Source organism: Sphingomonas sp. CBMAI 2297, from assembly GCF_029870595.1.
Lineage (GTDB): Bacteria > Pseudomonadota > Alphaproteobacteria > Sphingomonadales > Sphingomonadaceae > Sphingomonas.
The window spans coordinates 166,432-221,616 of sequence record NZ_JAPDIR010000005.1; the positions used below are offsets into that span (position 1 = coordinate 166,432).

A 55,185-nucleotide genomic window follows, 5' to 3' on the forward strand; every position below is an offset into this window, starting at 1 on the left:
CCGGTTGACGTAGATTTGGATGTCTTCCTTCGCCCGGTCGTCGCACGAATCGTAGCGGCGATGGGATGGAAGCGCCGCTTCAACGTCGGTGAGAACCGTCATTTTCCGCGTATGGTGCAGTGGCTGCGAGAGGTGCAGGAAGAATCGACATATGGCGAGGTTGCAGGCTTTCGACTGATGAACCGATCGGGATCGGGTCGCGTCGCAGCCTATCCAGCGGGCCCGTACGCACTGAAGGTGAGGATCGATGGCGCCTCGCTCTGACGCGGCAATTCCAGGCCTGTCGGTCAGGGTTCTACTGACCGGCTTTCCCGAGGATCTTCTCACGCTCGCGATGCTTTTTCCTGAAGGACGCCTGCCCGGCGTATATGTCACAACGCAGGTTATCGGGCGGAAGGATGGCCTGATGGACCGTGTATCCGACGCGTCGAATACCGAAACGGTGCTTGAAGGCCCGGGATGCTCGAGACTCGCGCATGTGCCGCACTTCGAGAGTGCGCGATGGACCGCGCTTGAGATCCTGGCGCCGCTGAATGGCTTCGCTTCCCTGGCGGATGCGAACTTCGTCCCGGTGCAACCCGTCAGTGCGTCGTTCGCTGAGGGCGGTACGACTGGCTTTATTGACCTCCGCCCATCAGTTCCTACACGCCGTCACCGGCTGATATCGGCGGATAGGGTACCGGAGCAGCGCGCGGCTATTCCTTCGCGCGTAGAACTCATGTCGTCAAATCCGCTCGCGGCCTACGCTGGCGCGGTCATTGCCGCGACGCCATCCTGGGCGGACTACTACAGGGTGCTCGAGGACATCGCGGGTGCCTGTGGCACGGACATCTCGAAGCTCCACCAGACCGGCCTCATCAGCCATGCACTCCAACGAGAGTTCACCAAAGCGGCCAATAATCGCATGAGCGGGCGTCACGGGGCTTCAGGCAGGAAGTTCGATGGAGACGAACGCGACCTGATGAATCTCCTCGAAGCAAGGGAAGTTGTTCGTCGCGTGGTATCCGGATGGATGGACAGCATCTGCGGCGGCTATCTGCCACGTGATCGTGTCGACGGGCCCGCACTTCGATTCGGGCTTGATAATCACGACTGACAATCGGCCGCAGTGGTTCGGCTGCGCAGATGCCCTTTGGCGCGCCTAGCTGGGTAGGCAAGACCAGTCGTCGAGCGATCCTGCAGCCGCTGCCGAGGTGAAGCCACTGAGCCCAGGATGCTTGAGGTTGGTCTTGGTGAGCCGCAGCGCTTCGGCCTGCGGCATGATGTAGAAGCGGTCCGCTGTTCGGTCGATGCCGTTTGGGCTCATGCCGAGCCGCACCAGCATATAGAATAGGCCGGGCGTCGGCTGCTTCGGCTTCACCATCCACGCGCCTGGCTTGCACTTGCCCTTTACGTCCACGATGAAGCTCGCGCCGCTCGGCGCCCGCACAACGAGGTCGGCGAGAGGCGCGTTCGGACCAAGGGTCAGGCTGACGGCATAGCCGCGCCGGGTCAGCTCGCCAGCTGCCAGAAAGACCGCGGCCCACTCCGCTTCGTTTCGCGTCATGGTCATTCGCCCTGGCTAAAGGGCACCCGTTGAGTTTGCGTGAAGCGCAACCGGACACGTCGGTGCGGCAGCCGGGCGCCTCGCGGGCGATGCACAGCGGAGCGCGGGACCTGCGGTGCGCACACTGCGGCTGGCAGGCAGCCACAGGGTTCGCGCCGATTTTGCCCGCGCTGCACACTTGCCTTGGACCGGGGGGCGCGGCGGCGGCTGGCGCACGGCTTGCGCGCGCACGCCGCCGCGCCTGCGGTGTCGGCAAGAGTGCGTCCTTTTTGTTTTGCATCGCGTCGCTGCGATCGCGCTCTACGGCGCTTCGCGCCGCCGGGCCGCGGCGCGTCCCGGCCTGGCGGTGACGATCGCTGGCGCTTGTTGATGCGGTCGGCGCGCTCGCGCGCCGGCGCTGCTGGGCCGGTCCCGGTCAGCGGGATGGCCGTCGCGCCCTTCTAGGCCCGCTCGGGCGGGGCGCAACCCGGGCGCTGGCCCGGGTCCTCCACTCGCGTTCCTGCCTGCGGTGCGCCCCGCCCCCTGGTCGCGGGCCTTTTCGGGCTTCCTCGCCGCCCACCCCGCTTTCCGGGGCCGGGTGCGGTTTTTTGGTGAGGAGGACAGGTCGTGGGCGAACGGGATGGGCATGGGAAACCGGGAGAGGGTGGCGGGCGCAGGGGCCTGCTCACTCCCGAGCTTCGCGCGGCGCTGCGCGAACAGGCGGGCAGCGATGCCGGGGACAAGCGTCCGCTGGTCAAGCTGTTCAACCCGATGGGCGCCGCGACATGGCTGGCGAGCGAGCTGGACGCGGACGGCGACACGCTGTTCGGGCTGGCCGATCTCGGTTTCGGCTGCCCGGAGCTCGGCTATTTTTCGCTGGGCGAGATCGAGGCGCTGCGCCTGCCCTTCGGGCTGGGTATCGAGCGCGACCTGCATTTTTCGACGACGGTGACGCTGTCCGACTGGGCGGCATGGGCGCGCAAGGCGGGGTCGATCCTCTGGGCTGAGACGCTGCTGCGCCGCGCGAGCGACACCGCCAGCGACCTGACGGACCGGTTTTCGTCCTCCGAGTGAGGGCGCGAAAGGCGCGCGGCGCGCCTTTCGCCGCATCCCGAAAACCGGTCCCGCGCACTTCTCACGATACACGGGGCCGGCGCTCACAAGGAGCAGGCACATGAAACTCCAATTCATCGAAATCGGCAAGCTCTATGTCGATAAGGCGAACATGCGCTTCGCCAAGCGCCCGCCCGATGTCTCCGACATCCTGCCGAGCGTGCGCAAGCGCGGCATCCTCCAGACCCTGATCGTCCGGCCCGGCGAGGAGGACCGGTTCGGCATCCTCGCCGGTTCCCGCCGCTTCCGCGCCGGGCAGATCATCGCCGGGGAGCGCATCGGCGAGGGCGAGGAGTCGCCCGAGCCGTTCCTCTTTCCCTGCGCGATCCTGGAGGAGGGCGACGATGCCGCCGCCGTCGAGGCGTCGCTGATCGAGAACATGGCGCGGCTCGACCCCGACGAAGTGACGCGCTGGGAAACCTTCGTCCGGCTGGTCAAGGAAGGCCAGTCGCCCGACGAGATCGCCGACACCTTCGCGCTGCCGGTGCTCGCCGTGCGGCGCACGCTCGCGCTCGGCAACCTGCTGCCGCGCATCCGCGACCTCTATCGTCGCGACAAGATCGATGCCGCGACGGTGCGCCACCTCACCCTTGCCAGCAAGGCGCGGCAGAAGGACTGGCTGGTGCTGTGGGATGCGCCCGACACCCACTGCCCGACCGGCTGGCAGCTGCGCGGCTGGCTGTTCGGAGGGCAGGCGATCTGCGCTTCCTATGCGCTGTTCGACGTCGATGCGAACGGGTTGGCGCTGGTCGCCGACCTGTTCAACGAGCAGCGTTACATCGGCGATGCCGACGCCTTCTGGGCCGCGCAGAATGCTGCGATCGAGGCCCGGCGCGTGGCCTATCTGGAGGCGGGCTGGACCGGCGTCGAGATCATCGGCCCGGCCGAGCAGTTCCAGCATTGGGAGCATGAGAAGACGCCCAAGCGCAAGGGCGGGCGCGTCTATATCGACGTGCGCGCGAGCGGCGAGGTCGTGTTCCACGAGGGCTATCTGACCGCCAAGGAAACCAAGCGCCTTGCGCGCGGCGAGGCGCCGCCGAGCGACCAGCCCAAGGCCGCGCGGCCCGAGATCACCGGGCCGATGCAGACCTATCTCGACCTGCATCGCCATGCCGCCGTGCGCGCGGCCCTGCTCTCGCGCCCCAAGGTCGCGCTCCGGCTGATGGTCGCGCATGTCATCGCCGGCTCGCATTTGTGGCGCGTCGATCCCGAGCCGCAACAGGCCCGCAACGATGCGACCGCCGAGTCGGTCGAGACCTGTCGCGGCGAGACGCAGTTCGACGCCAAGCGGCGGACGGTGCTCGCCGCGCTCGGCTTCGACCCCGAGACGCCGACCGTCTGCAAGGGGCGCGTCGAGGGCGGCGAGGGGGACCGCCTCACCGCGATCTTCTACGCGCTGCTCGACCTGCCCGACCGCGTGGTGATGGACGTCATCGCGGTGCTGATCGGCGAGACGCTCGCCGCCGGGAGCCCGGCGGTCGAGGCGGTCGGGACCGAGCTGGGCGTCGCCATGGCGAACTGGTGGCAGGCCGATGCCGCCTTTTTCGAGCTGGTCCGCGACAGGGAGGTGCTGACCTGCATCGTCGCCGAAGTGGCGGGCAACATCGTCGCCAACGCCAATACCGGCGAGAAGACCGCCACGCTCAGGAAGATCGTCACCGACCATCTCGGCGGTGTCGGCGGACGCGCCAAGGTCGAGCATTGGGTGCCGCGCTGGATGGCCTTCCCGCCCTCGGCCTACACCACACGCGGCGGCGTCGGCACGGTGGTTGCCCATATCAAGGCAGAGGCAGCACGGCCCGCGCCTGTCACCGAACCGGTGCCGGAGCCCCAGCCCGAGCCGCTGGCCGCCTGAAACCTTGCGGGGCGGCGCCGCCGCCCCGCCTTCAATGCGCCGCGCGCCGGATCACCTTCTTGGTCGCACCGCACAGCGAGCAGCTGTCGATCCTGCGCTCGAAGCCGCCCTGGCCGGCGAGCTCGCGGGTCTTGTGGTTGGCGTGCTGCCGGACACTGAGGCCGAGCCGCTCGGCAATGCAATCGTCGCACACCGGCTCCGGCGACAGCCGTCCGATCAGCGCCCGGACCTGGTCCAATACCGTAATGTCATCCCCCTCGAACCCGGCTTCATAGCCTGCACGGGCGCGTGGCGCAGCCGGACTGCGGCGAGCCGAACGGGCGCGGGACTCGCGTTTGTGGGTGGGCAAGCTTCCCCCTCGTATCCAACCGGCAGCCGCATGCGGCCTCTTTCACGATGGCCGTCTGGCACCGCGCGGCCTTGGCCAGCAACGGCGTCGCCGGCTTTCTTCCCCGGCTCGGCGCTTCGCCCCTGCGCCTTCCTCGCGAGGCAAGAAAGCCGGCTTTGGCCGCCCTTCGCTGTCGCTGCGGCCCGGCCCTGCGGGGCCGGGTGCATGCCGGCCGCTGGCGGTGCCGCCTCGACGCCATCGACGCCGCACTGGCGCGGCTTCGAGGGAACGAGGAGACTATCCATGGCCACCATCGGCAGCTTCACCCGCGACGATTCCGGCGTGTTCACCGGCACCATCCGAACCCTGACGCTCAACGTGAAGGCGAGCATCCGGCCCGCGACCAAGGACAATGACAAGGCGCCCGACTACCGGGTCATGAACTCGGGCAATGTCGAGTTCGGCGCCGGCTGGACCAAGACCTCGCGCGAGGACCGGCCCTATGTCTCGGTCAAGCTCGACGATCCGTCGCTGCCCGCGCCGATCTACGCGACTTTGGTCGAGGGCGAGCAGGGCATCCACAACCTGATCTGGTCGCGCTGAGCCCTCGCGTCCCGCGCCGCCCCGGCGCGGGACGCAGCCTTGCAGGGGGTGTCGAAATCGCACCTGCCGGTTTTCGACACTCTTCGCCGGGTGCCTCGCCCGCCATCCCCGGTGCCGTTCGAAGCACTCGAGGAGTTGCGGCATGGACGACGACGATATCGACCGGGCAAGCAGCGCCAGGCGCGGCTCGCCCTTTCTCAACACCGAGCAGGCGGCAGCCTATCTGGGCGTGTCGAGCCGATCGCTGAAGCGGCTGCGGGTACGCGGCGACGGTCCGGTGTTCCGCCGGCATTGCCGCTTCGTCCAATATCATATCGACGATCTCGACGCATGGAGCCGCGAGCATAGCGCGCGCGGGATCCGGCCATGAACAGGCGCCGCCCATCCGACGATGCGCCGCTGCTCGCCTGGGGCGAGGCGCGCCATGCCGGTCGCCAGCGCGAGCTCCGCCGGCTGCGCCTCGCCATCCTCGGCGGCGCCGCGCTGGTCCTGCTCACTGTCCCGCCCGTCTATGGCCCGGCCCCGCGACTGGTGTGGAACGCGAGCGCCAGCGCGCCGATCGGGCTCTACTGGGTGTGGCCGGGCGACGCGCCCGCGCGCGGCGAGATGGCGATCGCCTGGCCGCCGCCGCGCTGGCGATCGCTTGCCGCCGAGCGCCATTATCTCCCCGCCAACGTCCCGCTGGTGAAGCGCGTCGCCGCCGTGCGCGGCGACCTGGTCTGCGCGTCCGGGCCTCAGGTCTCGGTCAATGGCGTGCGCGTCGCGACCCGCATCGCGCACGACCCGAGCGGCCGCGCTTTGCCCTGGTGGCAGGGCTGCCGGCGGCTTTCGCCCCACGAATATTTGCTGCTGATGGATGCATCGGGCTCGTTCGACGGGCGCTATTTCGGAATCAGCGCGGGGCGCGACCTGGTCGGGCGGGCGAGGCTGATATGGCGGCGCTGAGCCTCGCGCTCGCCGGCGTGCTGGTCCTGGCCGATCCGGCCGGGACGTGGCGCTGGTCGGCGGAGATCGACGCGGCCGCGGCACGCTGCGGCGTGCCCGGGGACTGGATCGTGCGGGTGATGCAGGCCGAGAGCGGCGGTCGGACGATGCTCGGCGGGCGCCCGATCCGCAGCCCCAAGGGCGCGATCGGGCTGATGCAGCTGATGCCGGCGACCTGGGCGGAGCTTCGGCGCGAACTCGGCCTCGGCGACGATCCCGACCTGCCCGCCGACAATATCGTCGCGGGCGCCTGCTATCTCCGGCGCATGTACGACCGCTTCGGCTATCCCGGGCTGTTTGCGGCGTACAATGCCGGGCCCGCGCGGTACGCCGCCTGGCTTGCTGGCGAGGCGGGCTTGCCGGCGGAAACCACCGCCTATCTGCGCCGCGTGACCGGCGCTGTGCCGGTGCCGGCCGAGGTGGCGCCCTTGCCGCGGGAGCCGCTGTTCCTGGTTCGCCGGGAGGTGCCCGCACCGAACGCCACGGTCCCAGCGGCGAGGCAGGCATCGGCGATGTTCGTGCTCCGCCGCGAGGGGCCGTGACGTGGCGAGGGTGGGAAGGCTCGTCGTGAAGTCCCAGCATGACGGGCGGCAAAGCGACCCTCAAGGCCCATGGGTGCCCCCCAATTTGCTCCGCAAATCGGTTCCCCCCATGTCCGCTTCGCGGCGCCTCCGCTCACGCTCCGGCGGCCCTGACCGCCGCTTCGCCGTCCGTCTTCGGGACGCTGTCCTCGATGGTGAGGACCGCAAGCGGAGACTGATCATGGCACACTTGGTACCCATCTCGGACGCGGCCGATCGCGTGATGGCGGCACTGGTCTCGGGGCTCGAAATCGAGTTCGGACGGCAGGCGGCCGCGGCGCTGGCGGAGCGATTCCTCGATGCCGAGGAGGCCGATTTCCTTTGGGACGCACGGGCCGAGGAACGCTGGCTCGGCGGCTATCTGGGCGGCGAGGATGGCGACATCGAGCTCGACCGGGTGCGCATTCTCGGGCGGATCGACGGGCGCTGGTTCGTCGCGGTGATGCTCGTCGACGGTGATGGCGACGTCCATGGCATGCTCGGCAAGCGCAGTTTTGGACGCGCGGAGCAGGCGCGAAGGGCGTTCGCGGATGCGTGAAATCCGCCTCGGATCGGGCCGGGATGCGCTGTGGCACAGGCAGCGTGTCCCGGCTCTCTTTTTGCGCCTTGTGGAAGGCAGGCAGGAGAAGAAGGGAAAACAAGATAAAGGCAGTGTCTCGCGACCCTGCTCAAGTGACTGTCTGCACATCCTTTTTTCGGGAGACTTGCTCGCGGCGGTGCGAGACAGGCTTCGCAGGAATGGCGGAAATCCGCGCTTTCCTCCGCTTTTCCGCGAGACTCTGCGAGGCCGGCGGTGAGCGAGGACGAGTTCACGCCCAAGCTCGGCAAGCCGGGCGCCAGGGACGGCAAGCGCCTGGTCAAATATGGCGGGCGCGTGCTTGCCGCCGCTCGCCTTGCGGGCAGCAAGACCGGCGTACTGGCGCGGCGCTTCGACGGTAGCCGGATCGGCCGCGGCGCGAGCATCGGCCGGCTGCTGTCGAGCCGCGACCGGTTCGCCGGTGCCCGGACGCGGCGGGCGATGGTCAAGGTGCGGCTGGTGCGGATGGCCGGCACCGGCCTCGCGGCGGCGCGCGCCCACCTGCGCTATATCCAGCGCGACGGAGTGACGCGCGAGGGCAATCCGGGCGAGCTCTACGGGCGCGATGTCGACACCGCCGACGGCAAGGCATTCCTCGATCGCTGTGCCGGCGACCGCCACCAGTTCCGCTTCATCGTCTCGGCCGAGGACGGCGCGGAATATCCCGACCTCAAGCCCTATGTCCGCCGGCTGATGGCGCAGGCCGAGCACGACCTCGGCACCCGCCTCGACTGGGTAGCCGTCGACCATTTCAACACCGACAATCCGCACACCCACATCATGCTGCGCGGCGTCGACGACCAGGGCCAGAACCTCGTCATTGCGCGGGAATATATCGCACACGGCCTGCGCGAACGTGCCGCCGAGCTCGCCACGCTCGACCTGGGGCCCCGCACAACCCAAGAGATCCAGGACCGCCTGCGCCATGATGTCGAGCAGGAGCGGCTGACCGCGATCGACCGCCGGCTCATTCGCCGGATGGATGCCGCCCGGATCACCAGCCCAGCGCACAACGATCCGTTCCAGCAGGCCGTCGCCACGGGGCGCCTGCGCAAGCTCGGCGCGATGGGGCTGGCCGAGGACTTGGGGAACGGGCGCTGGCGGCTCGCCGACGGGCTGGAGGATACGCTGCGCCGCATGGGCGAGCGCGGCGACATCGTCCGGCTGATGCAGCGCGAGCTGACGGCCCGCCGGCTCGAGCGGGCACAGGCCGACCGCGTCATCGAGGGGGAGCTGCGGGAGCCGGTCATCGGTCGCGTCCTCCGGCGCGGCTTCTCCGACGAGCATCGCGATCGCCATTATCTGATCGTCGACGGGATCGATGGACGCGCGCATTATCTCGACATCGGCCGCGCAACGGCGACCGAACCCACCCCGGAGGGCGCCATCGTCCGCGTGGCGCCGCGGACCGCCGAGGTCCGCGAGATCGATCGCACGATCGCCGCGGTGGCGGCGTCGCATGACGGACGATACTCGGTGGAGTTCCATCTAGAGCACGACTCGCAGGCCAGCCGGGCGTTCGCCGAAGCGCATGTCCGCCGCCTCGAGGCGATGCGGCGGGCGGGGTTCTCCGAAGGGCTGGCGGACGGGAGTTGGGCCGTCGCGAACGACCATGTCAAACGGGCCGCCGCCTATGAGGCGCGGCAGCTCCGCGACCGGCCCGTCGCGATCGAAACGCTGTCCGCGATCCCGCTCGACCGGTTGCCCGGCGCCGACGCCGCCACCTGGCTCGATCGCACACTGACCGGAGACGAGCTCGCCGTGGCACGCGATGCCGGGTTCGGGCGCGAGGTGCGGGGCGCGCTCGCTGCGCGCCGGCAATGGCTGGTCGAGCAGGGGCTTGCCGATGCCGACGACGTCCCCCGACTCCGACGAGGGGTGCTCGCCATGCTGCAGCGGCGCGAGCTGCTCCGCGTCGCGGACGCCTTGCGCGAGGAGTTGGGCAAGTCGTTCGTCGAGCCGGTCCAGGGCCAGAGGATCGAGGGTCAGCTGACGCGCCGGGTCGAGCTGGCGGGCGGGCGCTATGGGCTGGTCGAGCGCAGCCGCGAGTTCAGCCTGGTTCCGTGGCGGGCGGTGCTCGAGCGGCAATTGGGCAAGCCGATGACCGGCATCATGCGAACCGATGGCATTAACTGGCATCTGGGGCGAAGTCGTACCGGCCCCCAGATATCTTGATTACGCCCAATGGTCTGGCGGCGAGCGAAGAGAAGCGGCACATACACCGACACCGCACCATCAGGCGAACGTGCACCATGTCTGAATCCGAAACCAAGCCAGATCTCGGCCTTATGTTGTACGATAGTCTGCCTGAGGGGTTTGAGGCAGGGTTGCTCGAAGGATTGGCTGGCGACGGCTTGACGCTTCGAACCTTGCGGATTCCAGGGGGCCCATTCGCCGGGATTGAGCTTTACCTGCCGGCAGCCGCGATGCTGTTCATCGCCACGGGATATCTCAACGGCTTCCTGCAGAAGGCCGGAGAGGATCATTACGAACTGGTCAAACAGGCAGCCACAAAGCTGTGGAAGCGTGCGTCGTCGCTGCAGGTCACGAGGATCGGGTCCAAGGGCAAGGTGTCGGACACCGGCTTCTCACTGGCCTATGCGATCATGGGCGAAGTTGCCGGCGGCTTGCGCTTCAAGTTTATCGTTCGGACGACGATCGAAGAAACCGAGGCCGACGCCGGGGTCCGGGCATTTCTCGACCTTCTGCTGGCACTGCAAAGCGGCGAACTCAGCCAAGCAGACACCCAGGCGCTGCTTACCTATCAGCCGATCGGAGGCACCGTGCTGGTTACCTTTGATCCGCACGCGAAGCGCATCGTGCCGGTTAACGCCTTCGATCCGGAGGCAGCCCAGTCATGAAGGCCGTTCGCGCAGCGCTCTGGCCTTTGCGGGAGCGCGCCCAGCAAATGACTACGCCGGAAATGCTCGAACGGCTCGACGCCGATCTCGGGCCGCTGGGTTTGGTCAAGACAGGCGACTTGCTTCAACGCTGGCGTCTACCCGCGCTGCAACTGGCCCGCGCGGGGACGGCGCGGCAATGGCAGAAGCTGCTCGAGCAACATCCGCCCGAGCATCGCCATCTCGCGCTATATGCCGCGGCCGCCTGGATCACGCGGACCCTGGTGCTGGCCGAAGCGCTTGAACGATCGGATTTGGCGGAGCTTCCAAAAAGATGGGCGGCAGATCGGGCCCTTTCTCCGGTCGAAGAGGTCGAGGAGCACCGACTCTGGCTATGGCCTTTTGAGTCAGAACCACCCTGGCCGCTCTGGGAGGAGGAAGAGGAGGAGGATTGAGTGGGCCGCCGGCATCGCCGTAATCGACCCGCTGATCGATACGCCTCGACGCACACGTTCGCCGAAACGGCACCAAATAGGTACCCAGTGTCACCAGCGAGCGCCTGACGCGCGGATCGAGATCCAGCGACCCTTGAGGCCGAGCCCGGGACGCTGAGTCGTGCGGGCGGAGGCCCGCATGACACCGACGAAGCTCCTCCTTGGCCAGATGCTGGCGGTCGCCACGATCGTCGTCGCGGGCATCTGGTTCGCGACGCAATGGGCGGCGGCGTCGCTCGCCTATCAGCCCGAGCTCGGGACGCCCTGGTTCCGGCTCGGCGAAACGCCCGTCTACGCGCCTTGGTCGCTCTTCCCCTGGTGGTTCCATTTCGACGCCTATGCGCCGGTCGTCTTCGACGAGGCCGGCGCGATCGCCGCGGCGGGCGGCCTGCTGGGCTGCGGTGCGGCGGTGGCCGGCTCGGTCTGGCGGGCACGGCAGCAGCGCAACGTCACGACCTATGGGTCCGCGCGCTGGGCGGGCCCTCGCGATATCCGGGCCGCAGGGCTGGCGGGGGAGGCCGGCGTGTTCCTGGGCCGGGCTGGCTCCCGCTACCTGCGCCATGACGGGCCGGAGCATGTCATGGCGTTCGCGCCGACGCGCTCGGGCAAGGGCGTCGGTCTCGTCGTGCCGACCCTGCTCGGCTGGGCCGGCTCGACGGTCGTCCACGACATCAAGGGCGAGAACTGGCAGCTGACCGCCGGCTGGCGCGCGCGCTTCTCGCATTGCCTGCTCTTCAACCCGACAGACGCGCGCTCGGCGCGCTACAATCCGCTGCTCGAAGTGCGCCGCGGCGCCGACGAGGTCCGCGACGTCCAGAACATCGCCGACATCCTGGTCGATCCGGAAGGCGCGCTCGAACGGCGCAGCCATTGGGAGAAGACCAGCCATTCGCTGCTGGTCGGCGCGATCCTCCACATCCTCTACGCCGAGGAGGAGAAGACGCTCGCCCGGGTCGCGACCTTCCTGTCCGACCCCGAGCGCCCGTTCGTTGCCACGCTGCGCGCGATGATGGCGACCAATCACCTCGGGACCGACGAGACGCCGCTGGTGCATCCGGCCGTCGCCTCGGCCGCACGCGAGGTGCTCAACAAGTCCGACAACGAGCGCTCGGGCGTGCTGTCGACCGCGATGTCGTTCCTCGGTCTCTACCGCGACCCGACGGTCGCAGCGGTCACGGCCGCGTCCGACTGGCGCGTCGAGGACCTGGTCGCCGCACCGCATCCGGTGTCGCTCTACCTGGTCGTGCCGCCCTCGGACATCAGCCGCACCAAGCCGCTGATCCGTCTCGTGCTCAACCAGATCGGCCGGCGCCTGACCGAGCAGTTGTATGCCGCGGGCGCTCCGGGGCGCCACAGGCTGCTGATGATGCTGGACGAGTTCCCGGCGCTCGGCCGCCTCGACTTCTTCGAGACCAGCCTGGCCTTCCTCGCCGGCTATGGCGTCCGCGCCTTCCTGATCGCGCAGAGCCTGAACCAGATCGAGAAGGCTTACGGCGAGCACAACGCCATCCTCGACAACTGCCATGTCCGCGTCGCCTTTGCGACGAACGACGAGCGGACCGCGAAGCGCATCTCCGACGCGCTCGGCACCGCCACCGAGCAGCGCGCCATGCGCAACTATGCCGGCCACCGGCTGGCGCCCTGGCTCGCCCACGTCATGGTCAGCCGGCAGGAGACCGCGCGCGCACTGCTGACGCCCGGCGAGGTCATGCAGCTGCCGCCGACCGACGAGGTCGTGCTGGTTGCGGGCTATCCGCCGGTCCGCGCGCGGAAGCTGCGCTACTTCGAGGACGCGGAGTTCAAGGCGCGCGTGCTGCCGCCTCCCGCTCCCGGACGCGCCCAGGCGGCCGATCTGCCGCCGCACCGCGCGCATGACTGGCAGGACCGGGTCCGCCGGGTCGATGCGCGGCTCGCCGAGGCTGCGCCCGAAGACGAGGAGGAGGCCGGCGGCCTCGAGCAGGCGCGCCATCCCGCCCAGGAAATCGGCGCCGCCGCACCCGTCGATCTGGCGCCCGCCGACCCGCTCGGGCTGGGCGAGGACGAAGGCGACCCCGCCGCCGACAAGCGCGCGATGGACCAGGCCACGACCGGCACCGCGCGGCGCGCCTATGTGCTGGACATGGCCGACAAGCGGCCCGGCAATCTCGAGCTGGACTTCTGAGATGGCCGAGCGCGTCCGCCACCAGCTCTTCCTGCCGAAGCCGGTCAGCGACCGGCTCGAGACGCTTGCCGCAGCACCCGGCGCGACCAAGTCCGCCATCCTCGCCGATGCGGTGACCGCCTGGCTCAACCGCCGCGGCACCTCTGAACTCGAGGATCGCTTCGCGCTCCGCCTCGACCGGATGTCCAACGCGCTGGGCCGCATCGAGCGCGACGGCCATGTCGTGCTCGAGACGCTCGCGCTGTTCATCCGCTTCGAACTCTCGATCCAGGCACCGCTCGCCGAGAACGACGTGGCGGGCCGCGCGCTCGCGCGCGAGCGCTTCGAGGCGTTCGTGACGCAGGTCGGACGCGCCGTCGCGACCGGCAGGCGCACGCTCCTCCCCGGAGAGGAAGAGCGATGAGCGATATCCTCTCCTCCGATCGCCGCCGCGCGATGCTGCGCACGGCGATGGGCCCCGACATCGCCTCGGCGCTCGCCGATCCACTGGTGGTCGAGGTCATGGTCAATCCCGATGGGTCGCTGCGCCTCGACCGGCTCGGCGAAGGCCGGATCGACACGGGCGTCGTCTTGGAGGCATCGCAGGTCGAGCGGATCGTCCGGCTGGTCGCGAGCCACGCGCGCGCCGAGGTCCATGCCGGGCAGCCTATCATCTCGGCCGAGCTGCCCGCGCATCTCGATGGCCGGGCCGGCGAGCGTTTCGAAGGCGTGCTGCCACCGGTCTCGACGGGTCCCTGCTTCTCGATCCGCAAGCCTGCCCAGCGCCTCTACACGCTCGACGATTATGTCGCCGATGGGATCATGGCCGAGGCCATGGCGGATGCGCTGCGGGCGGCGGTCACCCAGCGGTTCAACATCCTTATCGCCGGCGGGACGAGCTCGGGCAAGACGACGCTCGCCAACGCGCTGCTTGCCGAGATGCGCTGGGTGGAGACGCGCGTCATCCTGATCGAGGACACGCGCGAGCTGCAAAGCCCGGCACCGGACACCGTTGCACTCCGCACCCGCCCGGGAATCGTGTCGATGACCGACTTGGTGCGCTCGACGCTCCGCCTCCGCCCGGACCGGATCATCGTCGGCGAGGTCCGCGGACCCGAGGCGCTCGACATGCTCAAGGCCTGGAACACCGGGCACCCCGGCGGGATTGCGACCGTCCACGCCAACTCGGCCGAGGCTGCGCTCTACCGCGTCGAACAGCTCGTCCAGGAAGCGGTCGTCACCGTACCCCGCCGCCTCGTCGCCGAGGCGATCGACCTCGTCGTCTTCATCGCCGGACGCGGTGCCCACCGCTCGGTCGACGCGATCGCGCGGGTCGTCGGCGTCGATCCCGACACCGGCGCCTACGCGCTCGCCCCCTTCTCCCTCCCCCACAATCAAGGAGCCTGACCATGAAGACCATTGCCTTGCCCACCAAGCCGCACCTGCTGGCCGGCGCCGCCCTTGCCGTTCTGGTCGCCGGCCAGGCCTGGGCCTCCGGAACCGGCATGCCGTGGGAGGAACCGCTCCAGCAGGTGCTGGAATCGGTCCAGGGCCCGGTCGCCAAGATCGTCGCGGTGATCATCATCATCGTGACCGGCCTGACGCTGGCGTTCGGCGAGACGGCCGGCGGCTTCCGCCGGCTCATCCAGATCGTCTTCGGCCTGAGCATCGCGTTCGCGGCCTCGAGCTTCTTCCTGTCCTTCTTCTCGTTCGGCGGCGGGGCGCTGCTGGCATGATCGGCGACGGCCAGCATCTCGACGGGTTCGAGGCGCCGCTCCACCGGTCGCTCGCCGAGCCGATCCTGCTCGGCGGCGCGCCGCGCGCCATCGCGATCGTCAACGGCACCGTCGCCGCCGCGCTGGGCCTCGGACTCCAGCAGTGGATCGCGGGCGTGCTGGTCTGGGCGGTCGGGCACACCATCGCGGTGTTCGCGGCGAAGCGCGACCCGGACTTCGCTCCGGTGCTCGCGCGCCACCTGCGGCAGCGGGGATATCTCGCATGCTGAACCTGCGCGAATATCGCAGCCGCGCCGACCGGCTGGCCGATCATCTGCCCTGGGCCGCGCTGGTCGCGCCCGGCGTGGTGCTCAACAAGGACGGCAGCTTCCAGCGCACGCTGCGCTTCCGCGGCCCCGACCTCGAATCGGCGACCGAGGCCGAACTGGTCTCCGCCTGCGCGCGCGCCAACAATGTGCTCAAGCGCTTCGGCTCGGGCTGGGCGCTGCACATCGAGGCCGAGCGTCGCGAGGCGCCGGGCTATCCGGCGAGCGACTTCCCGGACGCGGCGTCCTGGCTCGTCGACGAGGAGCGGCGCGCCTCGTTCGAGGCGGCGGGTACGCATTTCGAGAGCCGCTACCATCTCACCCTGACCTTCCTGCCGCCGCCCGACCAGGCGGACAGCGCCGGCCGCGCGCTGGTCGAGCGTGCCGATGCGCCGCAGGGCCGCGACTGGCACCAGGCGCTGGCCGGGTTCGTCGCGGAGACCGATCGCGCGCTCGACCTGTTCTCCGACTTCATGCCGGAGATGGCCGCGCTCGACGATGCGGAGACGCTCGCCTTCCTCCACGGCGCGATCTCGACCCGACGCCACGGCGTCCGCGTGCCCGAGACGCCGATGTATCTGGACGGTCTGCTCGCCGACACGCCGCTGATCGGCGGGCTCGAGCCGATGCTCGGGTCGTTGCACCTGCGCACGCTGACCATCCTCGGCTTCCCCGGCCTCAGCCGGCCCGGGATCCTCGACGCGCTCAACCATCAGGACTTCGGCTATCGCTGGGTCACGCGGTTCATCGCGCTCGACAAGACCGACGCGACTAGGGCGCTGACCCGGCTGCGCCGCCAATGGTTCAACAAGCGCAAGTCGGTCACCGCGATGCTGCGCGAGGTGATCTACAACCAGCCGGTCCAGCTGCTCGACAGCGACGCCGACAACAAGACCGCCGACGCCGATCTGGCACTCCAGGCACTGGGCGGCGACCATGTTGCCTTCGGCTACCTCACCACGACGATCACCGTCACCGACGAGGATCGCGCCCGTGTCGAGGACAAGGTCCGCGCGGTCGAGCGGATCGTCAACGGGCTCGGCTTCACCTGCATCCGCGAGGGGCTGAACGTGGTCGAGGCCTGGCTCTCGAGTCTGCCCGGGCAGGTCTATGCCAATGTCCGGCAGCCGCTCGTCCATACGCTCAACCTCGCGCACCTGATGCCGCTCTCGAGCGTTTGGGCCGGACCATCGCGCAACCGGCACCTCGACGGGCCTCCGCTCCTTCACGCCGAAACCAGCGGGTCGACCCCGTTCCGCCTGTCGACCCACGTCGGCGATGTCGGGCACATGATGATCGTCGGGCCGACGGGTGCCGGCAAGTCGGTCCTGCTCGCTCTGATCGCGCTCCAGTTCTGCCGCTATCCGGGCAGCCAGCTCTACCTCTTCGACATGGGCCGCTCGGCGCGGGCGGCGACGCTGGCAATGGGCGGTGCGCATCACGGCCTCGGGCTCGGCGGCGACGCCGGCGAGACGATCGCGTTCCAGCCGCTTGCCGGGATCGGCGACGCCGGAGAGCGCGCCTGGGCGGCCGAGTGGATCGCCGCGCTGCTCGCACACGAAAAGGTCGTGGTCACGCCGGAGGTGAAGGAAGCCGTCTGGTCGGCGCTGACCAGTCTGGCGAGCGCGCCGATCGAGGAACGGACGCTCACCGGCCTCTCGCTGCTGCTCCAGTCGATGGCGCTCCGCTCGGCACTCGCGCCCTATACGCTCGAAGGTCCGTTCGGCCGGCTGCTCGACGCGGCCGAGGATGATCTGCGCATGGCGGACGTCCAGTGCTTCGAGACCGAGGCGCTGATGGGTGCGGGCAGCGCGGTCGCGCCCGTCCTGACCTATCTCTTTCACCGGCTCGAGGCGCGGTTCACCGGACGCCCGACATTGCTGATCCTCGACGAGGCCTGGAAGTTCCTCGACCACCCGCTGTTCGCCGCGCGCATCCGCGAATGGCTGAAGACGCTGCGCAAGAAGAATGTCGCGGTGATCTTCGCGAGCCAGAGCCTCGCCGACATCGCCGACAGCGGCATCGCACCCGCCATCATCGAGAGTTGTCCGCAGCGCATCCTGCTTCCCAATGCCGCGGCGATCGAGCCGCAGGGACGCGCGGCCTATCAGCGGTTCGGTCTCAACGACCGCCAGATCGAGCTCGTCAGCCGCGCGACGCCCAAGCGGCACTATTACCTACAGTCTGCGGCCGGCAACCGTCTCTTCGAGCTGGGCCTCGGGCCCATCGCGCTCGCGCTGTGCGGCGCCTCCGATCCCGCCACCCAGGCGCGCATCGACGCGCTGCTCGCCGCGCACGGCCCGGCCGGATTCGCCGCGCGCTTCCTCGAAGACGCCGGGCTCGACTGGGCCGCGGCGCTGCTCGCCCAATTCCCCGATCCCCAAGCGAAGGAGTAGAAGTGATGCGTATCCTCACCCGCAAGAACCTGATCGCGACAGCGCTGGGCCTCGGCGCCCTGGGCTCGCTGACGATGGGTTTTGCCACCTCGGCGCACGCGCAGATCACGGTGTTCGACCCCAGCAACTACAGCCAGACCGTCCTGACCGCGGCGCGCACGCTCCAGCAGGTCAACAACCAGATCCAGTCGCTCCAGAACGAGGTGCAGATGCTGCTCCGGCTGGACAGGAACCTGAAGGGCATCGCCTTTCCACAGCTTCAGGCGCTGCTCGACAAGCTCGACGGTATCGACCGGCTGATGCAGCAGGCGCAGAGCGTCGGCTTCGAGATGGACCAGCTCGAGGCCAGGCTGAAGGTGCTCTATCCGCGCAGCTTCGATCCCGCCTCGACACGCGACCAGCGGCTGCAGGCTGCCCGGGCGCGCTACGATGCGAGTACCGATGCGCTGCGCCGGACGATGGCCGTCCAGAGCGGCATCGTGCAGCAGGCGCGCGAGGATGCCGAGGCGCTGGCCGAGATCGCGGCGCGCAGCCAAAGCGCGGAAGGCGCGCTCGCCGTCGGACAGGCAACCAACCAGCTGCTCGCGCTCACCGCCAAGCAGGGCATGGCTCTCCAGCAGATGATGGCCGCGCAGTTCCGCGCCGACGCGCTCGAGAAGCAGCGCCAGCTGACCGAGTCCGAGGCGTCGCGCGCCGCGACGCGCAGGTTCCTCGGAAGCGGCACTGCCTACACGCCCCGGCAATAGCGAGACCGGCCGCGGCGGCAACAGCCCCCGCCGCCGCGGTCGCAGCCCGCGGGGCCCGGCCACCCGCTCCCCCTGGCCGGGCCCCGCGGCACCCAGATCCAAGGAAGAACCCGTGAACGACCTCAACGTGATCGACCGGTTCATGGCCGACTTCATCCGCTACATCGATAGCGGGTTCGGCCTGCTCGGGCCCGATGTCGGCTTCCTGACATCCGTGCTGATCGGCATCGACATCACACTCGCCGGCCTGTTCTGGGCGATGGGCGGCGAGGACGACATGATCGGCCGCTTCCTCAAGAAGATCCTCTATATCGGCGTGTTCGCGCTGATCCTGAACCGCTTCTCCACGCTCGCCGACATCATCTTCCGCTCCTTCGCCCAGGCGGGCCTGACCGCCGGCGGGGGCACGCTCTCGGCCGACGACCTGCTTCGCCCGGGCCGCCTCGCGGGCACCGGGTTCCAGGCGGCCTGGCCACTGCTCGACCAGGCCAGCGACCTGCTCGGCTTCACGACCTTCTTCGAGAACTTCATGACGATCATGGTGCTCCTGATCGCCTGGGTGATCGTGATCGTCGCCTTCTTCATCCTCGCGGTGCAGATGTTCGTCTGCATTCTCGAGTTCAAGCTGACGACGCTCGCCGGGTTCATCCTCGTGCCGTTCGCGCTGTGGAACCGGACCAGCTTCCTTGCCGAGCACGTGCTCGGCAACGTCATCTCGTCGGGCATCAAGGTGATGGTGCTGGCGGTGATCGTCGGCATCGGCTCGGGCTTCTTCACCGAGTTCGCCTCGGCGCTCCAGGGCAAGGAGCCCGATATAGGCCAGGCGATGAGCCTCGTGCTCGCCAGCATCGCATTGTTCGGCCTCGGCATCTTCGGCCCGGGCATCGCCTCCGGCCTCGTCTCCGGCGCGCCGCAGCTCGGCGCCGGCTCGGCGGTCGCGACCACGGCGCTCGCGGCAGGCGGCTTCGCCGTCGCCGGCGGCGCGGGCATGGCTGCGGCGAAGGGCCTGGCCGGTGCCGGTCTCGGTGCAATCCGCGCCGGCACCTCGATGGGGTCGGCAGCCTCGACCGCGTACAAGCTCGGCCAGGAGACTTCCGGCTCGAAGTCGGTCGCGGCCGGCATGGGCGGTGTCGCGAGCGCCGCCCGCGGCGCGCTCGCGCAGCGCGTGGGCGGCGGGCTCGGGCTCCGCACTGCGGCGGCCGACGGCCAGCGCGCCGCCTGGAATGCCGGCGCGACGGGCGCGCAGGCGAACCCCGTGGATGCGCCGACTCCTGCGTCTTCCGCCATGCCGGGTTGGGCGCGCGACCTCCAGAACACGCAATCCCGCCGTCACCATCGCCAGACGGCGATCCATGCCCTCCAGGGCGCGGATCGCGGCGGCGGCGGCGCGACCCCCGACATCAAGGAGAAGGACTGATGCGCTTCAAACGTGCCGTCCAGCGCTACGGGCGCACGGACGAACCCGAGACACCATACCGCCGCGCGGGCCAGCTCTGGGACGAGCGGATCGGCTCCGCCCGGGCCCAGGCGAGCAACTGGCGGCTGATGGCGTTCGGCGGACTTGTGCTGACCACCGGGCTGTCGAGCGCACTCGTCTGGCAGTCGATGCAGAGCCGTGTCGTCCCCTATGTCGTCGCGGTCGACAGCCTCGGCCAGGCACAGGCAGTGTCTCCCGCTGCCGCCGAATACCGGCCGACCGATCCCCAGCTCGCCTGGTTCCTCGCGCGTTTCGTCACCGACATCCGGGGCCGGTCGCTCGACGCCGTGCTGATGCGGGAGAACTGGCTTCAGGCCTATGACTTCACGTCGAAGCGCGGCGCCATCTTCCTCGGCGAATATGCCCGCTCGGCGAACCCTTTCGCCGATGTCGGCGACAGGACCGTCTCGGTCCAGGTGACCAGCGTGGTCCGTGCGTCCGCGACGAGCTTCCAGGTGAAATGGGCCGAGCGCGCCTATGACCGCGGGAGCCTTGCGGCCACGTCGCGCTGGACCGCGATCGTCACCGTCCTGCTCAAGCCGCCGCGCGACGCCGAGACGCTGCGCAGGAACCCGCTCGGCCTCTATGTCGATGCGATCGACTGGAGCCGCGAGCTCGAGACCCCGGCCGACCATGCGCCGGCCACGGCGACGACGCCCGTGCCGGATCCCGGCGTGCCCAGCGGATCGCCGCTCGATCCCAGCCTCGGCCAGCCCTCCCACGCCCAACCGGAGAATCGCCCATGAACCGCACCCTGCTTGCGGCGAGCGCGCTCGTCGCTGTGCCCGCTTTCGCGCAGACCTCGCCACCCCAGCCGCCTCAGGCCGTCGCGGCGAGTCCGAGCCCGCCGTCGGTCGCGACCGCCATCGCGCCTTCCCCTTCGGTAGCGCGCCCCGTGGCCCCGCAGCGCCACAAACCGTCGCCGGCCGAGCTTCGGGTTCGCACCGCGAACGCGAAGGCGACCCAGGAGCCTGCGGCCCCGGCCTTCGTCAACGCCGTGCAGGTCTACCCCTATGGCGAGGGCGTCCTGTACCGCCTGTTCGCCGCGCCCGAGCGTGTCAGCGACATCGCCCTGCAGCCCGGAGAGGCGATCGTCTCGGTGGCGGCGGGCGACACGGCGCGCTGGACCGTCGGCGACACGACCAGCGGTGCCGGCGAGAGCAGGCGCGTCCATATCCTCGTAAAGCCTTTCGCCGCCGGGCTCTCGACCAACCTCGTCATCACCACCGACCGGCGCGCCTATCATCTGCAACTCGACAGTACGCCGGCCACCGCCATGGCCGCCTTGTCCTGGACCTATCCGCAGGACGAGATGATCGCGATCCGCCGCCAGCAGACGTCGGCGGAAGCGGCAAGGCCGGTCGCTTCGGGCCTCGCCGTCGAGCGGCTCGACTTCGGCTATGTCTTGACCGGCGACAAGCCGGCCTGGCGGCCGCTGCGCGCGTTCGACGACGGACGACAGACGTTCGTCGAGTTCCCGGCGAGCGTCGGCGTCGGCGAGGCGCCACCTCTGTTCGTCATTGGCGACAGGGGCGATGCGCAGCTCGTCAACTACCGGATGACCGGCCGCTTCTATGTGGTCGACCGGCTGTTCGACGCCGCCGAGCTTCGGCTGGGCACGAAGAAGCAGGCCGTGGTCCGCATCGTCCGGGTCGGCGCCGACCGAAGCCGGCGGCAGCGGAGGGCATCATGAGCGAGACCGCGCCCGATGCCGCGACCTTGCCCAAGGTCGATCCCGAGACGCTGGTGCTGCGCGGCCGCCCGAACCGGATCATCCGCTTCCGTCGCGGCGCGATCATCGCGATCGCGGCGCTGGGATCGGCGGCGATCGTCGGGGTCACCTGGGTCGCGCTCAAGCCCGCGACCTTCCGGATCGTCGCCGGTGCCGAGGACCAGAAGGACATCGCCAACCATGCGCCCGACGAGGCCCTCGCCGGCGCGCCGAAAAGCTATGGCGACGTGCCCAGGCTCGGGCCGCCGCTCCCCGGCGATCTCGGGCGTCCGATCCTGCGCCGGCAGGAGGCGCTTGGCGGATTGCCGCCCGCCGGCTCTTCGGACCAGGCTGCGCAGGCGGCCGAGACCGAACGCCAGCGGCTTCTCGCCGAGCGCAAGGCGGCCCGCGAGTCTGGGATCATGATGCAGCTTGGCGCCACCGAGCACCCAGCCGGTGCTGCTCAGGCTTCTGCTGCGCCGGCCGCCGTTCCGGGTCGAGAACAGCAACCGACAACGATCGCGGTCGATCCAGCGCGGGATCCGGGCAACCAGCAGCGCAAGGCCGACTTCCTCGCCGGCAAGGACGAGACCGCCGACGTCAACCCGCACGCACTGGTGGCGCAGGTCTCGCCGTACACCCTGAGCGCCGGCAGCATCATCGCCGCCAGCTTGATCACCGGTCTCAACTCGGACCTGCCCGGGCTCGTCACCGCGCAGGTGACCGAGAACGCCTATGACAGCGCCACCGGTCATATCCTGCTGGTTCCGCAGGGCGCCCGGCTAATCGGAAGCTACGACAGCGTCGTGGCCTATGGGCAAAGCCGGGCTCTGGTCGTCTGGCAGCGCATCGTCCTGCCGAACGGCAGCTCGATCCGGATCGACAATGTGCCCGCGACCGACATGGCCGGCTATGCCGGCCTTGCCGACAAGGTCGATGCCCATACCTGGCAGTTACTCAAGGGCGTGGCGCTGTCGACGCTGCTCGGCGTCGGCACCGAGCTGAGCCTGGGCGACAGCGAAAGCGACCTCGTCCGCGCGATCCGCGAATCCGCCCAGCAGGGCACGTCGCGCGCCGGCGACCAGATCGTCACCAAGAACCTCAACGTCCAGCCGACCATCAAGGTGCGACCCGGCTGGCCTCTCCGCGTCGTGGTGCACAAGGACATCGTCCTCGCGCCATGGCCGGGCCAGGAGCAATAAGATGCCTGACCTCAAGCTCGCGCAACTTCCCGACCGTACACCGGTCAAGCTCGGCGTCTCGGTGATGCCGGACCTGCACCAAGCGCTCAGCGACTATGCCGCGCTCTACGCCCAGGCCTATGGCCGGGAGGAGTCGGTCGCGGACCTCATCCCGGCGATGCTCTCCGCGTTTCTCGAGAGCGATCGCGCCTTCAGCAAGGGGAGGTCGAAATGAGCCGGCATGCTCTGGAGCCCAATGAAGCAACGCTGGAGCCGATCAGCGTGCGGATTTCCACCGCCGTCAGGATCACCGGCATCTGTCGCTCCACGATCTACGAACTCATCGGCGACGGGACGATAGAGACCGTGAAGATCGGGCGATCGACCTTCATCCTCTATCCGAGCCTGAAGCGCCTGTTCGAGCGGAGCTGACGATAAGGCCGGGCACCCGCTCCAACGTGGTGCCCGGCGCTATTGATCGCTATCGATCGGCGGAACTTGCGCATACAGATGCGCGGCCCGCCGCACGAAGGCGGCACGGTCGCGGCGCGCCTGTAGAACCCTTGGGGTTCGTTCCTGCCAGTCGGCTACGGCCGACACGAGTGCGCCGTTTCTGCCCAGGATCTCGTCCGCCAGCTTCACGACTACGAGATTCGGCGTAGCTTCCGGGCGGATGTCGAGCAGGTCGGCGAGCGCCTTTTCCTCACTACCGGCCCCGAGGCGCGAAGCCAGGATCGCAAGCGCGATCCCGGCAGACCTGCCCACGCCGTGATAGCAATGAACCAGCAGCGAGCCTGCTTCGTGCGCCTGCGCGAAGGCGAGTGCATCGATGACTTGCTGTCGTGTCGCCACGCGAATTCCGAGACTGTCGTCATCGACATCCTCGAATTGCAGCACCAAGTGCGCTGGCATCGGCTGCGCCGAAAAGCGCAGCCGATCCGGCAGGCGGCACCCCGGGTCCTCGAGGGTGATGACAGCGTCGTAGCGGCGCTTGTGCTTCCTGGCCTGAGCGAGGCTCGAGACCGCGAGGGTCCCTCGTTCGGGCGCTTTTATAGGTGTGGACATGCCTGCTCCAGGATCCAGTGCTGTAGTGGCCTTCGCATCGATTATTGCGATCGCGCACCGCGCCGGGCGAAGTCGACAGTCACTACCTTGCTGTCTCCGGTAGGCTTGGCACCATCGTCGCCCAGGCGAAGCTGGTCGAGATAGTCTGACCAATGTTGCATCATGCGCACGCGCTCCTCCCAATACTGGCCGCGCGCATAGGCGCGTCGCACGCCGTTATTCTCCATATGGGCGAGTTGACGCTCGATCGCGTCGGGGTTCCATAACCCCATCTCGTTGAGCAGCGTCGCGGCCATCGCACGGAAGCCGTGCGCGGTCATCTCGCTGCCGCTATAGCCCATCCGCCGGAGCGCGAAGGTGACGGTGTTCTCCGACATGGGGCGCTTCCAGGTATGGGAGGCCGGGAACACATAGGGGCTGTGGCCGGTCAGCGGACGGATCTCGTCGAGCAGGTCGAGCACCTGCCGCGACAGCGGCACCTGATGCGGCCAGCGCATCTTCATCTTCTCCGCCGGGATCGACCAGACCGCGCGATCCAGGTCGAACTCGCTCCATTCGGCTCGGCGCAGCTCTCCAGGGCGCACGAAGACGTGCGGCGTCATCCGCAGCGCGAGCTTGGTGATCGCGTATCCGGGGCAATCGTCGATGTCCCGGAGCAACTTGCCCACTTCCTTCGGCCGCGTGATCGCGGCGAAGTGCTTGGTCTTGGGAACGATGATCGCGCCGCGCAGGTCGCGGGCGACGTCGACCTTCGCGCGCCCGGTGGCGATCCCGTATCGAAAGACGCGGCTGATCACGCTGCGCATGCGGCGTGCGCTTTCATAGCGCCCCGTCGCCTCGATCTTGCGCAGGACCGCCAGTACTTCCTGCACCTCGATCTCGTGGAGCGGGAGGTGGCCGAGAAACGGATAGACCTTCTCCAGCAGCCAGCGCACCTTGCTGAGCGTCACCTCCGCGCGCTCCTCTCGCGTTATCTTGACGAACCACTCCTCGGCGACGCCCTTGAAGGTGATGTTCTCGTCGATCTGCGCGCGCAGCTTGCGACGCTGCTTCTCGACAAAGGGATCGATGCCATCGGCCACCATCTTTCGTGCGGAATCGCGCTTGTCGCGCGCCTCGGCGAGACTGACTTCCGGCCAGACGCCGAGCGCTAGCGCCCGTTGCTTGCCAAGGAATCGGTAGCTCAAGCGCCAGTATTTAGCGCCGTTGGGCATCACTAGGAGGTAGAGGGATCGGCCGTCGCCGAGCTTGTATGCCTTGGCCCGGGGCTGGGCGTTCCTGATCGCGAGTGCGGTAAGAGCCATGTTGGTATCTCCGTCCGAAAACGGGTGGATCCAGGGCCGAAATAGACCAACAAAAGCGTTGGTATCTCGGCGGACCCGCCCAAATCTCGTCGGAAAGATATTTGGAAAAAGGCTTTTTACCCAGCCACTTACGCGACGCTGATGGACGTCAATGGACCGGGAAAATGGTGCCCAGAAGAGGACTCGAACCTCCACGCCCTTGCGAGCGCCAGCACCTGAAGCTGGTGCGTCTACCAATTCCGCCATCTGGGCACGGGGTAGGCGAGCGCCTCTACGGGGCACCCAATCCGCTGTCAACCGCTCCAAAAACAATTTGTGATCAGATTGTCGCGCTCGGCGAAATGCGCGCTCGCCCGCTGGATCCGCCCGCGCCAACGCCCGCCGCGACCAAGCCCATGCGCACGCTATGCAGGCCGCCACCCGGCCGAACGCCCGTTCGCCAGGAAACTCTCGCCGATGTCGTGGAAAGCTATGGTGCCGCCTACAGGACTCGAACCTGTGACCCCCGCATTACGAATGCGATGCTCTACCAGCTGAGCTAAGGCGGCCAACCAAGGGGCGCGAAGCCCCGAAGGAGCGGCGCGCTTACCAGCATGTTTCCTAGCTGACAAGCGTTGCGAAAGCCTTGCCGCCGACAAGCCCGGAAAAGCGCCGCCTTTACGCGTCGTTTACCACACAGCGTGCACAAGCGGTTCCACGAATATGTGGGGCGACCGCCCCGAGTGGAGCATTTGGCATGGACATGGCGCGCGGCATCAACCACCCGCTCGACTCGAACCCCCAGGGCGAGGCGGCGGACGAGGCCGTAAACGACCGCGAGCTGGCGATCGGCACCGACGAGCGCCGCATGCACGTGCGCGCCTATAATCACTGGGTCTCGCTGCTCCGCGGCCGCGCCTATCCGTCGATCGAGGATCTCGATCCGGACAACATCATGGACTTCGGCGCGCACAGCGTGCTGCTCGATTTCTCCAAGGGCGTCGACGATCCCGCGATTCGCTTCCTCGGCCGCGCGCTGCGCGAGGAGACCGGGCTCGACACCTCGATCACCCATGTCGCCCAGGTGCCCAGCCGCTCGCTGCTGTCGCGCCTGACCGACCATTATCTCCAGATCATCGCCAATCGCGCCCCGATCGGCTTCGAGGCCGAGTTCGTCGGCACGCGCGGGCACAACACCCTCTATCGCGGCATCCTGATGCCCTTCTCGTCCGGCACGGATGCGGAAGAGGACAGGATCGACTTCATCTATGGCGTGATCAACTGGAAGGAACTGGTCGACGCCGAGACCCAGGCGAAGCTCGAGGCCGAGGTGGAGGAATCCCGCCGCACCGCACCGCGCAGCCTGGCCGCCGCGCCGGTCTGGGCCGACGGGCCGAGCGCCGGCTTCGACACGCCGGCCGCGCCCGCCGGGGAAGCCCCGGCCGCCGATTCGCCCGCCGCCGTCGCTTCGAGCCTGGCCGACAAGCTGCTGCTCGCCCGCGAATCGGCCGCCGCCGCCCGCGCTTCGGACACGCGCAGCCGCTCGGCGCTCTATCGCGCGCTCGCCCGCGCCTATGATTTCGCGCTCGCCGCCGATGACGATGCGGAGAGCTATGCCGCGCTGCTCGCCGATGCCGGGCTCACCGTCCAGGCGCGCGCGCCGATGACGCCCGCCGTCAAGCTCGTCTTCGGCGCCGACTATGACAAGACCCGCATCACGGAATTCGCCGCCGTGCTCGCCCATGCCCGGCGCGTCGCGGTGCCGCAGGGCGGGCTCGACGCCTTTCTCGATGCGGCCGAGGGCGGCATCAAGGGCGTGGTGAAGGCCGAGCGCGCCCATCGCCGCCCGGCACCCCGGCCCGATCGCTTCGCCCAGATCGCCGCCGAGCTGCGCAGCCGCCCGCCGCTCGCCCATGTCGACATCGCGCTCGACCTGCCCGCGGACAGCGAGTTCGTGGTGCTGCTCGCCCGCGCCGGCAAGCAGGGCCTGGATATCGTGGCGAGAGTCGAGGACAGTCCGCTCACCGAGCGCGCCGTCCGCAAGGCCGCGGCCTAAATACCTGGCCGAGGCCTTGTTCCCGCATTTCTGCACGGCGCGCCGGCCGGCTCGCGGAAGGTCACGAAGGCCATGCCGGCGGCGCGTTCCCCGAGCGGCCTATTTTCCCTAACTTCCCGGGAATGCCGCGCATCTCGCAACTTCCTTGCGCGAGCATGATCCTATCTTGCCAACGGGTCAAAGAGCGGCCGAGCCCCAGACCCGGCTGCGTCAGGCAAGCAGGCGAAATCCTACTTTGCAAGCGGCACCGCGTTGTCCGCCGCCAGGCCGGCATCGAATACGGACCCTGGGTTGAAAACCTGAACAAGCGTTTGAGATTACTTCCGTCATCCCCGCGCCCGCCGCCGCCGCGAAGGCGGGCGCCGCCATGTGTCCCGCCGACACTTTCGTTCGCTTCCGCAACAATGTCGGCAAATTTGTAATTTTCTTACGGAACGAGTCTTGAGCCGGTCACCGCGGAAGCGTAGGCGGTACTGCCATGAAAAGCATGATGACGTCGCTGACGCAGGCGTTCGAGGCGCGGTTGCTCGAAGGGGCACTGCCGGGAGAGTTGGAAGATTTCGGAGAGGCCGAGCGGGCCGAGGCGGCGAATTTCGTCGCGGAAGCCGCCGCAGTCCGCCTCCCCGATACCGCGAAGGTCGCGCTGGAGACCTTCCAGGGCGAGGAGAGCCGCCGGATGCGGCTCGCCGTCGTCAATGACGACATGCCCTTCCTCGTCGATTCCATCTCGGGCGCGATCGCGACCTACGACATTGCCGTCTTCCGCATCATCCACCCCGTCATCGCCGTGAAGCGCGACAAGGCCGGCAAGCTCGAATCGATCGGCGCCGGCAAGCGCGAATCGATGATCTACATCGAAATGGAGCGCGCCGACGCGCGCACCCGGCGCAGCCTGGTGGCCGAGCTGGAACGCACGCTCGCCCAGGTCCGCGACGCCGTGAACGACTGGCGCGCGCTGCAGAGCGCGATCGGCTCCGACGCGGCCACCGTGGGCTCGCGCGAGGGCGCCAAGCTGCTCCGCTGGTTCCAGGAAGGCGCGATGACGCTGCTCGGCCACGAGACCTGGCGCACCGACGGCAGCGTCTCGGACAAGCTCGGCCTCACCCGCTACGAGCTCGACACGCCGATCCTCGCCGAAGCCTCGCGCAAGGCGGCGGTCGACTATTTCAACAAGGGCGGCGAAGCGCCGCTGCTGCTCAAGTCCAACTCGATCTCGCCGGTCCATCGCCGCGTGCCGCTCGACATCGTGGCGGTGCCGATCCTCACCGGCAGCGAAGTGACCGGCCTGTCGATCCATGCCGGCCTGTGGACCAGCGCCGCGCTGTTCGCCAATCCGGACGAGGTGCCGGTGCTCCGGGCCCGGCTGGAAGGGCTGGAGCGCAAGTTCGGCTTCGATCCGAAGGGCCATACCGGCAAGGCGATGCAGCATGCGCTCACCGCGCTGCCGCACGACCTGACCACGGCGTTCGACGCCGATTCGCTGGAGCATCTCGTGCTCACCACGATGTCGGTCGCCGATCGCCCGCGCTCCAAGCTGGTGCTGGTGAAGAGCCTGCTCGGCCGCCACCTGTTCGCCTTTGTCTGGCTGCCGCGCGACGAAGTCACCACCACGCGCCGCGAGGCGGTGGGCGAGCTGCTCGCCGAAGCCGCCAACGCCAAGATCATCAACTGGTCGATCGCGCTCGAGGACGGCGAGGTCGCGCTGCTGCGCTACACGCTCGATCTGCGCGCAGGCGGCACGATGCCGGACGCCGAGGCGCTCGACAATCAGCTCGAGCGGATGATGCGCGGCTGGGTGCCCGCAGTGGAAGCCGCGTTGATGGAGGATACCGGGCCGACCGGCGCCACGCGCCTCGCGCTGCGCTATGCCCAGGCCTTCCCGCCGGCCTATCGCACCACCTCGACGCCCGAGGAAGCGGCGCGCGACATCCTGCATCTGGCCCGGCTCGACAATCCGGGCGATCGCTCGGTGCGGATCACGCCCATCGACGGCAAGGCCGGCGAGTATCGCGTGAAGCTCTATGCCCAGGGCGGCGCGCTGGCGCTGTCCGACGCGGTGCCCGCGTTCGAGAATTTCGGCTTCCGGGTGATCGAGGAAGTGCCGACCGCACTCACCGGCGGCGCTTTCGTCCATGATTTCGCGGTCTCGGCCACCGGGCTGAAGGGCGATGCCGCGGTGATCGAGGAAGCGCTCGCCGCCGTGCTCGAGGGCAATGCCGAGAATGACAGCTTCAACCGGCTGATCGTCGAGAGCGGCATGAAGCCGGCATCGGTGGTGCTGTTCCGCGCCTGGTTCCGCTATCTGCGCCAGACCGGCATGAACTATGGCATGGCGACGGTGGTCGACGCGCTGCGCCGCGCGCCGGGTGTCGCCAACGCGCTGATCGAGCGCTTCGATGCCGCGCACAACCCGGCCCGCGCCGGCGACGATGCGGCGATCGAAGCGGCCGCCGCCGCGATCGAGGCCGGGCTGGCCCAGGTCCAGGCGATCGACGACGATCGCATCCTGCGCACCATCCGCGGCGTCGTGCTCGCGACGCTGCGCACCAACGCCTATGCCCCCGCCGCCCGGGAGGCGCTGGCGTTCAAGCTCGATTCGGCCAAGGTGCCGGGCCTGCCCCAGCCGCTCCCCTGGCGCGAGATCTGGGTCTACAGCCCGCGGGTCGAGGGCATCCATCTGCGCGCCGGCCCGGTCGCGCGCGGCGGCCTGCGCTGGTCCGACCGGCGCGACGATTTCCGCACCGAGATCCTGGGCCTGATGAAGGCGCAGCGCGTGAAGAACGCAGTGATTGTGCCGACGGGCGCCAAGGGCGGCTTCTATCCCAAGCAGCTCCCCTCCCCCGCCACCGATCGCGACGCCTGGTTCGCGGAAGGGACCGAAAGCTACCGCATCTTCATCCGCACGCTGCTGTCGATCACCGACAACATCGTGTCGGGCGCGGTCGTCCATCCCGAGGGCGTGCGCATCCTCGACGGCGAGGATCCCTATTTCGTCGTCGCGGCCGACAAGGGCACCGCGACCTTCTCCGACGTCGCCAATGCGATCGCGACCGAGCGCAACTTCTGGCTGGGCGACGCCTTCGCCTCGGGCGGCTCGCACGGTTACGACCACAAGGCGATGGGCATCACCGCCAAGGGCGCCTGGGTCTCGGTCCGCCGCCACTTTCTGGAGATGGGCACCGACATCCAGTCCGAGCCCGTCACCGTGGCGGGCTGCGGCGACATGTCGGGCGACGTGTTCGGCAACGGCATGCTGCTGTCGAAGGCGATCAAGCTGGTCGCCGCCTTCGATCATCGCCACATCTTCCTCGATCCCGATCCCGATCCGGCGAAGAGCTGGGACGAGCGCGCCCGCATGTTCGCGCTGCCGCGCTCGAGCTGGGCGGACTATAATCCCGCGCTGATCTCCAAGGGCGGCGGCGTGTTCCCGCGCACCGAGAAGTCGATTCCGCTCAGCCCGGAGGTCCAGGCCCTGCTCGGGCTCGACGTGAAGGAGATCGACCCGACCTCGCTGATCTCGGCGATCCTCAAGGCCCGGGTCGGGCTGCTCTGGTTCGGCGGCATCGGCACCTACATCAAGGCCGCGTCCGAAAGTAACGGCGAGGTCGGCGATCCCGCCAACGACCGCCTGCGCGTCAATGCCGAGCAGCTGCGCTGCAAGGCGGTCGGCGAGGGCGCGAACCTGGGCGTCACCCAGGCGGCGCGCATCGCCTTCGCCTCGCAGGGCGGCCGCATCAACACCGACTTCATCGACAATTCGGCCGGCGTCGATTGCTCGGACAATGAGGTCAACATCAAGATCGCGCTCAACCGCGAGATGATCGAGGGCCGTCTGGCGTTCGAGGACCGCAACACGCTCCTCGCCGCGATGACCGACGACGTGTCGCACCTGGTGCTCGAGGACAACCGCCTGCAGACGCTCGCGCTCTCCTTCATGGAGAATGACGGCTATGTCGCCCTGCCTTCCTATGTCCGCGTCATCGAGATCCTCGAAGGCTCGGGCCGGCTCGACCGCGCGGTCGAGGGCCTCGGCAGCAACGAGGAGCTGCTCCGCCGCGCGCAGGACAAGAACGGCCTCACCCGGCCGGAACTGGCGGTGCTGCTCGCCTCGACCAAGCTCGCGCTGCAGGACGCGATCGAGCATACCGCACTCGGCCATGATCCGGCGCTGGAGAGCGATCTGCGCGACGCCTTCCCCAAGGCGATGCAGGCGAAATTCGGCAAGGCGATCGACGAGCATCGCCTGCGCGGCGAGATCGTCGCCACCAAGCTCGCCAACCGCGTGATCAACCGGCTGGGCGTGCTCCACCCCTTCGAGCTCGCGGAGGAGGAAGGCGCGGCCATGGCCGACATCGCCGCGATGTTCGTCGTCGCCGAGCGGCTCTTCTGCCTGCCCGCGCTGTGGGAAGCGGTGGAGACCGCAGCGATCTCGGAAGGCGCGCGCATCGCGCTGCTCGACGAGATGGCGGTGGCGGTGCGCGGCCAGGTCGCGGACCTGCTCCGCGTCTCCCCGCCGGGCGCCAGCCCCGCCGAAGTGATCGACCGGCTGAAGCCCGGCATCGACGCGCTCGACAAGGCCGCCAAGGGCCTGCTGCTCGACGAGGTCAAGGCGCAGTCCAGCCGCATCTCCACGCGCCTCGAGGCCGCCGGCGCGCCGAGCGAGCTGGTCGCCAAGGTGGTCAAGCTGTTCGAGCTGGACGGCGCGGTCGGCCTGGCCGATCTCGGCGTGCGCATGGGGCTGGAAGTGACGCCGCTCACCCGCGCCTTCACGTCGCTCGGCCAGACGCTTGGGCTCGACTGGGCCCAGTCGACCGCGGCGCGCATCACCACCGGCGATGTGTGGGAAAGGCTGCTGATCGCCGGCCTCGCCCGCGACTTCCAGCAGATCCGGCTCGACTTTCTGAGCCGTGGCCACGCCGCGGAGCCCCAGGCGGCGGTGGACTCCTGGCTTGCCGCCAACGCCCCCCGGGTCGAGCAGTTCACCGCCCTGGTCCGCCGCGCCCGCCAGGCGGCGGTGCCCAATGCCGCGATGCTCGCGCAGATCGCCGGCCAGGCACGCGTGCTCCTCGCCCGCTAAAGAAAAGCCCGGCCGGTCCGCCTTGGACCGGCCAGGCTTTCCTGCCCCGAGGATGTGGCCGCCTTCAGGCTTCGGAGTCGGCCCGCGCCGTCGATGGCGTGCTCCGCAGAATGAGGTACATGCCGCCAAGGCAGGCCGAAACCCCGACTACGCACACCACCGCCAGACCGATATAAAGTGCCGACATCCAGTCCTCCCAAGTCTTATCTGGCAGGAAGCTGCGTAATTTCTTGGAAGTCGGCAAGAAACATTCGTCGCTGCACCGCGGCACATCTTTGCTGCGCTTGCGAGAACTGGGCCCGCTGCTCTCCCCGAAGGACCAGGACGAATCGACATTCGGCTCCGTTCCTTCCCGGTGGCGAGGGACGGAAGTCGAATGTCGATTGGTCCCAGGCGCTCCCCACCCGATCCACCCCTGCATCAGGTTTGCAATTGCGAATCGTTCGCGTTACGGACCGGCATCGAATCGACCCGGAATCACGCACCCGAAATGCACGCCCCCACCGCCCAGGCAGAACAGGCCAAGGCCAAAGCGAAGCGCAGCCGCAAGAGCTTCTGGCTGAAGCAGCTTCATACCTGGCACTGGATGAGTTCGGCGATCAGCCTGATCGGGCTGCTGCTCTTCGCGATCACCGGCTTCACGCTCAACCATGCCGCGGATATCGAGGCAGCGCCGAAATCGGTCGAGCGCGCGGCGCAACTGCCCGCTGCCCTGCTCGCCCGGGTCAAGGCCGACGACCAGCCCGACAGCAAGAAGCCGATCCCCGCCGATGTCGCCAAATGGGTGCAGGACCAAGTGAAGATCGACGCGAGCGGAACGGCCGAATGGTCCGCCGGCGAGATCTATCTCGCCAGGCCGCGGCCCGGCGGCGACGCCTGGATCTCGATCGACCGCGACACCGGCGCGGTGACCAGCGAGATCAGCTCGCGCGGCTGGATCGCGTACCTCAACGACCTCCACAAGGGCCGCAACGCCGGCACCGCGTGGAAATGGTTCATCGACATCTTCGTGCTGGCCTGCATCGTCTTCACGCTCACGGGCCTGGTCCTTCTCTGGATGCACTCCAGGCATCGCAGAAGCACCTGGCCACTCGTCGCCGCCGGCCTTGTCATTCCCGCGCTCGTCGCGATTTTCCTGATCCACTAGGGAGCCATGCCCATGCACTATCGCATCACCGGCCTCACGCTCGCCGCGATCGGCGGGGCGGGCCTTCCCGCCGCCGCCGGCGCGCAGACGCTCGATCTGTCGATCGCCATTCCGCAGCTGAAGGTCGCCGAATATCACCGCCCCTATGTGGCGATCTGGCTGGAGAAGGAGGGCGCCGCGCCGCGCACGCTCCAGGTCTGGTATGATTTCGACGGGAACAGCAAGGAAGGCGCCGGCACCAAATGGCTGCGCGACATGCGCCAATGGTGGCGCGTGGTCGGCCGCGGCATGACCTTCCCGGCCGACGGCGTCACTGGTGCCACCCGCCCGGCGGGCAGCCACAAGGTCACGCTGGTGGGCGGGCGCGGCGGCATGCCCGCGCTCACGCCGGGCAATTACAAGCTGATGGTCGAGGCGGCCCGCGAAGTCGGCGGCCGCGAAGTCGTCACGGTGCCCTTCACCTGGAACGGCACCGCCGCGCGCGGCGCCACCAAGGGCACGAGCGAGCTCGGCGCCGTCACCGTTTCGATCAAGCGCTGATTTCAGGGGGAATAGAGCCATGGACTTCCGCAAGCCGCTTCTCGCCGCCGCCGCGATCGCCGCGATCGCCGCCCCGGCCGCCATCGCCCACCGCATGTGGATGCTGCCGTCGTCGACCACCGTCTCGGGCACCGACAACTGGGTGACCGTCGACGCCGCCGTGTCGAACGACCTGTTCTTCTTCGATCACCAGCCGCTGCGCGCCGTGCCCCTGGTCACCCAGCCCGACGGCAGCGAAGGCAAGGTCGAGAACCACAATGTCGGCAAGTTCCGCGCAACCTTCGACCTGCACCTGACGCAGCAGGGCACCTACAAGGTCGCCGTGGTCAACGAGGGCGTGTTCGGCAGCTATATGCTGAACGGCGAGCGCAAGATGCTGCCGCGCGGCACCACCGCCGCGACGCTCGCCGCCGCGATCCCGGCCGGCGCGACCGATGTGCAGACCGCCGAGAATCTCAGCCGCAACGAGATCTTCATCACCCAGGGCGCGCCGACCAGCACGGTGTTCAAGACCAGCGGCCGAGGCATCGAGCTGGTGCCGATCACCCATCCGAACGATCTCGTCACCAATGAGCCCGCGAACTTCCAGTTCCTGAAGAACGGCAAGCCCGGCGCCGGCCTCACCGTCACCGTCATTCCGGGCGGCATCCGCTATCGCGACAATCTGAAGGAGCAGGTCCTCAAGACCGATGCCGAGGGCAAGGTCTCGATCAAATGGGGCACTCCGGGCATGTATTGGGTGATGGCCAATGAAGGCGGCGAACGCCCCGAAGGCCCGGGCGCCGGCGCGGCACCGGCCGGCCAGCAGACGACCCCGGCCGGTCCCGGCGGCGAGCGCCCCGCCGGCCCGCCCCGCGCCCGGGTGAGCTACGTCACCACGCTCGAAGTGCTGGCGCCATAGGGTAGCGACCCAATCACCAGACTCGTCATCTCCGCGACTCCCTTCGTCATCCCCGCGCAGGCGGGGATCCAGGGCCAAGGGCGGGTTGCGCGCAATCGAGTCCTGCGCGCTCCGGGGAGCGCCCGCTTGGTGGCCTCTTCGTTCCCGCGCCACCCTGGATCCCTGCCTGCGCGGGGATGACGGTTGAAGGAATATGAGGCCTTTACCGGGATGACGATCCGCGCATGACCGTCAGAATAGCCATTCCCCCCACACTCTCGCCCGCTGCGTTCCATCGCCGCCGGGCGGGAGCCGCGGTCCTCGCCTGCACCGGCGAGACGATGGGCACCGGCTGGTCGGCCCGGCTGGCCGCTCCGCCGGAAGGGATCGCGGCGAAGATCCAGGCCGAACTGGACCGGGTCGTGGCCGAGATGAGCCACTGGGCGCCGGACTCCGCGCTTTCCCGCTTCAACCGGAGCGCGCCCGGCCGCTGGCAGCCGCTGCCGGCCGGCTTCGCCCGCGTCCTCGCCGCCGCGCTCGAAATCGCGGAGAAGAGCGGCGGTGCCTTCGATCCGGCGATGGGTGCGCTGGTCGATCTCTGGGGCTTCGGCCCGCCCGGCCCGCGCGCCGGCTTGCCGAGCGACGAGGCGCTCGCCGCCGCCCGCGCCATTTCCGGCCGCGCGCATATCGAGCAGGATGATCGCCGTGCCCGTCGGCATGGCGAGGCTGCGCTCGATTTCTCCGGCATCGCCAAGGGGCATGGCGTCGACCGCGTCGCCGAAATGCTGCGCAGCATGGAGCTGCGCGACTTCCTGGTCGAAATAGGCGGCGAGCTGCGCGGCGAAGGCGTCAGGCCCGATGGCCAGCCCTGGTGGGTCGATCTGGAGCCCGTGCCCGGCAGCCGCCTGGCGCCGCTGCGCGCCGCGCTGCACGGCCTGTCGATCGCCACCTCGGGCGATTATCGCCGCAGCTTCGCGCATGGCGGCCGCGACTATGCCCATACCCTCGATCCGCGCACCGGCCGGCCGCTGGACAATGGCGTCGCCTCGGTCACGGTGCTGCACCCCAGTTGCATGCTGGCCGATGCCTGGGCGACGGCGCTCACGGTGCTGGGGCCGGCGGGAATGGCACTCGCCGAACGGGAGGGACTGGCGGCGCACATGGCGGTGCGGGCGGGCACGGGGTTCGTGGAGCACCTCTCCCCGGCGCTGCAGGCGATGCTCTAGGTTGAGAACCCAAACAAGGCTTTGATTTTCTACCGTCATCCCGGCCTTGAGCCGTGGTGACGAAGGAAGAATATGAGTCCTCAACCTGGTTGAGAACCAAAACAAGCCCTTGAAACCACACCCGTCATCCCCGCGAAGGCGGGGATCCAGGGTAATAAGGGACGATCGAAGCAATCACGCGGGTGCGTGCCGGAAACGGCAAGGCGAGCCGCGCCGTCCTTGCCCCTGGCCCTGGATCCCCGCCTTCGCGGGGATGACGGGTGAAGGGGGCGGTTGAAGGGATAGCGGGGATGACGCTGGAGAATATGAGCCCTCAAACCAGGGTCAATCGACATTCAGGCTATGGGAGTAGCTTGGCGGGCCGGACCAGCCTTCGGCTCAGGCATCGGCCCAGCGACGCAGGAGGTTGTGATAGACGCCGGTCAGCTCGATCACCGAGCGATCGTCGTTGCCGAGCGTCGCCGCCAGCCGCTGCACGGCCTGGTCCATCTCGAACAGGATGCGCCGGGCACCATCGTCGCGCACCATCGACTGGAGCCAGAAGAAGCTCGCCACCCGTGTGCCGCGCGTCACCGGCTCCACCCGGTGCAGGCTCGACGAGGGATAGAGGATCGCATGCCCCGCCGGCAGCTTGGCCGCCTGCTCGCCGAACTGCCCCTCGATCAGCAGCTCGCCGCCGTCATATGCACCGGGATCCTCGAGAAAGACGGTCATCGACAGATCGGAGCGGATGCGGAAATCGGTGCCGCGCTGGATGCGCACCGCATTGTCGACATGCGTGCCGAAGCGCTGCCCGCCGCCATAACGGTTGAACAACGGGGGAAAGACCTTGAGCGGTAGCGCCGCCGCCACGAACAGCGGCGAACGGCCCAGCGCATCGAGGAGGATCGCGCCGGCGCGACGATGCGCCTCGCCGCCTTCGGGCAGCTGCTCGTTCTGCTTGGCGAGCGCCGACTGCGCGCCCGAAGTCACATTGCCGTCCACCCAATCGGCCGCGTCGATCACGCGGCGGATCTCGGCCACCTCTTCCGGCGAAAGCAGTTCGGGAATGGCGATCAGCACAGCAATTCCTCCAGTTCGGGCCAGCGCGAGGCTTTCAGCCAGTCCCGCGCCTTTTGCGCGAAGGCCGGCGTGGCGCCCTCGCGGGTCCGCACGAGCCAGGTCCGCGCCTCGGCCACCCGGCCCGCATCCAGCAGCATCCGGGCATGATTGAACGCGCCGCGGAAATCGCCGCCCTCGGCCGCCTGCCGATAGAGATCCGCCGCCCTGGCCATGTCGCGCGCCACTACCCAGCCATCCTCGTGGAAGCTGCCGACATAGTTGATCGCCTTGGCATTGCCCATCGCCGCGGCCTTTTCGAACCAGGCGAGCGCCGCGGCCTTGTCCTCCGCCACGCCGGCGCCGAGCGCCAGTGCCGTCGCGTAATTGTACATGCCCCAGTCGAGCCCGCGCGCCGCGGCGACGCGGAAGCATTCGGCGGCCCGTGCCTTGTCGACCGGCGTGCCCCAGCCGAGATCATAGCAGCGCCCGACCATGTTGAGCGCCATCAGATGGCCCTGTGCCGCCGCCTTGTTGAACCAGGCGAAGCCCGCGCGCGGATCGCCGGCGTCGAGCAGCATCTGGCCGAGCACGGCCTGCGCCTCGGCCACGCCCTGCTCGGCGCCCGCCCGAACGAGCGCCGCCCGCACCTCCGGCGAACCGGAGAGGCGGGCGGCGATTTCGTCCGCGGAGAGGCTGTCCAGGTCTTCGCTCAGAACTTCACCCCCAGCGTGGCGAAGGCCGAGCGGCCCGGCGCGATCGACGCATAATGCGCCGTATAGGCCTGGGGGAAATAGACCTTGTCGGTCAGGTTCTGCACGTTGACGCTCACATCGAAATGCTCGTTGATCGTGTAGCCGATGCGCGCGTCGAAACGCCAATATTCGGGCACGGTCACGATGCGGACCTTGGTGGCCGGCGTGTAGGTGGTGACGCCCGCGGCATTCTGGGTGAAGCTGCGATTGTCGGAATAGCCGCCGAACACCCGGCTCATATAATAAGCGCCGCCGCCGATGCTGAGGCCCTTGATCGGCGTGGCGTTGGCCCACAGCGTGAAGCTGTCCCGCGCGGTCTGGGTCGCCTGGCGGCCGGTGTTGACCGAGGGCACGAGCATCGTCTTGGCCTGCTGGACGACGACGCCGCCCACCGTGACCGCCGCGGCGGTCAGCACGGTATAGCCGCCATCGACGATCTTCGGATCGAGATGGGTATAGCCGCCGAACACGTTCAGCCACTTGGTCAGGTTGCCGTTGAAGCTGAACTCGACGCCGCGGATGCGGCGCTTGCCGATGAACTGCACCGTATTGTCCGGCCCGGTCGCGCGGGCATTGTCGGTGTCGGTCTGGAAGGCGGCCAGGGTCAGCGAGAGCTGGTTGTCGAACAGCCCGGCCTTGGCGCCGACTTCGTAGCTCTTGGTCTTCTCGACCTTCAGGCTGTCGAGCAGTGCCAGGTTGGCGGCGGTGTTGGTGGTCGGCAGCGCGTTCGGCTCCTGCCCTTCACCGAGCAGGCTGTTGGGCGGCGTCGCCGCGGTTGCGTAGCTCGCATAGAGGCTGGTGTTCGCCGTCGGCTTGAAGACCAGGCCCGCCTGCCAGTTGAACAGCGTGTCGGTGCGCTCGAGCGGAGTCGTCTGGGTCGCGCCCGCGGCGAGCGCCGGCGTGATCTTCGACGTGAAGCGGTCGACCCGGGCGCCCAGGTTGAGGATCAGCGACGGGAGCAGCGTGATCGAGTCGAAGGCATAGGCCGAGAGGGTATGCGCGTCGTTCTGGGTCTCCGCGGTGGGCGCCCCCTTCACGATCGGCGTCGTCACATTGGTGGCGTCGCCGGTATAGTTCACCCAGGGATCGCTCGGGTTCGGGCTGAACAGGCTGGTGCAGTAGAAGCGGCCGATCGCGGCCGGCGTGCAGCGCGGGCTGATGCCCGAGCCGGTGGCGAGGACATAGGCGCCGCGGCGCGCCTTCTCCCAGCTGATCTCGAAGCCGGTCGCGACGCTGTGCTTGATCGCGCCGGTCTCGAAGGTGCCGAACAGGTCGGTCTGGTTGGTGAGCGATTCGGCATAGCCATAGCGCGTGTTGGCGCGCCGCCAGACCAGGCCGCCCGCCGTCGCCGGGGCCGCCGCGTTGGTGCCATAGACATTGCCCTGCTGATCGTCGGGCTGGGTGTAGATGTAGTTCTGCTCGTTATAGTTGTAGCGCGAGGTGTTGCGCAGGGTCACCGTGCCGAAGTCATGCTCGACCCGCACCGTGGCCTGGTGGGTGAAGGTGTCGCGGAAGTCGCGGCTCTTCAGGCCGTAGAAGGTGTCGCGGTCGACACGGCCGGTCACGCCGGCGATCGTCCGCACATTGCCGATGGCCGGCTCCGAATAGATCTCGCCGGTGCCCGGCGCATTGGCCAGCGTGTAGAGATAGGGGATGCCGCTGTCGGGCAGCTCATGGCTCTCGAGATAATAATAGGAGGCGGTCAGGCGCGTCGGCGTGCCGAGACCGATGGTGACCGACGGCGCGACGCCCCAGCGGCGCTGCCAGATCGCGTCGCGGCCGGCGACGTCCTGATCGTGCCACATCGCCGCGACGCGCACGCCGACGCTGCCGCCCAGATACTGGTTCACGTCGAGCGTGGCGTGCTTGTAGTCCGCGGTGCCGACGCTGCCGGTCGCGCGGATGAAGCTGGTCTGCTGCGGCACCTTGGTGATGATGTTGATCGAGCCGCCGGCGCTGCCGCGACCGCCCAGCGTCGAATCCGAGCCGCGGATCACCTGGACCTGCTCGATCGCGAAGGTGTCGCGGGTCTGCGCCGCGGTGTCGCGCACGCCGTCGACAAAGGTCGAGCCCTGGCTGTCGAAGCCGCGGATGAAGGGGCGATCGCCGATCGGGTTGCCGCCTTCCGCGGCGCCGAAGGTGATGCCCGGCACGGTGCGCAGCGCATCGGCCAGCGTCGTCGAGCCGGTCTGGTCGATCACGTCCTTCGGCAGGATCACCACCGAGCGCGGGGTATTCTGGACGGAAGCGGTAGCCTTTGGCCCCTGCAGCTCGGCGCGGCCGCCGGTGACGACGATCTGCTCGCGGTCCTCGGCGCTGCGGTCCTGGCCGTCCTTGTCCGCGTCGGCGGGCACCGGCCCATTGCCGTCGGCGGCATGCGCGGCCGGAGCGGTGGCGATGAAGCCGACACAGGCAAGCGCAAGGAACGAAGCGCCCGAACGCGCGGTGGAAACACGACTCACAATTGATCCCCCTGAACAGGTTATTTCGAGGCGAGCTATTGCGAGGCGTTCTCAGAGTCAATGCTAATGCGAGCGGTTCGCATCTTTGTCGCAAATTTGTTGCGGAACGGCGTCATGATGGGGGGCCGTCAGCCGCGCGGATGGCCGAGCAGCCAGGTGCGGATCGCGCTGGCGAGGTTCGGCGGATCCTCGCCGCCGATCCGGGCATGGTCGATCGCCGCGATCAGCGCGTTGAGCGGCAGGGCGCGCTCGGCCGCCACCTGTTCGAGCGCTTCCCAGAAGAGCGGCTCGAGGCTGATCGAGGTCTGGTGCCCGGCAATGGTGACGGAGCGCTTGACCGGCCCGTGAAAGCCGCCCGGGGGCGGATCGACGTTCATTCCGTATCGAAGAGCGCCGCCAGCTGCTCGACCATGGTGCCGGCAAGCTGCTCGGCGTCCATGATCGTCACTGCGCGGCCGTAATAGCGAGTCACGTCATGGCCGATGCCGATCGCGACCAGCTCGACCGGCGAGCGCGCCTCGATCCAGCCGATGACCTGGCGCAGGTGGCGCTCCAGATAGGAGCCCGAATTCACCGAGAGCGTCGAATCGTCGACCGGCGCGCCGTCCGAGATCACCATCAGGATCTTGCGGTCCTCGGGCCGGCCGATCAGCCGCTGGTGCGCCCAGAGCAGCGCCTCGCCGTCGATATTCTCCTTGAGCAGCCCCTCGCGCATCATCAGCCCGAGCGACTTCTTCGCGCGGCGCCAGGGCTCGTCGGCCTGTTTGTAGATGATGTGGCGCACGTCGTTGAGGCGGCCGGGCTGGGCCGGGCGGCCATCGGCCAGCCATTTCTCGCGGCTCTGCCCCCCTTTCCAGGCGCGGGTGGTGAAGCCGAGGATCTCGGTCTTCACGCCGACGCGCTCCAGCGTGCGCGCCAGGATATCGGCGCTGATCGCCGCGATCGAGATCGGCCGCCCGCGCATCGAGCCCGAATTGTCGATCAGCAGCGTCACCACCGTGTCCTTGAACTCGGTGTCCTTCTCCGCCTTGTAGGAGAGCGACTGCATGGGATTGATCACCACGCGCGCCAGCCGCGCCGCGTCGAGCAGGCCTTCTTCCTGGTCGAAGTCCCAGCTGCGGTTCTGCTGCGCCATCAGCCGGCGCTGGAGCCGGTTGGCGAGCTTGGTCACCGCCCCCTGGAGATGGACCAGCTGCTGATCGAGATAGGAGCGGAGGCGATCCAGCTCCTCGGTGTCGCACAGCTCGGTCGCGGCGATCACCTCGTCGAACTGAGTGGCGTAGGCGCGATATTCGAACTGGGGCGGCAGGTCGCTCCACGGGCGGTTGGGCCGCACGGGCAGCATGCCCTCGTCCCCTTCGTCGCCGGGCTCGCCATCGCCATCCTCCATCGCGTCGGACTGCTGCTGCTCGCCTTCCTCGCCCGTATCGGACTCGCGCTGCTCGCCGCGCGCCTCGGCCTGGCCCTCGCCCTGGCTCGTCTCGCTCTCGCCTTCCTCCTCGCCGGGCTGCTCCTCTTCCTCGGTGCCCTCGTCCTCGCCGCCGCCCTCGTCCGCCTCGTCGGGCAACAGGTCGCCTTCGGTGAGCTCCAGGTCGTGGAGCAGCTTCGACGTGAGCGAGGCAAAGGCACGCTGGTCGTCGATCGCCAGCGCCAGCGCATCGAGATCGGCGCCGGCGCGCGCCTCGATCCAGTCGCGGATCAGCGCCATGCCGAGCGCCGCCGCGCCCGGCGATTCGCGCCCGGTCAGCCGCTCGCGCACCATCAGCCCCAACGCGGTGGAGAGCGGCACTTCCTCGCGGTTGCGCGCCCGGGTGATCGGATCGGCCCGCAATTTCAGCTCGAGCGCATGTTCGAGATTGGCGGCGATGCCGGCATAGCCGCGCGAGCCCAGCGCCTCGACCCGCGCCGTCTCGACCGCGTCGAACACCGCGCGGGCAACCGGCTCGCGCGGCGCGCCCTTCATATGCAGCGCATTGTCATGGTGGCGCATGCGCAGCGCGAAGCTGTCGGCAAAGCCGCGCGCCTCGGCCACTTCCGCGGCCGGCAGCATGCGCGACGGCGTCGGCACCTTGAGCTGGCGCCCGTCCTGGCGCGGCGCCTCGCCGGTGAAGCTCAGCTCCACCTCGCGCTCGCCCGACAGCGCGCGCGCGGCGCCGCCCAGCACATTGCGGAACCTGTCGAGCGGAGAGTCGGCGGCCATGCTTCCGCTTTGGGAAGCTTGGCCGCGCGATGCAAGCCTCGGCTAGATATAGATGTAGATGTATCGCACCTGGATCGAGATCGGACGGAACAGGGTCGGGCGGAAGTTGCGCTCGATCGTGAAGCGCGCATTCCCCTCGGCGTCGACCCCGTCGACCCGCACGATCGCGCCCATCACGTTGTTGAAGAACACCGGATAGGGGATCTTCCTGGGATTGGTCTGCAGATACGGCACCTGGCGCTGCAATGGCCCGCCGGTACCGTTATACAGCACATAGTCGAAGCTCCGCTTCTTGCCGTCCTCATAGACTTCGAGCTCGAGCTGCACCTTGTTGCTCTCGGGCGTGTACTTCCGATAGCGCAGCCGCAGATACTGGCCGGCGTCGCGCGGCACCAGATATTCGGTCTTGTACGCCACCGCATCGATCGGGATCGCCTTTTGCAGCGCCTGGTCCTTGGCGCCGGCGAGGAAGACCTGGTCGAGCTTGCCGTCCTTGTCGCCATCGATGAAGCAGAAGCGGACGATCGGCATGAACTTGGAGCCCAGCCCCCCGAGCAGCGCCGCGCCCAGCCCCGAACGGCCGCGCTGGTCGCGTCCGCAGAAATAGAGCCCCTTGCCGCCTACCTTGGCCTGAGTCGCTTCGGGCGCGACCACGGCGGTCAGTTCCTCGCCGGCGGCGATCTCGTCGGTGAACTTGTCGATCGAGACCTTCACCGGCGCGAGCAGCGTGAGCTTCTGCGACTGCTTGACGGTGGCGCGCATCAGTTCCTCGCCCGGCTTCAGCGTGAACGCCTTGCCGATCTCCACCGCCGAATCGGGCCACATCGTGTCGGGCAGCGGAAACACCGCCATGTTGCCCCCGCCGGCCGGTGCCGCGGCCACGAGCATCGGCACGCTCGCCAGCATGGCGAGCCCCTGCGATTTCCGGATCATCATTCCCCCATTTCCGCGCGGCCCGCCGCGCTTCCCCGGGCCGAGCTTGCCCGGACCCGAGGGCCAAGGCAATCGCGGATCGATCCCGATTGCCTTGGCCGCGCCCGCGCTTCATGGTTCCCGGCAAGGGGGATCGAATGAAGCTTCTCGAACGGATCGGCCTCGGGCGGATGAGCCATGGGGAATATAGCGCCAACCTCAACGGCCTCGGCATCTTCTTCGGCGCGGTGCTCGGCTTCGTGATGGCGAGCACCGAAACGCTGGGCACCCGGGACTATACGATTGTCCTTGTCGGCACGGCATCGATGGTGATCACCATCCTCTATGTCTCGTCGAGCAAGCAGCGGCTCGCCTATGCGCTGCTCGCCGCGGCGGGAGTCGCGCTCATGCCCCTCTCGCTCAGGATCCTGCTCACGCCGGGCGCGCAGCTGCCGGTCCAGCTCCAGCCCACGCTGGCGGTCTGGCTGGCCATGACCGTGGCGATCGAGTTCGCGCCGCGCGAGACGGAACGGAAGGGCTAGGGTCGGGCTTCGATCAGCAAGCCGCGTCACCCCCGCCCGCGCGGGGATGACGAAGTAAGGGCCGGCGCTCGTGGCGGGCCCATATTCCCTACATCGCGCGCGCCGCGGCCATCCCAAAGGTCACGAAGTACGCGCCCCGCGCGGGGTTCTCACCGGGCGCATCTTCCCTGTTCTTTCGAGAATGCCGCGCATCCCGCAACATCCCTGCGCGAGTGCGATCCTATCTTTCCGCCAGCTTCAAGAAGCGGTCGGACCAAGGCGCCGGCTGCGTGAGCCCAGCAGGCGCAATCCTACATTGCAAGGGGCGGCCGGCAGCCGGGACGGCGCCCCGGTGCCGCCGCCCCGCTCAGGCCTTGCCCACCACGCTCTCGGGCAGGTCCTTGCCGAACACGCGCTGATAATATTCGGCCACCTGCGCGCGCTCCGCCTCGTCGCACTTGTTGAGGAACGACAGGCGGAAGGCGAAGCCGACATCCTTGAAGATCTCGGCATTCTGCGCCCAGGTGATCACGGTGCGCGGGGACATCACGGTGGAAATGTCGCCGGCGACGAAGCCCTTGCGGGTCAGGTCGGCCACGCGGACCATGTTCTCGACCAGCTCCTTGCCGCCCGGCTTGTCGAAATCACCGGACTTGGCCAGCACGATCTGCGCCTCGACCGCGGCGGGCAGATAGTTGAGCGTCACCACGATGTTCCAGCGGTCCATCTGGCCCTGGTTGATCTGCTGGGTGCCGTGATAGAGGCCGCTGGTGTCGCCCAGGCCCACGGTGTTCGCGGTGGCGAACAGGCGGAAATAGGGATTGGGGCGGATCACGCGGTTCTGGTCGAGCAGGGTCAGCTTGCCCTCGGTCTCCAGCACGCGCTGGATCACGAACATCACGTCCGGCCGGCCTGCATCATATTCGTCGAACACGAGCGCGGTCGGGGTCTGCAGCGCCCAGGGGAGCAGGCCCTCGCGGAACTCGGTGATCTGCTGGCCGTCCTTGAGCACGATCGCGTCGCGGCCGATCAGGTCGATCCGGCTGATGTGCGCGTCCAGGTTGATGCGGATGCAGGGCCAGTTGAGCCGCGCCGCCACCTGCTCGATATGCGTGGACTTGCCGGTGCCGTGATAGCCCTGGACCATCACGCGGCGATTGTGCGCGAAGCCCGCCAGGATCGCGAGCGTCGTATCCGGATCGAAGACATAGGCGGGATCGAGATCGGGCACGCGCTCGTCGGCCTCGCTGAACGCCGGCACTTCCAGGTCGCTGTCGATCCCGAACAGGTCGCGCGCCTTCACCATCTTGTCGGGCGCGTCGAGGATCGTGGTGCTCCGGCTGTCGGGCTGGGTGTTGGGGATATCGGCCATGTCTTCGGATCCTTCCGTCGCCTGAGCGACTAGAAGCTCCCGTGCCGCACTGCAACGGGCTTCGCGCAAAACGCGCGAGCGTCGCCTTCCGCCGCAAGCCCTTTCCTCGAATCGGCTTTCATGGGATCATGACGCCACAGTAACGGGCGCGCGCATCTACCGATCCTTTTCTCTGGGGAAGACAATGAACGGGAAGCTGTTGTTCCTGGCGCTGCTCGCGCCGCTCGCCGGTTGCGATTGGGGTCAGCAGCCTCCCCCGCCCCCGCGGCGCCCGCCGCCGCCGGTGGTCCGCCCCGTCGATCGCGGGCCGAACTGGCTCGATCCCGTTCCCTATTGCGAAGGCGCGCTGCGGCGCGGCGAATGGCTGGTCTGCGACAACAAGAACCTCAACTGGCTGCACCGCACGCTCGCCGGCCAATGGGCGGAGGAGCGCCAGGGCGCCGACCGCCAGCGGCTCTGGGTCCAGCGCCAGCAGCTCCAGGCGTTGCTCAGCGAGCGCGACGCCTGCCAGACGGCGGAATGCGTCGCCACTGCCTATCGCCGCTATCTCAAGGCGCCGCCGCGCGAGACGCGGCCGCCGGAATGGCGCCCCGCCCCGTCGCCGCGGCCGATCCATTACCGCCCGCGCGAGAAGCGCTGGAACTGGCGTGACAACGGCCCGAGCTGCGCTTCGAAGATCGGCTGGCAGAAGGCGGCGCTGCTCGCGCGCCAATGCACGGTCGTCAACCCGGACGGCCAGTGCGGGCCGCAGCGGGGCTGCGAGACGCTCAAGACGATGATCCTCGACGGCTGCTGGGACATGGGCGATCGCCGCCCGGGCTTCTGCAACCGGACCTAGGACGCGCCGGCACCGGATGCCGCACGGCCGATTCGGGCCGGCGGCGGGGGCACGGAAGTTTATGCTACGAGGGGCCGGTTCTCCTTTCCCGCATGATTGCCGATGGCGGACGCGATCGCTGCGGGAGAGGAAGCCGGCCCGCATCCGCCAGCACGGAGCGGGCGAAATCCTATATCGCAACTCCGCTGCCGTCCCGGCGAAAGCCGGAATCTCCGGCGATGACGGGGGAAGGAGCCGCACGAGATCCCGGCTTTCGCCGGGACGGCGGATTCGGGCGGTCGGCGCTCTAGTCGTTCTCGAACCGCGGCAGGCCGAACAGGTCGACGAAGCGCTGGGCCAGCGCGACATCGCCGGTGACCGCCACCCGCCCCTCGCGGATCGACTCGGTGAGCGGCAACGGGCCGTAGAAGGTCGCGGCGAGCGGAGTCGGCACGCCTTCGAAGATCACATCCGCGCCGGCGGGGTCGCCGCGCTCGATCGCCAGCCCGCCATCGACGATCGTCGCGCGGAAAGGTTCGCCGCCGATGCGGAAGCCGAGATCGATCGCAAGCGCCCGCGCGCCCTCGCGATTCATCATCGTCTTCAGCGAAAGCATGAAGGCGCCGTTGCTGAGCGGCAACGTGACGTCGTGCGCGGGCGAGCCCGCCGCCCAGCGGCTGAGCGCGAAGATCGGTTCCTCCAGCGCGGCGCCCCAGCGGGTCAGTTCATACACCTGGGCATTGACCGGCGAGGGGAGCTGCCGGCGGCGCAGGATGCCGCCCTTCTCCAGCCCCTCGAGCCGCTGGGTCAGGATATTGGCGCTGAGCCCCTCCAGCGCGCCGCGGATCTCGCCGAAACGGCGCGGCCCCAGCAGCAGCTCGCGAACAATCAGCAGCGACCAGCGTTCTCCGATCAGGTCCATCGCAAGCGCCGTTCCGCACGCGTCCTGATACCAGCGGCGTGCCTTTGCGAAATCCGAGTTAGTTATTTTTTGTGACTCCATAGTTGCTTTTAATAACCGAGTCGGGCATCAGGATCAAGAAAGCGATTCGCTGGCCACCCGAAGTGGAGGTTTAGTCCAATGACCTTGGTTCCCGCCGCAGAGCTGGCCGCGCGTGAGACGGCGCGCTGGCCGGGCGAGTCCCCCGAATATCGCGCGGCGCGCACCGCGCTGCTCGCCGAGGAGATCGCGCTGCGCCGTCACCTGGAGAGCGTGGCCGCGCAGCGTCGGGCGCTGCCGCCGGGCCCGGCGGTGACCGGGGACTATGCGTTCCAGGGCGAGCATGGCCCGGCCCGCCTCGCGGACCTGTTCGGCACGCACGACACGCTGGTCGTCTATACCTATATGTTCGGCCCGCAGCGCGAGCGGCCCTGCCCGATGTGCACCTCGCTGCTCTCGGCCTGGGACGGCGAGGCGCCCGACATCCTCCAGCGCACCGGCCTGGCCGTGATCGCGCGCTCGCCGATCGCGAAGCTTACGGCGTTCAAGGCCGAGCGCGGCTGGCAGCATCTGCCGCTCTATTCGGACGAGGACCAGGCGTTCAGCCGCGACTATGGCGCGATCGCCCCCGATGGCTCCGACATTCCGCAGCTGCTGGTCTTCACCCGGCGCGACGGCACGCCCCGCCTGTTCTGGGCGGGGGAGATGGGCCCGGACAGCGCCGATCCCGGCCAGGACCCGCGCGGCGCGCCCGACCTGATGCCGCTCTGGACCATCCTCGATTCCACGCCCGAGGGCCGCGGGACCGACTGGTATCCCTCCCTCACCTACTGAACCAGATCCCCAGGAGAGAAAACATGCCCCAGATGATCTTCGTCAACCTGCCCGTGGCCGATGTCACCCGGTCCACCGCCTTTTACGAGGCGATCGGCTGCACCAAGGACGCCCGCTTCAGCAACGAACAGGCCTCGGCGATGCAGCTCAGCGACACGATCGTGTTCATGATCCTGTCGCGGGACTTCTTCAAAACCTTCACGCCGAAGCCGATCGCCGATGCGCATGCGGTGACCGAGGCGCTGATCTGCATCTCGCGCGACAGCCGCGAGGCGGTGGACGCGATCGTCGAGGCGGCGGGCAGGGCCGGCGGCAAGGCGGACATCCGCGAGAAGCAGGACATGGGCTTCATGTACGGCCGCAGCTTCGAGGATCCGGACGGCCATATCTTCGAGCCGATGTTCATGGATCTCGAGGCCGCGATGGCCGCCTTCCCCGACGGCCCCGCCCATGAGCCGGCCTGAGCGGGCGCGAACGCGGGAGGCGCGGCATGAAGCGTGACCTTGCAATCGGCTGGGCACTGAGCGGCCTGGTCATCCTGTTCCTGGCGATGGACGCCGGCGGCAAGCTGATCGCGCCGGCGGCGATGATCGCCTACAGCCCGCCGCTCGGCATCCCGCCGGACGTGGGCCTCTATCGCGAGCTCGGGCTGATCCTCGCGCTCGGCACCATCCTCTATGCGGTGCCGCGCACCGCGGTGCTCGGCGCGATCCTGCTTACCGGCTATCTGGGCGGCGCGGTCGCGATGCACTTCCGGGTGGGCAGCCCGTTGTTCAGCCACACCTTGTTCGGCGTCTATCTGGGCGTGATCGCCTGGGGCGGACTGTGGTTCCGCGACCCGCGCGTGCGCGCGCTGATCCCGATCGCCGGCTGATTCCGAAAGTCCGAAGGAGAGGACCGATGGCAGACAAGATCACTACCGTCCTGTGGTTCGATCATGTGGCCGAGGAGGCCGCCAACTTCTACGTCTCGCTGCTGCCCGACAGCCATGTCGGCAGGGTCTTCCGCGCGCCGGGCGACAATCCCAGCGGCAAGGAAGGCGCGGCGCTGGTCGTCGAGTTCACTCTGGCCGGGCGCAGCTATGCCGGGCTGAACGGCGGCCCGAACTTCAAGCCGAACGAGAGCGTCTCGTTCCAGATCCTCACCGAGGACCAGGAAGAGACCGATCGGCTGTGGAACGCGATCGTGGGCAATGGCGGCACGGAAAGTATGTGCGGCTGGTGTAAGGACAAATGGGGCTTCAACTGGCAGATTACGCCGCGCCGGCTGATCGAGCTCAACTTCGGCGACGATCCCGCAAGCGCGAAGCGGGCGTTCGAGGCGATGATGACGATGAAGAAGATCGACATCGCGGCGATCGAAGCCGCCGCGCGCGGCTGAGGAGGATGTCATGTCCATCGAGATCACCGGCTTCAACTGGGTGCCCGATTTCGCCCGCGGCTATGTCCGCGACCTGCGGCCGCGCTGGGCCTGCGAGGAGATCGGCCTGCCCTATGCCATGCGGCTGATCAGCCCGGTCCCGCCCAGGCCGGCCGCCTATTTCGAGGAGCAGCCCTGGGGCCAGGTGCCGGTGCTGCACGATGGCGAGGTCCGGCTGTTCGAGAGCGGCGCGATCCTGCTGCACCTGGCGGAACGGGACACGCGGCTGCTGTCGCGCGATCCGCAGCAGCGGGCGACGAGCATCGCCTGGCTGTTCGCGGCGCTCAACAGCGTCGAGCCCGGACTGTTCGAGCTGGGCAACGTCACGCTGTTCTCGAAGGACGCGGAATGGGCGAAGCTGCGCCTGCCGAGCCTGATCGAGGACATGGGCAAGCGGCTGGATCGGCTCGCCGATGCGCTGGGCGAGCGGGAATGGCTGGGCGACGGCTTCAGCGTTGCCGACATCGCGATGGTGACGGTGCTGCGCAACGCCGACGGCAGCCCGCTGATCACCTCGCGCCCCACCCTGGCCGCCTATGTCGAGCGCGGCATGGCCCGGCCCGCATTCCAGCGCGCGATGGCCGCGCAGCTCGCGGATTTCCAGCCCGCGCCGGTCGCGGCCTGACGAAGCAAGACGGAAGAGGAGAGTGAAAATGGCTTATATCGACGGTTTCGTCGCGCCGGCGCGCGACCGGGAATCCTATCTGGCGATGGCCAGGAAGGCTGCCCCGATCTTCATCGAACATGGCGCGCTGCGCGTGGTGGAAGGCTTCGGCCATGACGTGCCGCGCGGCAAGGTCACCGATTTCTACATGGCGGTGAAGGCTGAGGAGAGCGAGACGCCGGTCTTCTCCTGGATCGAATGGCCCGACAAGGCGACGCGCGATTCGGGCTGGGAGAAGATGATGGCCGACGAGCGGATGAAGCCGGACGGCGACATGCCGTTCGACGGCCAGCGCATGTTCTGGGGCGGCTTCGAGGCGATCGTGGACACGGGAGCAGGCAAATGAACGCGCATGGAAGCTTCATCTGGTACGAGCTGGTGACCAAGGACGCGGCCAAGGCCAAGGCGTTCTACGATTCGGTCTGCGGCTGGAACATCGATGCCGAGCCCGCCCCGGGCGGCATGGACTATCGCATGATCAACGCGGCCGACGGCCAGGCCGGCGGCGTGATGCAGCTCAACGCCGACATGATCGCCGGCGGCGCCCGGCCGGTTTGGCTCGGCTATCTCGGGGTCGATGACGTCGATGCGTCGGTCGCCGCCGTGGTCGCGGCCGGCGGGCAGGTGCATCTTCCCGCCTTCGACATTCCCGATGTCGGCCGGCTGGCGATGGTCACCGATCCGCAGGGCGTGCCCTTCTACGTGATGCGCGGCGCCTCGCCGCACACCAGCACCGCCTATCAGCGGATGGGCCTCGGCCATGTCGCCTGGAACGAGCTGCTCGCGCCCGACGACGACGCCGCGCTCGCCTTTTACGAAAAGCTGTTCGCCATCACCAAGGTGGGCGGCATGCCGATGGGCGAGATGGGCGAGTACAGCTTCATCGCCAATGGCGACAGCAAGGGCGAGGCGGTCGGCGCGATCATGCGCGCGCAGCCCGGCACCCCTCCGGGCTGGCGCTTCTATGTCCGCGTGCCCGACATCACCGACGCGATCGCCAGGGTCGAGGTCGGCGGCGGCAAGGTGGTATGGGGCCCCGAGCAGGTGCCCGGCGGCGAATGGGTGATCAGCATCGTCGACCCCGAGGGCGTGGCCTGCGGCTTCGTATCGCCCGGCAAGAGCTGAGCCGCGATGACCGTCACCATCACGGCCTTCGACCGGTCGCCCGATGGCGGCAAGGGGCTGGCGCGCGACACCCGGGTGCGCTGGGCGCTCGAGGAGGCGGGCCAGCCCTATGCGGTCCGGCTCGTCTCCTTCGCGGCGATGAAGGCCCCGGCGCACCTGGCGCTGCATCCCTTCGGCCAGATCCCCACCTATGAGGAAGGCGGCCTCGTCCTGTTCGAGACCGGGGCGATCGTCCTCCATATCGCCGGGCGGCATGCCGGCCTGCTGCCCGGCGATGCCGATGCCCGGGCGCGCGCGATCGCCTGGATGTTCGCCGCGGTGAACACGGTGGAGCCGCCGATCCTCGAGCTCTCGACCGCCCTGTTCCAGGAAGGCAAACAGCCCTGGGCCCAGGACCGCCTGCCGCTGGTCAAGGATCGCATCCGCGCGCGGCTGCGCCAGCTATCCGACCGTCTCGGCGACGCCGAATGGCTCGACGGCGCGTTCAGCGCGGGCGACCTGATGATGATCTCCGTGCTGCTCCGCTGCCGCCCATCGGGCCTGCTCGACGAACATCCGAACCTCGCCGCCTATGTGGCCCGCGGCGAGGAGCGCCCGGCCTATCGGCGGGCCTTCGCGGACCAGCTGGCGGTGAACACGCGCCCGGCGGACTAGGCGAGGCGGCATTCGGGGTCCTGGCGGTTCCCCGGCGAAGGCCGGGGCCCAGTATCCGCGCACATAGTCAGGCTGGCCCGCCTCTCGATCGACGTTGCGACAGGGCCCCGGCCTTCGCCGGGGAACCGCCAGAAAGGCTGCAGATATCGAACCTAGGCAAAGGCGGGCGAGCCCCTGAGCGTCTGATAGGCTTCGATCACGCGCTGGAGGCGGCCTTCATGGCTGCGGTCGCCGCCGTTGCGGTCCGGGTGGAACTTGCGGACCAGCTCGGAATAGCGCTTGCGCAGCGCCGTGCGGTCGGCATCGATCGCCAGGTCGAGCACGTTGAGCGCCTCGCGGTCCTTGCCAGAGAGCGGCTTGCCGTCCTTGCGCTCCGCCCGGTCCTTCATGCGTTCCTGGAAGCGCGCGCCGATCGCATCGAGCGGATCCGCGAAATCCGCCCAGCGCGGCGGCCGGTCGGCCCCGCCCGCGCCCGAAAAGGCGCGCGTCTCGCGCTCCCAGCCGGCATAGGGGCGCTGGGCGTCATGGATCTCGTCGGGCGTCATGCCCTGGAAGAAATTATAGCCCGAGTTGAACGCGCGAACATGATCGAGGCACAGCCAGCGATATTCGCCCGGCCCGTCATAGCCGCCGCGCGCATGGCCCGCCGGCGCACGGAACTCGCCCGGCTCGGTGCAGCCCGGTTCGGCGCACAGCCGCCCCTGCGCCTCCACCCGGCCGTGGAAACGGGCATTCGGCCGGTCCTTCCTGTGCTGGCCCTCGGCCACGCTACCTCCCTTGCGCAAACCGCCTATATAGGCGCGATGACCGACATCGCCACCGGCGGACTCGCCGACATCATCGCCGCCCGTCTCACCGCCGCGCTCGCCCCGGCGCATCTCGAGGTGATCAACGACAGCCATCACCACGCCGGCCATCTGGGCGACGACGGCACCGGCGAATCGCACTGGACCGTGGTGGTGGAGAGCGCCGCCTTCCAGGGCCTGTCGCGCGTCCAGCGCCAGCGCCTGATCAACACCGCGCTGGCCGACCTGCTCGTCGCGCGCATCCACGCACTGGCGATCCGGGCTCGCGCCCCGGAAGAGTGAGCCGGTGCCGCGCGCCGGCACCGCAGGATCGGAAATCCTGCCTTTCCAAAGCGTGGCTGTCCGCCGGCGGGCCGCCGGGCTATGCCGCTCTTCAAGGAGAGCATCATGACCGACGACCTGTTCCTCCAGACCATCACCCCCACCACCCATGACCTGGGCGGCTTCAAGGTCCACCGCACCCTGCCCTCCCGGCCGCGGACGATGGTGGGGCCGTTCATCTTCTTCGACCAGATGGGCCCGGCGCGGCTGGACGTCGGCACCGGCATCGACGTGCGCCCGCACCCGCACATCAACCTCGCCACGGTCACCTATCTCTATGCCGGCGCGATCGACCATCGCGACTCGCTCGGCACCTTCGCCACGATCGAGCCGGGCGCGGTGAACCTGATGACCGCCGGGCGCGGCATCGTCCATTCCGAACGCTCGTCCAGCGCCGAGCGCGCGAAGGGCCCGGAGCTGTCGGGCATCCAGACCTGGCTCGCCCTGCCCGAGGCAAACGAGGAAATGGCCCCGGCTTTCGAGCATGTCGGCGCCGGCGAGCTGCCGCTCGTCGAGGCGCCCGGCGCGCGCTGCCGGGTGATCATGGGCGAGCTGTGGGGCGCCAGGGCGCCGACCACCACCTATGCCCAGACCATCTATGCCGACATCGCGCTCGATGCTGGCGGCGCGGTGCCGATCGACCCGTCCGCCGACGAGCGCGCCCTCTATCTCGCCTATGGCGATGCCAGCATCGACGGGATCGAGATGGAAGTCTCCACGCTCTACATCCTGCGCCCCGGCATCACCGCGATGCTGCGCTCCACCGGCGGCGCGCGCGTGATGCTGTGCGGCGGCGAGGACTTCGCCACGCCGCGCCACGTCTGGTGGAACTTCGTCTCCTCCAGCCGCGACCGGATCAACCAGGCCAAGGAAGACTGGAAGGCGGGCAACTTTCCCAAGGTGCCGGGCGACGACAAGGAGTTCATCCCGATCCCGGAAGTGCCCAAGACGGTGAGCTATCCCTAGGACGCGGCTCAGCATCTGCCGGCGCAAGCGGCGCTACCCGACCATGAACGAGGCGCTGGACGCGATCCGCGCCTCGGGACTGGCGCTGCGCCCCTATCGCTGCGACCGCTGCTTCCACTATCACCTGACCAGCCGCACCAGGGGCAAGCGCGCGGTGCGGCCCGGATCGTCGCCATCATCGACGCGCGCGGGCGAGGATGATGGTTGAGGATGCGCGCGCGCCGGCCTAACCTGCGGCACCAGAGACAGGCGGGAAAGGCGACATGGCCGATTTCGAACTCCAGCGGATCCCCCTTCCCACCGGCGTGACGCTGAACGTCGCCGTCGCGGGCGATCCCGCCGCCCCGCCGCTGCTGCTGCTCCACGGTTTCCCCGAATCGCACCGCACCTGGCGCCACCAGATCCCGGCGCTGGCCCGCGACCATTATGTCATCGCGCCCGACCAGCGCGGCTTCGGCCATTCCGCGCGCCCCGAAGGCGTGGCGAACTATACGCCCGACAGGCCCGTGGCGGACCTGCTCGCGCTGGCCGACTATTTCGGGCTCGCCCCCTTCACCCTGGCAGGGCACGACTGGGGCGGCGCCATCGCCTGGATGGCCGCGCTGCAGAACCCGCAGCGCATCGCCCGGCTGATCATCGTCAACGCCCCCCACCCGCTCGTCTTCCAGCGCAGCCTGTTCGACGATCCGGCGCAGCGCGAGGCCAGCCAGTACATCACCGCCTTCCGCAACCGCGATTTCGAGCAGTTCGTCGCGCGGATCGGGCTGGAGAATTTCTTCGACACGACCTTCGCCAAGCATGCGGATCCGGCGCTGCTCGCGCCCGAAAAGCCCGCCTATCTGGCCGAATGGAGCCAGCCCGGCGCGATGACCGCGATGCTGAACTGGTATCGTGCCAGCACCATCCAGGTGCCCGCCCCAGGCGATACGCCGGAGCGGCCGCCCTGGCTCGACGCGCCCTTCCCGCCGCTCACCCAGCCGACCCTGGTGATCTGGGGGATGCAAGACACCGCGCTGCTGCCCGTCCAGCTCGACGGGCTCGATGCGCTGGTATCGAGCCTCACCACGGTGCGCATCGCGGATGCCGGCCATTTCGTGCCGTGGCAGAAGCCCGACGCAGTGACCGGGGCGATGCGGGACTGGCTCGCCGCGCGGCAGGGCTGAGCGCCGGAAGTTTCCGAAGTTTACGCTACGGGGGGCCGATTCTCCCCACCGGCACAGTGTCGATCGACCGCATCGCCGATCGGCGTAAAACCAATATGGTTCACTGTATGTAGATTCTTGCACCCGCTCGGCTCAGCAGGGAAAATCCTACTTTGCAAGCGGCCTCCCCAGTCCGTCACCCCGGCCTTGTGCCGGGGTCCACGGTGCCTCAAGTACAGCGCCAGGAGCCTCTTGCTTCCGGCCAGCTTCCCGGTGGACCCCGGCACAAGGCCGGGGTGACGAAGGAAGATGCCAGTCCCCCAACCTAGCGCGCCCGGCGCATCCCCGGCGTCTTGGCGACCGAAGGATCG

General features: G+C 68.6%; 59 protein-coding genes and 2 tRNA genes (2 of these 61 cut by a window edge). 45 read left to right on the top strand and 16 right to left on the bottom strand.

Annotation, left to right across the window (positions count from 1 at the left end; all coding sequences use genetic code 11):
* Both OMP43_RS09340 and OMP43_RS09345 read left to right on the top strand, forming a co-directional pair.
* On the top strand, nt 1–264 hold the final stretch of the coding sequence (locus OMP43_RS09340; protein WP_280279445.1) for a hypothetical protein. Its footprint begins 369 nt before the window's first position; 264 of the gene's 633 nt are visible here — the last part of the coding sequence; its start codon lies off the left edge, out of view; it ends in the stop codon at nt 262–264.
* Complete coding sequence (locus OMP43_RS09345) at nt 248–1,096, top strand: hypothetical protein (protein WP_280279446.1); 849 nt, start codon at nt 248–250, stop codon at nt 1,094–1,096. Before OMP43_RS09340 ends, OMP43_RS09345 begins: the two co-directional genes overlap by 17 nt.
* 45 nt (nt 1,097–1,141) lie before the next feature.
* On the opposite strand, the gene OMP43_RS09350 is transcribed toward OMP43_RS09345, so the two are convergent.
* Entirely contained in the window at nt 1,142–1,546 is a 405-nt protein-coding gene (locus OMP43_RS09350; RefSeq protein WP_280279447.1) for a hypothetical protein, read from the bottom strand.
* A 606-nt stretch (nt 1,547–2,152) separates the two neighbouring features.
* Between OMP43_RS09350 and OMP43_RS09355 the strand changes: the two genes are divergently transcribed.
* Together OMP43_RS09355 and OMP43_RS09360 are read left to right on the top strand one after the other, a co-directional pair.
* Nucleotides 2,153–2,599, top strand: a complete 447-nt coding sequence (locus OMP43_RS09355) for a DUF2958 domain-containing protein (protein WP_280279448.1) — start codon at nt 2,153–2,155, stop codon at nt 2,597–2,599.
* Nucleotides 2,600–2,699: 100 nt separating this feature from the next.
* Nucleotides 2,700–4,493 carry a ParB N-terminal domain-containing protein gene (locus tag OMP43_RS09360; protein ID WP_280279449.1) on the top strand — a complete coding sequence of 598 codons (1,794 nt, stop codon included), beginning with the start codon at nt 2,700–2,702 and terminating at the stop codon, nt 4,491–4,493.
* A 31-nt stretch (nt 4,494–4,524) separates the two neighbouring features.
* On the opposite strand, the gene OMP43_RS09365 is transcribed toward OMP43_RS09360, so the two are convergent.
* On the bottom strand, nt 4,525–4,731 hold the full coding sequence (locus OMP43_RS09365; RefSeq protein WP_280279450.1) for a hypothetical protein: 207 nt from the start codon (nt 4,729–4,731) through the stop codon (nt 4,525–4,527).
* A gap of 393 nt (nt 4,732–5,124) precedes the next feature.
* Between OMP43_RS09365 and OMP43_RS09370 the strand changes: the two genes are divergently transcribed.
* The 21 genes from OMP43_RS09370 to OMP43_RS09470 all read left to right on the top strand — a co-directional run bounded on the left by OMP43_RS09370 (nt 5,125) and on the right by OMP43_RS09470 (nt 23,024).
* Nucleotides 5,125–5,424 (top strand): DUF736 domain-containing protein, encoded by a 300-nt coding sequence (locus tag OMP43_RS09370; protein ID WP_280279451.1) that lies wholly within the window; start codon nt 5,125–5,127, stop codon nt 5,422–5,424.
* Nucleotides 5,425–5,566: 142 nt separating this feature from the next.
* On the top strand, nt 5,567–5,794 hold the full coding sequence (locus tag OMP43_RS09375) for a helix-turn-helix domain-containing protein (protein ID WP_280279452.1): 228 nt from the start codon (nt 5,567–5,569) through the stop codon (nt 5,792–5,794).
* A complete protein-coding gene (locus OMP43_RS09380) occupies nt 5,791–6,369 on the top strand; it encodes a S26 family signal peptidase (RefSeq protein ID WP_280279453.1) in 579 nt (192 codons plus the stop codon). The genes OMP43_RS09375 and OMP43_RS09380 overlap by 4 nt, the downstream gene beginning before the upstream one ends.
* On the top strand, nt 6,357–6,950 hold the full coding sequence (locus tag OMP43_RS09385; protein WP_280279454.1) for a lytic transglycosylase domain-containing protein: 594 nt from the start codon (nt 6,357–6,359) through the stop codon (nt 6,948–6,950). Before OMP43_RS09380 ends, OMP43_RS09385 begins: the two co-directional genes overlap by 13 nt.
* A gap of 220 nt (nt 6,951–7,170) precedes the next feature.
* Nucleotides 7,171–7,527 carry a hypothetical protein gene (locus OMP43_RS09390; RefSeq protein ID WP_280279455.1) on the top strand — a complete coding sequence of 119 codons (357 nt, stop codon included), beginning with the start codon at nt 7,171–7,173 and terminating at the stop codon, nt 7,525–7,527.
* Nucleotides 7,528–7,782: 255 nt separating this feature from the next.
* The gene (gene rlxS / locus OMP43_RS09395) at nt 7,783–9,741 is read left to right on the top strand and encodes a relaxase/mobilization nuclease RlxS (protein ID WP_280279456.1); all 1,959 of its coding nucleotides are present in this window, start codon (nt 7,783–7,785) and stop codon (nt 9,739–9,741) included.
* 77 nt (nt 9,742–9,818) lie between these two features.
* Entirely contained in the window at nt 9,819–10,427 is a 609-nt protein-coding gene (locus tag OMP43_RS09400) for a hypothetical protein (RefSeq protein ID WP_280279457.1), read from the top strand.
* Nucleotides 10,424–10,861, top strand: a complete 438-nt coding sequence (locus OMP43_RS09405; RefSeq protein WP_280279458.1) for a hypothetical protein — start codon at nt 10,424–10,426, stop codon at nt 10,859–10,861. The genes OMP43_RS09400 and OMP43_RS09405 overlap by 4 nt, the downstream gene beginning before the upstream one ends.
* Before the next feature lie 178 nt (nt 10,862–11,039).
* Nucleotides 11,040–13,061 (top strand): conjugal transfer protein TraG, encoded by a 2,022-nt coding sequence (locus OMP43_RS09410; protein ID WP_280279459.1) that lies wholly within the window; start codon nt 11,040–11,042, stop codon nt 13,059–13,061.
* A 1-nt stretch (nt 13,062) separates the two neighbouring features.
* A complete protein-coding gene (locus tag OMP43_RS09415; RefSeq protein WP_280279460.1) occupies nt 13,063–13,464 on the top strand; it encodes a CopG family transcriptional regulator in 402 nt (133 codons plus the stop codon).
* Entirely contained in the window at nt 13,461–14,447 is a 987-nt protein-coding gene (gene trbB, locus OMP43_RS09420) for a P-type conjugative transfer ATPase TrbB (RefSeq protein WP_280279461.1), read from the top strand. Before OMP43_RS09415 ends, trbB begins: the two co-directional genes overlap by 4 nt.
* A gap of 2 nt (nt 14,448–14,449) precedes the next feature.
* Nucleotides 14,450–14,776, top strand: coding sequence for a TrbC/VirB2 family protein (locus OMP43_RS09425; RefSeq protein WP_280279462.1), 327 nt, complete (start codon nt 14,450–14,452; stop codon nt 14,774–14,776).
* Nucleotides 14,773–15,045: a VirB3 family type IV secretion system protein gene (locus OMP43_RS09430; RefSeq protein WP_280279463.1), complete on the top strand. Its 273-nt coding sequence runs from the start codon at nt 14,773–14,775 to the stop codon at nt 15,043–15,045. Before OMP43_RS09425 ends, OMP43_RS09430 begins: the two co-directional genes overlap by 4 nt.
* Nucleotides 15,039–17,477, top strand: coding sequence for a conjugal transfer protein TrbE (trbE, locus tag OMP43_RS09435; RefSeq protein WP_280279464.1), 2,439 nt, complete (start codon nt 15,039–15,041; stop codon nt 17,475–17,477). Before OMP43_RS09430 ends, trbE begins: the two co-directional genes overlap by 7 nt.
* Nucleotides 17,478–17,482: 5 nt before the next feature.
* Entirely contained in the window at nt 17,483–18,223 is a 741-nt protein-coding gene (trbJ, locus tag OMP43_RS09440) for a P-type conjugative transfer protein TrbJ (RefSeq protein ID WP_280279465.1), read from the top strand.
* 112 nt (nt 18,224–18,335) lie between these two features.
* Complete coding sequence (trbL, locus tag OMP43_RS09445) at nt 18,336–19,640, top strand: P-type conjugative transfer protein TrbL (protein ID WP_280279466.1); 1,305 nt, start codon at nt 18,336–18,338, stop codon at nt 19,638–19,640.
* Nucleotides 19,640–20,446 carry a conjugal transfer protein TrbF gene (gene trbF, locus OMP43_RS09450; RefSeq protein ID WP_280279467.1) on the top strand — a complete coding sequence of 269 codons (807 nt, stop codon included), beginning with the start codon at nt 19,640–19,642 and terminating at the stop codon, nt 20,444–20,446. The genes trbL and trbF overlap by 1 nt, the downstream gene beginning before the upstream one ends.
* On the top strand, nt 20,443–21,393 hold the full coding sequence (trbG, locus tag OMP43_RS09455; protein ID WP_280279468.1) for a P-type conjugative transfer protein TrbG: 951 nt from the start codon (nt 20,443–20,445) through the stop codon (nt 21,391–21,393). The genes trbF and trbG overlap by 4 nt, the downstream gene beginning before the upstream one ends.
* Nucleotides 21,390–22,613, top strand: a complete 1,224-nt coding sequence (locus OMP43_RS09460; protein WP_280279469.1) for a TrbI/VirB10 family protein — start codon at nt 21,390–21,392, stop codon at nt 22,611–22,613. Before trbG ends, OMP43_RS09460 begins: the two co-directional genes overlap by 4 nt.
* 1 nt (nt 22,614) lies before the next feature.
* Nucleotides 22,615–22,827, top strand: coding sequence for a DUF2274 domain-containing protein (locus OMP43_RS09465; RefSeq protein ID WP_280279470.1), 213 nt, complete (start codon nt 22,615–22,617; stop codon nt 22,825–22,827).
* Nucleotides 22,824–23,024, top strand: coding sequence for a helix-turn-helix domain-containing protein (locus OMP43_RS09470; protein ID WP_280279471.1), 201 nt, complete (start codon nt 22,824–22,826; stop codon nt 23,022–23,024). The genes OMP43_RS09465 and OMP43_RS09470 overlap by 4 nt, the downstream gene beginning before the upstream one ends.
* A 39-nt stretch (nt 23,025–23,063) precedes the next feature.
* On the opposite strand, the gene OMP43_RS09475 is transcribed toward OMP43_RS09470, so the two are convergent.
* From OMP43_RS09475 to OMP43_RS09490, 4 genes are all read right to left on the bottom strand, one after another.
* Complete coding sequence (locus OMP43_RS09475; RefSeq protein ID WP_280279472.1) at nt 23,064–23,657, bottom strand: hypothetical protein; 594 nt, start codon at nt 23,655–23,657, stop codon at nt 23,064–23,066.
* A 41-nt stretch (nt 23,658–23,698) separates the two neighbouring features.
* The gene (locus tag OMP43_RS09480; protein ID WP_280279473.1) at nt 23,699–24,961 is read right to left on the bottom strand and encodes an integrase arm-type DNA-binding domain-containing protein; all 1,263 of its coding nucleotides are present in this window, start codon (nt 24,959–24,961) and stop codon (nt 23,699–23,701) included.
* Between the two features lie 165 nt (nt 24,962–25,126).
* Nucleotides 25,127–25,213: transfer RNA gene (locus tag OMP43_RS09485), tRNA-Leu, on the bottom strand.
* Nucleotides 25,214–25,433: 220 nt separating this feature from the next.
* Nucleotides 25,434–25,509, bottom strand: a tRNA-Thr gene (locus OMP43_RS09490).
* Between the two features lie 188 nt (nt 25,510–25,697).
* Between OMP43_RS09490 and OMP43_RS09495 the strand changes: the two genes are divergently transcribed.
* The 6 genes from OMP43_RS09495 to OMP43_RS09520 all read left to right on the top strand — a co-directional run bounded on the left by OMP43_RS09495 (nt 25,698) and on the right by OMP43_RS09520 (nt 35,866).
* A complete protein-coding gene (locus tag OMP43_RS09495; protein WP_280279474.1) occupies nt 25,698–26,996 on the top strand; it encodes a hypothetical protein in 1,299 nt (432 codons plus the stop codon).
* Nucleotides 26,997–27,474: 478 nt separating this feature from the next.
* A complete protein-coding gene (locus OMP43_RS09500; RefSeq protein WP_280279475.1) occupies nt 27,475–32,073 on the top strand; it encodes an NAD-glutamate dehydrogenase domain-containing protein in 4,599 nt (1,532 codons plus the stop codon).
* Between the two features lie 490 nt (nt 32,074–32,563).
* A complete protein-coding gene (locus OMP43_RS09505) occupies nt 32,564–33,220 on the top strand; it encodes a PepSY-associated TM helix domain-containing protein (protein ID WP_280279476.1) in 657 nt (218 codons plus the stop codon).
* A 6-nt stretch (nt 33,221–33,226) separates the two neighbouring features.
* A complete protein-coding gene (locus OMP43_RS09510; RefSeq protein WP_280279477.1) occupies nt 33,227–33,760 on the top strand; it encodes a DUF2271 domain-containing protein in 534 nt (177 codons plus the stop codon).
* A gap of 19 nt (nt 33,761–33,779) precedes the next feature.
* A complete protein-coding gene (locus tag OMP43_RS09515; protein ID WP_280279478.1) occupies nt 33,780–34,661 on the top strand; it encodes a DUF4198 domain-containing protein in 882 nt (293 codons plus the stop codon).
* 224 nt (nt 34,662–34,885) lie between these two features.
* Nucleotides 34,886–35,866: an FAD:protein FMN transferase gene (locus OMP43_RS09520; protein ID WP_280279479.1), complete on the top strand. Its 981-nt coding sequence runs from the start codon at nt 34,886–34,888 to the stop codon at nt 35,864–35,866.
* Between the two features lie 378 nt (nt 35,867–36,244).
* On the opposite strand, the gene OMP43_RS09525 is transcribed toward OMP43_RS09520, so the two are convergent.
* From OMP43_RS09525 to OMP43_RS09550, 6 genes are all read right to left on the bottom strand, one after another.
* Complete coding sequence (locus OMP43_RS09525) at nt 36,245–36,928, bottom strand: Fe2+-dependent dioxygenase (protein ID WP_280279480.1); 684 nt, start codon at nt 36,926–36,928, stop codon at nt 36,245–36,247.
* A complete protein-coding gene (locus OMP43_RS09530) occupies nt 36,922–37,620 on the bottom strand; it encodes a tetratricopeptide repeat protein (RefSeq protein WP_280279587.1) in 699 nt (232 codons plus the stop codon). The genes OMP43_RS09525 and OMP43_RS09530 overlap by 7 nt, the downstream gene beginning before the upstream one ends.
* Entirely contained in the window at nt 37,617–40,121 is a 2,505-nt protein-coding gene (locus OMP43_RS09535) for a TonB-dependent receptor (protein ID WP_280279481.1), read from the bottom strand. Before OMP43_RS09535 ends, OMP43_RS09530 begins: the two co-directional genes overlap by 4 nt.
* 128 nt (nt 40,122–40,249) lie before the next feature.
* A complete protein-coding gene (locus tag OMP43_RS09540) occupies nt 40,250–40,498 on the bottom strand; it encodes a ribbon-helix-helix domain-containing protein (protein ID WP_280279482.1) in 249 nt (82 codons plus the stop codon).
* On the bottom strand, nt 40,495–42,321 hold the full coding sequence (gene cobT / locus OMP43_RS09545) for a cobaltochelatase subunit CobT (RefSeq protein ID WP_280279483.1): 1,827 nt from the start codon (nt 42,319–42,321) through the stop codon (nt 40,495–40,497). Before cobT ends, OMP43_RS09540 begins: the two co-directional genes overlap by 4 nt.
* A gap of 42 nt (nt 42,322–42,363) precedes the next feature.
* Nucleotides 42,364–43,254: a hypothetical protein gene (locus OMP43_RS09550; protein ID WP_280279484.1), complete on the bottom strand. Its 891-nt coding sequence runs from the start codon at nt 43,252–43,254 to the stop codon at nt 42,364–42,366.
* A 137-nt stretch (nt 43,255–43,391) separates the two neighbouring features.
* On the opposite strand from OMP43_RS09550, the gene OMP43_RS09555 reads away from it, so the two are divergent.
* Nucleotides 43,392–43,775: a hypothetical protein gene (locus OMP43_RS09555; protein WP_280279485.1), complete on the top strand. Its 384-nt coding sequence runs from the start codon at nt 43,392–43,394 to the stop codon at nt 43,773–43,775.
* A gap of 346 nt (nt 43,776–44,121) precedes the next feature.
* Here OMP43_RS09555 and cobS read toward each other — a convergent pair whose 3' ends face one another.
* Nucleotides 44,122–45,126, bottom strand: a complete 1,005-nt coding sequence (gene cobS, locus OMP43_RS09560; RefSeq protein ID WP_280279486.1) for a cobaltochelatase subunit CobS — start codon at nt 45,124–45,126, stop codon at nt 44,122–44,124.
* Between the two features lie 184 nt (nt 45,127–45,310).
* Between cobS and OMP43_RS09565 the strand changes: the two genes are divergently transcribed.
* Nucleotides 45,311–45,964, top strand: a complete 654-nt coding sequence (locus tag OMP43_RS09565) for a hypothetical protein (protein ID WP_280279487.1) — start codon at nt 45,311–45,313, stop codon at nt 45,962–45,964.
* A 286-nt stretch (nt 45,965–46,250) separates the two neighbouring features.
* On the opposite strand, the gene OMP43_RS09570 is transcribed toward OMP43_RS09565, so the two are convergent.
* On the bottom strand, nt 46,251–46,865 hold the full coding sequence (locus OMP43_RS09570; protein WP_280279488.1) for a winged helix-turn-helix transcriptional regulator: 615 nt from the start codon (nt 46,863–46,865) through the stop codon (nt 46,251–46,253).
* 159 nt (nt 46,866–47,024) lie between these two features.
* Here OMP43_RS09570 and OMP43_RS09575 point away from each other — a divergent pair, with 159 nt between their 5' ends.
* The 8 genes from OMP43_RS09575 to OMP43_RS09610 are packed head-to-tail and all read left to right on the top strand — an operon-like array spanning nt 47,025 to nt 51,579.
* Entirely contained in the window at nt 47,025–47,717 is a 693-nt protein-coding gene (locus OMP43_RS09575; protein ID WP_280279489.1) for a DUF899 family protein, read from the top strand.
* Between the two features lie 23 nt (nt 47,718–47,740).
* On the top strand, nt 47,741–48,181 hold the full coding sequence (locus OMP43_RS09580; RefSeq protein WP_280279490.1) for a VOC family protein: 441 nt from the start codon (nt 47,741–47,743) through the stop codon (nt 48,179–48,181).
* A 26-nt stretch (nt 48,182–48,207) separates the two neighbouring features.
* Entirely contained in the window at nt 48,208–48,591 is a 384-nt protein-coding gene (locus OMP43_RS09585; protein ID WP_280279491.1) for a DoxX family protein, read from the top strand.
* A gap of 26 nt (nt 48,592–48,617) precedes the next feature.
* Complete coding sequence (locus OMP43_RS09590) at nt 48,618–49,097, top strand: VOC family protein (RefSeq protein WP_280279492.1); 480 nt, start codon at nt 48,618–48,620, stop codon at nt 49,095–49,097.
* 10 nt (nt 49,098–49,107) lie between these two features.
* Nucleotides 49,108–49,761 (top strand): glutathione S-transferase family protein, encoded by a 654-nt coding sequence (locus tag OMP43_RS09595; protein ID WP_280279493.1) that lies wholly within the window; start codon nt 49,108–49,110, stop codon nt 49,759–49,761.
* A gap of 28 nt (nt 49,762–49,789) precedes the next feature.
* Nucleotides 49,790–50,146: a DUF1428 domain-containing protein gene (locus tag OMP43_RS09600; protein WP_280279494.1), complete on the top strand. Its 357-nt coding sequence runs from the start codon at nt 49,790–49,792 to the stop codon at nt 50,144–50,146.
* Nucleotides 50,143–50,925 carry a VOC family protein gene (locus OMP43_RS09605; RefSeq protein WP_280279495.1) on the top strand — a complete coding sequence of 261 codons (783 nt, stop codon included), beginning with the start codon at nt 50,143–50,145 and terminating at the stop codon, nt 50,923–50,925. Before OMP43_RS09600 ends, OMP43_RS09605 begins: the two co-directional genes overlap by 4 nt.
* A 6-nt stretch (nt 50,926–50,931) precedes the next feature.
* Nucleotides 50,932–51,579, top strand: a complete 648-nt coding sequence (locus OMP43_RS09610; RefSeq protein WP_280279496.1) for a glutathione S-transferase family protein — start codon at nt 50,932–50,934, stop codon at nt 51,577–51,579.
* A gap of 152 nt (nt 51,580–51,731) precedes the next feature.
* Here OMP43_RS09610 and OMP43_RS09615 read toward each other — a convergent pair whose 3' ends face one another.
* Nucleotides 51,732–52,346 carry a J domain-containing protein gene (locus OMP43_RS09615; RefSeq protein ID WP_280279497.1) on the bottom strand — a complete coding sequence of 205 codons (615 nt, stop codon included), beginning with the start codon at nt 52,344–52,346 and terminating at the stop codon, nt 51,732–51,734.
* Between the two features lie 36 nt (nt 52,347–52,382).
* Between OMP43_RS09615 and OMP43_RS09620 the strand changes: the two genes are divergently transcribed.
* The 4 genes from OMP43_RS09620 (at nt 52,383) to OMP43_RS09635 (ending at nt 54,835) form a co-directional block, all read left to right on the top strand.
* Nucleotides 52,383–52,667 carry a BolA family protein gene (locus OMP43_RS09620; protein ID WP_280279498.1) on the top strand — a complete coding sequence of 95 codons (285 nt, stop codon included), beginning with the start codon at nt 52,383–52,385 and terminating at the stop codon, nt 52,665–52,667.
* Nucleotides 52,668–52,772: 105 nt separating this feature from the next.
* Nucleotides 52,773–53,672: a pirin family protein gene (locus OMP43_RS09625; protein ID WP_280279499.1), complete on the top strand. Its 900-nt coding sequence runs from the start codon at nt 52,773–52,775 to the stop codon at nt 53,670–53,672.
* A 43-nt stretch (nt 53,673–53,715) separates the two neighbouring features.
* On the top strand, nt 53,716–53,880 hold the full coding sequence (locus OMP43_RS09630) for a hypothetical protein (RefSeq protein WP_280279500.1): 165 nt from the start codon (nt 53,716–53,718) through the stop codon (nt 53,878–53,880).
* 55 nt (nt 53,881–53,935) lie between these two features.
* Nucleotides 53,936–54,835, top strand: a complete 900-nt coding sequence (locus tag OMP43_RS09635) for an alpha/beta hydrolase (protein ID WP_280279501.1) — start codon at nt 53,936–53,938, stop codon at nt 54,833–54,835.
* 304 nt (nt 54,836–55,139) lie between these two features.
* Here OMP43_RS09635 and OMP43_RS09640 read toward each other — a convergent pair whose 3' ends face one another.
* Nucleotides 55,140–55,185: the 3' end of a DUF6157 family protein gene (locus tag OMP43_RS09640; protein WP_280279502.1), read on the bottom strand. The gene runs 335 nt beyond the window's last position; 46 of the gene's 381 nt are visible here — the last part of the coding sequence; its start codon lies off the right edge, out of view; its stop codon occupies nt 55,140–55,142.

Coding starts and splice junctions, on each gene's coding strand:
- OMP43_RS09345 (WP_280279446.1), top strand. CDS start 248: ATGGCGCCTCGCTCTGACGCGGCAATTCCAGGCCTGTCGGTCAGGGTT.
- OMP43_RS09350 (WP_280279447.1), bottom strand. CDS start 1,546: ATGACGCGAAACGAAGCGGAGTGGGCCGCGGTCTTTCTGGCAGCTGGC.
- OMP43_RS09360 (WP_280279449.1), top strand. CDS start 2,700: ATGAAACTCCAATTCATCGAAATCGGCAAGCTCTATGTCGATAAGGCG.
- OMP43_RS09370 (WP_280279451.1), top strand. CDS start 5,125: ATGGCCACCATCGGCAGCTTCACCCGCGACGATTCCGGCGTGTTCACC.
- OMP43_RS09375 (WP_280279452.1), top strand. CDS start 5,567: ATGGACGACGACGATATCGACCGGGCAAGCAGCGCCAGGCGCGGCTCG.
- OMP43_RS09380 (WP_280279453.1), top strand. CDS start 5,791: ATGAACAGGCGCCGCCCATCCGACGATGCGCCGCTGCTCGCCTGGGGC.
- OMP43_RS09385 (WP_280279454.1), top strand. CDS start 6,357: ATGGCGGCGCTGAGCCTCGCGCTCGCCGGCGTGCTGGTCCTGGCCGAT.
- OMP43_RS09390 (WP_280279455.1), top strand. CDS start 7,171: ATGGCACACTTGGTACCCATCTCGGACGCGGCCGATCGCGTGATGGCG.
- OMP43_RS09400 (WP_280279457.1), top strand. CDS start 9,819: ATGTCTGAATCCGAAACCAAGCCAGATCTCGGCCTTATGTTGTACGAT.
- OMP43_RS09405 (WP_280279458.1), top strand. CDS start 10,424: ATGAAGGCCGTTCGCGCAGCGCTCTGGCCTTTGCGGGAGCGCGCCCAG.
- OMP43_RS09410 (WP_280279459.1), top strand. CDS start 11,040: ATGACACCGACGAAGCTCCTCCTTGGCCAGATGCTGGCGGTCGCCACG.
- OMP43_RS09415 (WP_280279460.1), top strand. CDS start 13,063: ATGGCCGAGCGCGTCCGCCACCAGCTCTTCCTGCCGAAGCCGGTCAGC.
- trbB (WP_280279461.1), top strand. CDS start 13,461: ATGAGCGATATCCTCTCCTCCGATCGCCGCCGCGCGATGCTGCGCACG.
- OMP43_RS09425 (WP_280279462.1), top strand. CDS start 14,450: ATGAAGACCATTGCCTTGCCCACCAAGCCGCACCTGCTGGCCGGCGCC.
- OMP43_RS09430 (WP_280279463.1), top strand. CDS start 14,773: ATGATCGGCGACGGCCAGCATCTCGACGGGTTCGAGGCGCCGCTCCAC.
- trbE (WP_280279464.1), top strand. CDS start 15,039: ATGCTGAACCTGCGCGAATATCGCAGCCGCGCCGACCGGCTGGCCGAT.
- trbJ (WP_280279465.1), top strand. CDS start 17,483: ATGCGTATCCTCACCCGCAAGAACCTGATCGCGACAGCGCTGGGCCTC.
- trbF (WP_280279467.1), top strand. CDS start 19,640: ATGCGCTTCAAACGTGCCGTCCAGCGCTACGGGCGCACGGACGAACCC.
- trbG (WP_280279468.1), top strand. CDS start 20,443: ATGAACCGCACCCTGCTTGCGGCGAGCGCGCTCGTCGCTGTGCCCGCT.
- OMP43_RS09460 (WP_280279469.1), top strand. CDS start 21,390: ATGAGCGAGACCGCGCCCGATGCCGCGACCTTGCCCAAGGTCGATCCC.
- OMP43_RS09465 (WP_280279470.1), top strand. CDS start 22,615: ATGCCTGACCTCAAGCTCGCGCAACTTCCCGACCGTACACCGGTCAAG.
- OMP43_RS09470 (WP_280279471.1), top strand. CDS start 22,824: ATGAGCCGGCATGCTCTGGAGCCCAATGAAGCAACGCTGGAGCCGATC.
- OMP43_RS09475 (WP_280279472.1), bottom strand. CDS start 23,657: ATGTCCACACCTATAAAAGCGCCCGAACGAGGGACCCTCGCGGTCTCG.
- OMP43_RS09480 (WP_280279473.1), bottom strand. CDS start 24,961: ATGGCTCTTACCGCACTCGCGATCAGGAACGCCCAGCCCCGGGCCAAG.
- OMP43_RS09495 (WP_280279474.1), top strand. CDS start 25,698: ATGGACATGGCGCGCGGCATCAACCACCCGCTCGACTCGAACCCCCAG.
- OMP43_RS09500 (WP_280279475.1), top strand. CDS start 27,475: ATGAAAAGCATGATGACGTCGCTGACGCAGGCGTTCGAGGCGCGGTTG.
- OMP43_RS09505 (WP_280279476.1), top strand. CDS start 32,564: ATGCACGCCCCCACCGCCCAGGCAGAACAGGCCAAGGCCAAAGCGAAG.
- OMP43_RS09510 (WP_280279477.1), top strand. CDS start 33,227: ATGCCCATGCACTATCGCATCACCGGCCTCACGCTCGCCGCGATCGGC.
- OMP43_RS09515 (WP_280279478.1), top strand. CDS start 33,780: ATGGACTTCCGCAAGCCGCTTCTCGCCGCCGCCGCGATCGCCGCGATC.
- OMP43_RS09520 (WP_280279479.1), top strand. CDS start 34,886: ATGACCGTCAGAATAGCCATTCCCCCCACACTCTCGCCCGCTGCGTTC.
- OMP43_RS09540 (WP_280279482.1), bottom strand. CDS start 40,498: ATGAACGTCGATCCGCCCCCGGGCGGCTTTCACGGGCCGGTCAAGCGC.
- cobT (WP_280279483.1), bottom strand. CDS start 42,321: ATGGCCGCCGACTCTCCGCTCGACAGGTTCCGCAATGTGCTGGGCGGC.
- OMP43_RS09550 (WP_280279484.1), bottom strand. CDS start 43,254: ATGATCCGGAAATCGCAGGGGCTCGCCATGCTGGCGAGCGTGCCGATG.
- OMP43_RS09555 (WP_280279485.1), top strand. CDS start 43,392: ATGAAGCTTCTCGAACGGATCGGCCTCGGGCGGATGAGCCATGGGGAA.
- cobS (WP_280279486.1), bottom strand. CDS start 45,126: ATGGCCGATATCCCCAACACCCAGCCCGACAGCCGGAGCACCACGATC.
- OMP43_RS09565 (WP_280279487.1), top strand. CDS start 45,311: ATGAACGGGAAGCTGTTGTTCCTGGCGCTGCTCGCGCCGCTCGCCGGT.
- OMP43_RS09570 (WP_280279488.1), bottom strand. CDS start 46,865: ATGGACCTGATCGGAGAACGCTGGTCGCTGCTGATTGTTCGCGAGCTG.
- OMP43_RS09575 (WP_280279489.1), top strand. CDS start 47,025: ATGACCTTGGTTCCCGCCGCAGAGCTGGCCGCGCGTGAGACGGCGCGC.
- OMP43_RS09580 (WP_280279490.1), top strand. CDS start 47,741: ATGCCCCAGATGATCTTCGTCAACCTGCCCGTGGCCGATGTCACCCGG.
- OMP43_RS09585 (WP_280279491.1), top strand. CDS start 48,208: ATGAAGCGTGACCTTGCAATCGGCTGGGCACTGAGCGGCCTGGTCATC.
- OMP43_RS09590 (WP_280279492.1), top strand. CDS start 48,618: ATGGCAGACAAGATCACTACCGTCCTGTGGTTCGATCATGTGGCCGAG.
- OMP43_RS09595 (WP_280279493.1), top strand. CDS start 49,108: ATGTCCATCGAGATCACCGGCTTCAACTGGGTGCCCGATTTCGCCCGC.
- OMP43_RS09600 (WP_280279494.1), top strand. CDS start 49,790: ATGGCTTATATCGACGGTTTCGTCGCGCCGGCGCGCGACCGGGAATCC.
- OMP43_RS09605 (WP_280279495.1), top strand. CDS start 50,143: ATGAACGCGCATGGAAGCTTCATCTGGTACGAGCTGGTGACCAAGGAC.
- OMP43_RS09610 (WP_280279496.1), top strand. CDS start 50,932: ATGACCGTCACCATCACGGCCTTCGACCGGTCGCCCGATGGCGGCAAG.
- OMP43_RS09620 (WP_280279498.1), top strand. CDS start 52,383: ATGACCGACATCGCCACCGGCGGACTCGCCGACATCATCGCCGCCCGT.
- OMP43_RS09625 (WP_280279499.1), top strand. CDS start 52,773: ATGACCGACGACCTGTTCCTCCAGACCATCACCCCCACCACCCATGAC.
- OMP43_RS09630 (WP_280279500.1), top strand. CDS start 53,716: ATGAACGAGGCGCTGGACGCGATCCGCGCCTCGGGACTGGCGCTGCGC.
- OMP43_RS09635 (WP_280279501.1), top strand. CDS start 53,936: ATGGCCGATTTCGAACTCCAGCGGATCCCCCTTCCCACCGGCGTGACG.